The following is a 54,487-nucleotide window of genomic DNA, read 5'->3' as shown; positions in this document are numbered from 1 at the left end:
GGATTGGCAACTCGGCTTCACGGCCGAGGTGTTGAACTTCGACGTTCGCAGAAAACGGAGGTACAGCACAGATGACGCAGACGCCCGCACCGTGGGGGCACCCAGCGGATGGAGCCGTACGCGGCCACCACCACGGTTCCGCAGTACACGCCCGTGATCGACCCCGAAACCCAGGTCGCGGCGATCGTGGACGAGCACGGTCGGACGGTCGAGCTGGGCAGCCACGGCACCAGCACGAGCGGCCTGACGCCCACCACGACCACCCCGGGTGACGGGTCGGGCCCGGGTGGCGCGACCGACTCCGACAGCACCGAGTCGTACGACCAGGACCAGAGTTCCGGCTGATGCGTGACAGCAGGCCGGTACTGGTGCTGACCAACCCCTACGACGTGACTGCGGACGTGGTGCTGCGGCTTCTCGCCGAGCGCCGGGTTCCCGTGGTCCGTCTCGACCCCGGCACCGACCTGCACGCGGGTGCCTCGCTGACCGCCACGTACCGCACAGGCGACCAGCGGGGCACCCTGCGCACGGCGAGCCGGGCGATCGACACCACGCGGATTCGGTCCGTGTGGGTACGCAGGCCCTCGCCCTACGAGGGACCGCCGGAGTTGAGCGGCCAGGACCGCCGGTTCGCCGCAGAGCAGGCCCTGTGGGGCGCGGGGGGCATCCTCGCGTCGCTGCCTGGCGCGCACTACGTGAATCACCCGTGGAGCAATCGGGCCGCCGAGTTCAAGCCCGCGCAGCTCTCGACCGCGCAGGGCTGCGGGTTCCTGGTGCCCAGCACGGTGATCACCGACGACCCGGACGAGGCGCGGACGTTCGCCTCCCAGCAGTCCGGCGGAGTGGTCTACAAACCCGTGTGGAACACGCCCTACCGCGTGGACGATCAGCCGAACAGTGTGTGGGTCCGGGAGGTGCACGCCGCCGAGATCACCGACGCCGTGTCCGTCTGCCCCCACATGTTCCAAGCCAAGGTGGACAAGGCGTTCGACGCGCGGGTCACCGCCGTGGGCGCCCGACTGTTCGGGGTCCGGATCGACAGCCCCGATCTCGACTGGCGTTACCGTCAAGACCTGATGACGTGCACACCGATCGAAGTACCCGCGTCGGTCGCCCGTGCGGTCGCGGCCTACCTCGCCGAACTCCGTTTGCATTACGGCGCGTTCGACTTCGCAGTGACCCCTGCGGGCGACTGGTACTTCCTTGAGTGCAACCCGAACGGCCAATGGGCGTGGCAGCCGGCGCAGACCACCGCCGCCATCGCCCAAGCTCTAACCGACCAACTGGAGAAAGGCCCCGACACGTGAGCACATCGGCTCAGCTTCGCAGCGCCCTGGCGGACCGACTCGCCGAGGAGGGCACCCTCACCGAACCCGAGTGGCGCAGCGCGGCCACCACGGTTCCCCGCGAGCTGTTCACGGGGTCCTACTTCCTGCCGGTGGCGGGAAGCGTCCCCACCAGTTACCGGCCCGTCCGGGAGGGCGATCCCGGGTGGCTGGAGGGCGTCTACTCCGACGAGACGCTGATCACCCAACTGGACGGCCGGATCAGGCCCGACGACGTGACCGAGGACGCCGTGACCGGCTCCCCGTCGTCGTCGTCCACCCTGCCGTCCCTGGTGCTGCGGATGTGGCAGCAACTCGGCGCGCAGGCGGGTCAGCGGGTGCTGGAGATCGGCACCGGAACCGGGTACTCGACCGCCCTCGGTGCGCATCGCCTCGGGGACGCCAACCTGACCAGCATCGAGTACGACCCGGTGGTCGGCGGGGCTGCCGCTACGGCACTCAAAGCGGCTGGTTTCGCACCCCGGCTGATCATCGGTGACGGGCTGCGCGGCGACCCGCAGGGCGGGCAGTACGACCGGCTCATTGCCACCTGTTCGGTCCGGTACGTCCCGCTGCCCTGGCTGCACCAGGTGAAGCCCGGCGGGAAGATCCTGGCCACGCTCTCCGGGTGGAGCTACGCCAACGCCCTCGCGCTGCTCGACGTGACCAGCCCCGGAGAGGCCACGGGCCGATTCCTCCCCGGGTACACCAGTTTCATGATCGCCCGGCCGCACGACCGGCCGCCCCGCCCGACACTGGCCCTGCTCCCCGGGGAGGAGCGTCCGAGCCAGATCGACCCCGCAAAGCTCGACGACTGGACGGGCGGGTGGGTCGCGCAGCTCGCGGCCCCCTCGGCCGAACGCATGGGGGCAGGGGCCGAACAGATCCTGTGGGACGTGGCCACCGGTTCCCAGGCCCGGACTACCCCCAACCCTGACGGTGGGTGGACCGTCGTCCAACGCGGCCCCGTGCGCCTGTGGGACCGGGTGGAACGAGCCGTGCAGCAGTGGCATGCCGCCAACGAGCCGCACCAGGAACGGTTCGGGATCACGGTCTCGGCCGCCGGTCAGCGGGTGTGGCTCGGCGCCGAGGACGGCCCCGGGTGGGACCTGCCGATCTGACGCGCCCGCTGGTCAACACCGTGCACCGCCCTGGCGGGCGGTCAGACAGCGAGAGGCCCCGTTCGGCCGAGTGCCGGACGGGGCCTACAACCAGCCGCGCTCGTCGGCGACCCGCAGGGCCTCGGTGCGGTTGCGGCTGCCGGTCTTGGCGATGGCCGCGGAGAAGTAGTTGCGGACGGTGCCCTCGGAGAGGTAGAGCTTCCCGGCGATCTCGGCGACTCCGGCCCCGGAGCGGGAGGCGTTGAGGACGTCGCGCTCGCGGGCGGTCAGCGGGGAGGCCCCGGCGGCGAGGGTGGCGGCGGCCAGTTCCGGGTCCACCACCCGCTCCCCCGCCGCGACCCGGCGGATGGCATCCGCGAGCACCTCGGCCGGGGCGTCCTTGACCACGAAGCCGAGCGCACCCGCCTCCATGGCCCGGCGCAGGTAGCCGGCCCGGCCGAAGGTGGTGAGGATGACCACCTGGCAGCCGGGCACCTGTTGGGCGAGCACGGCGGCCGCCGCCAGGCCGTCCAGTCCGGGCATCTCGATGTCCAGCAGGGCGACGTCCGGCCGGTGCTCGCGGGCGGCCTCGACCACCTGGAAGTCGTCCTCCAGGTCGAGCAGGGCGCGCAGCGCGGTGCGGACCAGCTCCTGATCCTCCGCGAGCAGCAGTCGGATCGTCATGTCGTCCCTTCGGGGCGGTTGCCGGGTCGGAGCTCGGGCGGCCGGACGGTGACCAGCAGTCGCCATCCGCGTGGGTCGAGCGGGCCGGCCTCGACCGTACCGCCCGCCGCCGTGACCCGTTCCCGCAGCCCGGTCAGGCCCTTGCCGCCGCCGACCAGGCCGCCGCCCGGGCCGTCGTCGCGGATCTCCACCGAGGTCGCGCTGAGCAGCACGGAGCAGCGGGCGGCGCGGGCGTGCCGGACGACGTTGGTGATGCCCTCGCGCAGCACCCAGCCGAAGAGTTCGCGGTGTTCCGGCCCGACCGCGTCAGCCGCCGAGGGCAGGTCGGCCACCACCCCGGCGGCGCGCAGCAGTTCGCGGCCGCGGGCGAGTTCGCCGGTCACGGTGACCTCGCGGTAGCCGGTGACGGCGGCGCGCACATCGACGAGGGCCTGCCGGGACAGCTTCTCCACGGCCGTCATCTCGGCCACCGCCCGGTCCACGTCCTTGACCGCCAGCCGTTGGGCGAGCCGGGACTTGACGGTGATCGCGGTGAGCGAGTGGCCGAGCAGGTCGTGCAGGTCGCGGGCGATCCGGTTGCGTTCGGCCTCGGAGGCGAGGCGGGCGACCTCGGCCCGGGCGGCCACCAGGGCCTGGTTGGTGGCGGCGATCTCGGCGAAGGCGCCGCAGGTGAGCGAGGTGAACAGCAGGGCCAGCGCCTGGAAGCCGCCGGGCCCGGTGTGCCAGGCGGGCACCGCCCAGGGCACCAGCAGGGCGGCGAGCGCTCCGGCAGCCGCGGCCTTGAGGGCGTGGCGGCCCCACAGCACCGCGACCGCGGAGACGAGGACGGTGGCGAGGAAGAAGGCGTCCTCGTGGGCGGACGGCAGCGCGGCCAGGAACAGGGCGGCCATCGCCGCCAGCAGCGCCTTGATCCACCGCGCCCGGTACCGGCCCCCGGCGCGCCCGACGACGATCGCGAGGAGCACGTAGCAGAGGCAGAACGCGACCACCACGGCGTACCCGGCGACCGCCGCCGACCCCCCGACATTGCCGCTCATCGCCATCGCGGTGAGCGCCGGGAAGACCAGCATCCCGGCGCCCAGCAGGATCCGCCGCACTCCGCCCGCCCAGTGCAGGCCGGGCGCGGGCGGGCTCTCCTGCCCCGGAGCGCTCTCGCGGTCGAGGTCGGTCACGCCTGCGTCCTTCCTCAGGGCCGGGCGGCGAACAGCGTGCGCAGCCGCCGTCCGTTGATGACCACGGCCACCCCCAGCAGGGCGAGGCCGCACAGGCCCTGTTCGATCTTCATCCAGACCGGGAAGACGCCCGGTACGGCGATGATCGCAGCAATCGCGACCAGCATCACCCCGGAGATGATCCGAAGCCGCCGGAAGGCGCCGTGGGAGCCGCCGGCCGCACGGACGGTGAGCAGCAGGGTGACGGCGGCCCCGGTCAGCACCAGGATGCCGCGGATCCACACGGCCGGGGTGATCAGGTCGGTGTGCGAGCGGAGCGCGAAGGCGGCCACCATCGTGGCGGCGCTGAGCCCGAGGTAGACGGTCACGCACCGCCGTACGGTGCGGAAGGCCCGACGGATGTCGGGGTGGTGCAGGTCGGTGGAGGTCATGCCCTCATCGTGGCCGCCGCCCGGTGCCCGGCGGCAGTGTGCTGCCACACCCCCGCACCATGACAATTGTCAGCCGTGTCCCGCCGGGGCGTCGGCCTGCCGAACGGCCTGGTGACGGTGTTCCTGCGGCGTCATGATGAGCTGCGGCGATCAGCTGGTGGTTCGACTCGTCCTCGAAGAGCAGGAGTTCGATGACCCGGCCGGTGACCCGCCGCACCGGTCGACGGGGCCGGGGCGGTTCTAGATGACCGATGCCAAGGGGTTCAGTGGTCATAGGCGGTCAGCGAGCGCATGACGGGCTGACCGGTGTGGTCGTTGTGCCAGATCGCGGCGGTCAGCGCGAGGATCCGCTGGAGGACACGGACCATGACACCGCCGGGTGTGCGGCCTTGGTGCCGTTCGAGGTCGAGCTGTCCCTTGAAGGTGTCGTTGACGGACTCGATGATCTGCCGCAACGGCTTGAACAGCTGCGATCCGGCCCGTTCGGCCTCGCCCTTGCGGGCGGGAGGCAGAAGCCGGAGCTCCAGTTCGGTGAGTTGACGCTCGAACGCGGCGCCGTAGTAGTTCTTGTCCCCGATCAGGGTCTGGCCGGGCCGGGCGGCCACGAGGGCGGTCTCGGTGTCCAGGATGTCCAGCAGGGTGGTGCGCTCGTCGGCCTTGGCGCCGGTCAGCGCGAACGCGACGGGCAGGCCGTGCAGGGTGCACACCAGGTGCAGCCACAGGCCCCAGAAGAATCGCGAATGGCTGGCGCCGTAGCCGTACTCGGCCCAGCCGGCCAGGTCGGAGCGCTTGACCGTCTCGCGGGAGCGCCCGCATTCGATCGGGGTGGAGTCGACCACCCGGACGTTGTCGGTCCACAGACTGGTGTCGGTGGCCAGCAGCCGGTTGACGCGGGCAATCAGGTCGGCGGCCTTGCGCAGACGCCGGTTGTAGCCGGACTGCCCTGGACGGTACGGGAACAGGTGCCGCAGGTGGGAGCGGGCGTAGCGGATCCAGCGGCGTTCGGAGACGTGGCCGAGCAGGGCCTGCATCACCGCGAGCGTGACCAGCTCGGCGTCGCTGAGCCTGGGCGCGATACCGATTTCGGGCTGCCACGGAGCCAGCTGCGGCGATTCCTTCAGCAGGTCGTCGGTCTTCACGTAGAGTGCGGTCGCGAGGGAGTCCAGATCAGGCGTCACAACCGATCTTTGGACTCTCTCGCTTCGTGTTATGCGCGCAGCGAGCCCTTGGCATCGCGTCTAGAGAAGACTGGGCTCCTCGGGGCGTGCGTCGAAGGCGGCGCGGGCGGCGTGGACGCGGGAGGCGTGGTCGACGGCCCAGTCGGCGACGGCGGTGGTGAGCTCGCCGGCGGCGTGTCCGAGATCAGTGAGGGAGTACTCGACGCGCGGGGGCACGGTGGGGTAGACGGTGCGGGCGACGAGACCGTCGCGTTCGAGGGCGCGCAGGGTCTGGGTGAGCATCTTCTGCGTCACGCCGTCGAGCAGGCGACGCAGCTGGCTGAATCGCAGTGGTCCGGGGGAGCGGCGCAGGGCGGCGAGGACGTACAGGGACCACTTGTTGGCGAGGACCTCGACGACTGTGCGGGAGGGGCAGCTGCGGCGGTAGGTCGCGAGTAGGTCGGCGGGGCTGCGGCGCGAGTCGGTATCCATGAGGTACCTGAATACCCTTCAGGTACCTACTTCACAAGCTATACCCACGGCGACCAGGATGATCGCCATGGCGAGGCGATCGGGAGCGGCCCGGTCCCCGTCGGCGTCGATCACCAAGGGGATTCCATGGGCAGCGATATGCGTGCGGTTGTCGTCCGCGAGTACGGCGGGCCGCAGGTGTTGGAGGCGGCCCATGTGCCGGTGCCGGAACCGGGCCCGGGCGAGGTCCTGGTCAAGATCGCGTACGCCGGAGTCAACCCCGCCGACTGGCGCATCCGCTCCGGACAGGTGCGCCGCTTCGGGACCCCGCCGTTTTCGATCGGCCTTGACCTCGCCGGGACCGTCGAGACGACCGGCCCGGGAGCCATCCGATTCCAGCCGGGCGACCGCGTTTACGGGGTGACGATCCCGCCGCGCGGCTCCTACGCCCAGTACGCGGCCGTCCCCGAGTCCCAGCTGGCCGCCGCGCCCCGGCGCCCGGGCCTGCGCGAGGCGGCGGCGCTGCCGGTGACCGCGCTGACGGCGTGGCAGGCGTTGGAGCGCGCCGGCACGGTGGAAGAGAGCAGCCGGGTGCTGGTCCACGCGGCGGCGGGCGGCGTTGGCCATCTGGCAGTCCAGCTGGCCAAGGCACGCGGCGCCTACGTCATCGGCACCGCTCGCGAGGCCAACCACTCCTTCGTGCGCGGGCTGGGTGCGGACGAAGTCCTCGACTACACCGCGACGGACTTCGCCGCCGAGCTAGCCGCCGACGGCAGCCGGGTGGACGCGGTGATCGACCCGATCAGCGGCGACTACGGCCTGCGGTCGCTCCAGGTGCTCAGGGCCGGCGGCGTCCTGGTCGACGTGCGCGGCACCGGCCCGGACCGCACCGCCCTGCGCGCACGCGCCGACGCGCTCGGCCTCGGGCTGGTCGAGCTGTCCTTCACCCCGTCCGGTGAGGACCTGGCCACCCTCGCCACCCTCGTCGACCAGGACCTGCTGCGAGTCTCCCTGGCCCGCACCTACCCCCTGGAGCACGCCGCCGAGGCCCACGCCACCAGCGAGTCGGGGCGCACCCGCGGCAAGATCGTCCTTTCCATCGACACCGACCCCGACGCCGATCCGCTGCCGTAGCGTCCTGTGGACTTCTCTCCCTTCATGTCATGCAAGCCACCGAGCCCTTGGCATCAGTCATCTAGGCGGCGGGGTGCCATTCGGCGAGGAGGATGGTGGCGTCGTCGGTGAGGCGGCCGTTCTGATGGTCGAGGATCGTGCGGATCAGGCGGTGCAGGGCCTCCGGTGCGGCCTCGCCGGCGGCGGTGGCGCGGACGACGGTGTCGATCAGGCGGGCCTCGCCGAAGAGTTCTCCGGACGGGCCCCGGCCGTCGGTGACGCCGTCGGTGTGGATCAGGAGGCGGTCGCCGGGTTCCAGCTGGGCGTGGTCGACGCGGAAGGTGGGGGCGGGGTACTCGGGGCCCAGGCCGAGCGGGAGTTGGGCGGGCCGGATCAGGGCGTTCGGGACGACGCGGTGGCGGCGGATGAGGAGTGGGGCGGGGTGCCCGAAGTTGGCCCAGGTGAGGCGGCCGGTGGCGAGGTCGAGTTGGGCGAAGACGGCGGTGAGCAGCCGCGCGGGCGCCCAGGTGGCGAGGGCCTGGTCCACCGCGGCGGCGATCCCGGCCAGGCCCGCGTCGCTACGGCGGGCGCAGCGGCAACTCGCCAGGGCGAGGGCCGAGGACAGGCCGGAGGCGACGTCGTGGCCCATCGCGTCGATGACGACGAGGTGCAGGTGTCGCTCGTCCAGGGCGTGGTCGAAGGCGTCGCCCCCGATCTCGTAGGCCGGTTCCAGGACGGCGCTGGAGGTGACGTCGGTGGTGCCGATGGTCAGCGGCGGCATGAAGGCCCAGGCTAGTTCGGCCTGGAGGCTCATCGGACGGGTGCGGACCAGCTTCAGGATGGCGTCGCTGGTAGCCGCCTTGGAGGCGGTGACCAGCGCGACGAGACGCGCGAGGGTGTGGCAGCGGGAGAGGGTGGCGGCGTCGAGGGCGTCGGCGGTCAGCCGCAGGACGCCGATCCGTTCCCTGCCGTTCAGCAGCGGCAGCCACAGCGTGAGGTGGTCCTCGGAGGAGATGCGCACCGACTGGGTCCGGTAGGCCCAGCCGCCGAGGGTGCCCTCGATGCCCTCCGGGTCCCGCGTGCCCTCCCCGGACGGCGCCGGCCCCGGGGTGGCGGGCAGCGGGACCAGGTGGATCTGCTGGACGTCGGCCAGGTAGACGGCGGCACCGGCCAGGCCCATGGCCCTGGCCGCGTGGTCCACCAGGGGGGCCAGCTCGACGGGGGCCGCCCGGTGGGCCCGGTCGAGCAGGTCGCCGAGGAGCCTGCCGAAGGCCGCGTCGTCCATACCCACCACCGTGCTCCGCACCGCGCACCCCCGCCAGCCGGTGGGCGCGCCGGCCGGCGGGTGGGGCTCCGCGGCTCCGGAGGGAGGGCCTGTCCGGCGGTCTTCGCGCCCCCGGAAAGATCCGCCGGGCAGGCGCCACGGCTCAGCCGAGCCGGACCCGGGTGCACCTGGTCACGTACGGCATGGCGATCTCGTCCCGGCCGGCCACCCCGGGGTGGGTGGCGAGCAGGTGCTCGACGTCGGCGAGCAGACGGGCGCGTTCGGCCTCGGGCAGGGCGATGACGTAGCTGCGGGAGGCGACCATGTCGAGGAGGCCGGCCGGGGTGGTGGGGTGTTCCCACCGGATCTCCAGCCGCTCGGGGGCGCCGAAGGGCGCGGGCACGTCGGGTGCGCTGTCGATCTGCTGCCGGCTGGAGCGGTGCATCAGGGCGCCGAGGGCGGCGGCCCAGGGCTCGGTCTCGTCGCGGATGTTCCAGATCAGGGCGAGGGTGCCGCCGGGGGAGAGCACCCGGGCGATCTCGGGCACGGCGGTGGCCTGGTCGAACCAGTGCCAGGCCTGGGCGACCACCACCGTGTCCACGCTGGCGTCGGGCAGCGGGATGCGTTCGGCGGTGCCGGCCCGCACCGCCGCCTTGGGGACGGCGGCGGCGAGCCGGTCGCGCATGCCCCGATCGGGTTCGACCGCGACCACGTCCAGTCCGGCGTCGACCAGCAGCCTGGTCAGCTTGCCCGTCCCGGCGCCCAGGTCGAGCACCCGGCGGGCCCCGCGCGGTACGGCGGAGCCGATCAGTGCCTGGGGGTAGCCGGGCCGGCCGTGCTGGTAGGAGGAGGCGGCGAGGCCGAAGGAGCGGGCGCGCAGCCGTCCGGCCCAGTGGCGGGTCGCACCCTGCCTGGTCATTCCGCAGGCCCGGCCGATCTCCTCCCAGGTGGCGTGGCGGCCTCGGCGCAGTTCCTCGACCAGTTCGGTGCGCCGCTCCTCCAGTGCGTCGATCGTCCGGGACAGCCGCCGCAGGCCGTCCAGTCCGCCGTCGCCCGCCACGTCCTCCGCCACCCGTCGACCGGGGTCATCGATGTCCATGGCCCGCACTCTAGGGACCGGACGGAGGCCACGTCAACGACCATTGCCTAGATGGGCAACAGATGTTGCGGCACGCCGACGCGTGCGCCACGTCCCCCGGAGGAGTGATCAACTGGCCCCGGCGGCCGGACGTAGCACGAACTCGCTCCCGATCGTGGCGACTTGGCCCGGAAACCCTTCACATGAGCGAATCCCGGCCGGGTTGCCGGTGCGCGGGCGGCCGGGCGAGAAGCCTGGTGACCGGGCGGTGACCGAGCGGACTGCAACAGGTGTGCGAGATGTCTGGCATGTCCGGCAAGTTGTCACAAGTCGGTTGACGGACAGTATTTTTGAGTTTCGGTCAGGATGTCCTGAACTTGGCTATGCTGCAGCACCACGCCTCCGGAGCCGGTCGTCGCCCGTCCCCGTTCTGTTCCGATCGTTTGAGGATTGCCGAATGCTTCGAGCTGGATCGTCATCCGCCAGACGGCGCCCCGCGCCCCTGCTCGGCTGGCTGCTGCCCACCGCCGTGATGGCGGCGGCGGTCGCGGTCGCCGCGGTGGTGGTGTCCGCCGGAGCCCGGGCCCAGGTGCTGTGGTGCGGGGCGACGGCCACCGTGCTGGTCGCCGTGGTCGCCGCCGAATCCGCCCGCCGCGGGCGGGCCCTGGCCGAACTGAGCGACGAACACACCCGCCAGGTCGACCTGTTGAACCGCAAGCTGGCCGGGCAGGAGGACGAGATCGAGCGGATGGCCACCGGCGAGCTGCGCCGACTGGTCGGCGGCGCCCGGTACGGGTCGTCCATCGACGTGCTGCTCCAGCCCTTCCAGCACCCCAACGCGCTGCTGTCGCAGAGGTTCCGCCGCTCGCTGGAGCTGGTGGTGCGCGGCATCGCCCAGGCCGTCGACGACGAGGTCAGCCGGCGCGACTCCGCCGAGCGCGCCTTCGTCAACCTGGCCCGGCGGGTGCAGGCGATCATCCACCGCCAGGCCAAGGACCTGCGGGAGATGGAGGACCGGCACGGCAACGACCCGGCGGTCTTCGACGACCTGCTGCGCCTGGACCACGGCAACGCCCTGGTCGGCCGCCTCGCCGACTCCATCGCCGTGCTCTCGGGCGCCCGGCCCGGCCGCCAGTGGACCCGACCGATCGCCCTCTACAGCGTGCTGCGCGGCGGGATGTCCCGGATCCTCGAGTACCAGCGGGTCGACCTCCACCCGGTGGCCCAGATCTCGGTCACCGGCCCGGCCGTCGAACCACTGATCCACGCGGTGGCCGAGCTGCTCGACAACGCCACCCGCTACTCCCCGCCGCACACCCACGTCCACCTGAGCGCCTCGGAAGTGCAGAGCGGGATAGCGATCGAGGTCGAGGACGGCGGGCTCGGGCTCACCGACGAGGCCCGGATCCGGGCCGAGCGCTCGATGCGCGAGGCCATGGTCTCCAAGGACTTCGACGACCTCACCGAGTCCCCCCGACTGGGCTTCGCCATCCTCGGCCGGCTCTGCCAGGCGTACGGCTTCCAGGTGTCGCTGCGCCGCTCCGCGTACGGCGGCGTGCGCGCCGTCCTGGTGGTGCCGCAGGAGCTGCTCACCACCGCTCCCCCGACCGGGCGCGCACACGGCATCGGCGCCTTCTCCGGCCCCCGCCCGCTCCCGGCCAACCCGCCCCGGCACGCGGCCCCGGCACGCCCCTGGGGCGCCCGGACCACCGGCACCGGCCCGTCCACCGGGCTGGGCCAGACGCCCGGACCGGGGCAGTCGGCAGGTGTCGGACCGTCCTTCGGCTCGACCAGCCCGTGGGGGCCGCCGCCGTCCGGCGCGAACGGCGGGGACGACGAGGTGATCGTCACCGAGCGCACCGCGAACGGCCTGCCCCAGCGCCGCCGCAGCAACGTCACCGGCCGGGCCGCCTTCGCCACGCCCGCACGCGGCACCACCGCCCAGCCCAGCGGCCCGACGGCCGGACCGGCCGCACCGGCGCCGCGCCCCAAGAAGCAGCCCGGCCTGTGGCTGGAGGCCTTCATGGAGGGCTACAAGGGCACCGGCGGCACCGAGAAGAGCACCGGCCCCGGCAGCACCAGGTCGAACAGCGACACCGGGCCCGGCGGCACCGCACCGAACAGCGCCGGACAGACCAGTAGTGAAGAGACGGCAGGGAAAGGCGAGCAGTGATTCCGCACCGCAGCAACATGGACTGGATCCTCAACGACCTCGCACACAGCGTCCCGTACGTGCGCCACGTCATCGTGCTCTCCGCCGACGGCCTGCGGATCGCCCAGTACGGCGCCGACCCGGACACCGCCGACCGGCTGGCCGCCGCCTGCGCCGGACTGCAGAGCCTGGCCGCCGCCGTCGGGCACGAGTTCCCGCACGGCAACGGCGCGATGAAGCTGGTCGTCATCGAGGTGGACGGCGGCTACTTCTACCTGATGTCGGCCGGTGAACGCGCCTACCTCGCCGTGCTCGCCGACGAGGGCGTGGACGCCGGGCTGGTCAGCCACCAGATGCGCGACCTGGTGGACCGGATCGGCGAGCACCTCTCCACCCCGCCGCGCAACCCGGAGGCGGTCGCGTGACCCGGCCCGCGGACCCGGGCCCCGGGGCGGGCACGTGAACGAGCACAGTGAGGCAGTGACATGACCGCCGAGCAGGGCGGCGGCTGGGACGGACCCGAGCCCGATCGCCTGTACGTGATCACCCGGGGCCGCAGCGGCCCCTCCGGGCCGGGCGTCTTCGACCTGGTCACCCTGATCGTCTCCCTCGCGGAACCGACCCCCGCCATGCAGCCCGAGCACGCGGCCATCCTGCGCCTGTGCCGCTCGCCGCTCTCGGTGGCGGAGGTCTCCGCCTATCTCGAACTGCCCACGAGCGTGGTCACCGTCCTGCTGGCGGACCTGCTCGACGACGGGCACATCGAGGCCCGCGCCGCGATCCCGGCGGCGGAACTCCCCGACCGTGCCCTGTTGGAGGCGGTGATCCATGGACTTCAGCGGCTCTGACACGGTCGTCGGCCCGGCGAGCGCGGACCTGCTGCCGAACACCGTCACCACGGCGGTCAAGGTGGTGATCGTCGGCGGGTTCGGGGTCGGCAAGACGACCCTGGTCGGCGCGGTCAGCGAGATCCGCCCGCTGACCACCGAGGAGACCATGACCCAGGCCGGGGTCGGTGTGGACGACCCCACCGGGGTCGAGCGCAAGACCTCCACCACCGTCGCCATGGACTTCGGCCGGATCAGCATCAGCGACAAGCTCGTGCTGTACGTCTTCGGCACCCCCGGGCAGGAGCGGTTCTGGTTCCTCTGGAACGGCCTGTTCGAGGGGGCGCTCGGCGCGGTGGTGCTGGTGGACACCCGTCGGCTGGAGGTCAGCTTCGAGGTGATCGGCCGGCTGGAGGACCGCGGCGTGCCCTTCGTAGTGGCCGTCAACGGCTTCCCGGAGGCACCCAGTTACCCGCTGGACGAGCTGCGCCAGGCGCTCGACCTGCCCGCCGAGGTGCCGATCATCGCCTGCGACGCCCGCAGCCGGGAGTCCAGCCGGGACACCCTGATGACGCTGATGCGCTACCTCTACGAACTGGCCGCGCCGCCCGTCGGCTGACCGCCCACCACCCGTCCGCCGACCACGTCCGACTCCGCCCCACGCCCCTGAAACCTGCGACCCTGCGACCCTCGCGACCGGAGACCTTGTGACCACCCCGTTCCCCGACGACGCCGCCCCCGTCCCGCCGCCCGGCTGCCCCGCCCACGGGCGCGCGATCGAGCCGGTCGGCCCCGGCGGACTGCGCCGGCTCTACGGCCCGGAGGCCGAGGCCGACCCGGCGGGCCTGTACGAGAAGCTGCGCGCCGAGCACGGCGACGTCGCCCCGGTGCTGCTGCACGGCGACCAGCGGGCCTGGCTGATCCTCGGCCACGGCGCCAACATCACCGCGATGCGCACCCCCTCGCTGTTCTCCCGCGACTCCCGGCTGTGGAGCGCCTTCCGCAACGACGAGGTACCGCCCGACTCCCCGCTGCTGCCGGTGCTCGCCTGGCAGCCGATCTGCGTGTTCGCCGACGGCGAGGAGCACCGCCGACTGCGCAACGCCGTGCTGGACGGCCTGAACGGCTTCGACCGGCGCGGCATCCGCCGCCACGTCCGCCGCTTCACCACCGACCTGGTGCAGGTGGTCGGGCCGACCGGCCGGGCCGAGCTGATCACCCAGTTCGCCGAACACCTGCCGATGCTGGTGATGACCAAGCTGCTCGGCATGCCCGACGAGTACGGCCCCCAACTCGTCGACGCCGCACGGGACCTGATGAAGGGCACCGAGACGGCGATCGCCAGCAACGAGTACGTGGTGGCCAGCTTGCGCCGCACCATCGCGATCAAGCACGAGTCCCCCGGCGACGACCTGACCAGCCGGCTGCTCGCCCACCCGGCCAAGCTCAGCGACGACGAGGTGATGGAGCACCTGCGGGTGGTGCTGCTGGCCGCCAACGAGACGACCGTCAACCTGATCGCCGACTCGCTGAAGATGGTGCTCACCGACCCGCGCTTCCGCGCCCACCTGTCCGGGGGCCAGATGACCCTGGGCGAGGCGCTCGACCAGGTGCTCTGGGACTCCCCGCCGATGTCCCTGGTCGCCGGGCGCTGGGCGACCGCCGACACCGAGCTGGGCGGCCAGCAGATCCGGGCCGGGGACCTCCTGCTGCTCGGCCTCGCCGCGGGCAACGTCGACCCGGTGGTCCGGCCCGACCTCACCACCCCGCTGTACGGCAACCGCTCCCACCTGTCCTTCGGGGCCGGGCCGCACGAGTGCCCCGGCCAGGACATCGGACGGCACGTCGCCGAGGCCGGAATCGACATCCTGCTTACCCTCCTCCCGGACCTCCGACTGGCCGTCCCCGAGGAGGAGCTGACCTGGAGCTCGGCCTGGATCTCGCGCCATCTCACCGCGCTGCCGGTGGAGTTCACCGCCCACGAGATCGATCCCGACCCGGAGTCGGTGGCCGAGGCCGAGCGGGTGAAGGAGGAACGGGAGCTGGCGGCCCGGGCCCTGGAAGCCGCCCAGCGGGCCGCGGCCACCCCCGCTCCCCCAACCGCCGCCACCGTCCCGGCGCAGCGGCGCAACTGGTGGGACGTGCTCACCGGCCTGTTCCGACGCTGACCCCGCCCGGCGCGGGCGGGCGGGCGCTGCTCCCCCGCCCGCCCTTCGGCAGGAGGCGTCCGGACCGGGCCGGGTCCGGCCGGACGCGGAAGCCTCGATCCGGCCGACCGTAGCGGGCCGTCGTGCGGGCCGGGGCGCGGGGTGCGCCCCGGCCCGGGCCTCCGGATCCGCCGTCGACTGGTCCGGATGCCGCTCTGCGCGTGCAACGTGACAGATCGGCGGCGACGTTGAGGAGATGAACACCGTCATCGTGCTCGAACCCGACACTCCGACCAATGTCCGGCTCCTCGGCCCCGACCATGAGCCGGCCGACCCGGATAGCCCCGTGCGCCTGGCGCACTCCGCCCCGGCGGACGACTCCGGCCTCTGCGGTCCGCTCACCCTGTGCGGCCTGGACGCCTCCGACATGACCGTCGCGCCGCACCGCACCACCGACGACGGCCGGCCGTGGCCGTACTGGAACGCGTGCACGGCGTGCCACACGGCAGGGGAGGGTGCGGCGGGGACGGCCCTGCCCGCCGGCGACCCGGGCGCCTAGGCGCGTCCCCCGGGCAGCGCGGCGGGCGTCCGTCACCGGGTTCACCAGGGGACGGTCCGGCCGAAGCGGTCCAGGTAGGCCAGGCCGGGCGTGCCCAGTCGGGAGAGCAGGACGTCCACCAGCAGGGGGACGGTCTCCTCGATGGTGAACGGCGCGTCCGGACCGCCCAGGTCGGTGCGGATCCAGCCCGGCGCCAGGAGGACGAAGGAGCGCCGCGTCCCGCTTCGCCGGGCGGTGAAGCTCCGCAGGAACATGTTCAGGGCCGCCTTGCTCCCCCGGTAGAGCTCGCGGCCCCCGGTCGTGTTGTTCGTGATGCTGCCCTGTCCGGAGGTCATCGCCCCGATGAGTCCGGCCGGGGGGACCAAGTCTTCGAGGGCTTCGATGACGCGCATCGGGCCGAGCGCGTTGGTGACCATCACCTCGATGAAGTCGGCCGTCGGGACGGCGCCGACGGGTGTCCGCTCATGGCTCGCGGTGCCCGCGTTGACGAAGAGCACGTCGAGTCGGCGGTGCGCCAGGCGTTCGCGCAGCCGGGGCAGGTGGGCCGGGTCGTTGACGTCTAGGTGCTCGACGGTCACCCGCCCGTCCGCCTGGTCCGCGAGCCCGTGCAGCGGCGTGCGGGCGGTGGGGTCGCGGACGGTGCCGACGACGTGCCAGCCCCGGTCGAGGAACTCCGCCGCCATCGCGTGGCCGAGGCCGCGGGAGGCCCCGACGATGAGTGCGGTGGGTGGGTGTTGTTCAGTACCAGCCGATGACATCCGGTGTCATCTCCGTTCTTCGAGTCCGTGCTTCGAGTCCGTGCTTCGGACGTCGTGCTCCGGAGTGTTCCGTCCGCACCGCGTCGCGGGCGAGCCACCGGCGCGTTTTCGTACGATTGCCCGCATGAACAGGGCGCTGATGACGGAATCCGCTGCACTGCAGCCCGACGACGTACGAATCATCCGGGCGTTGCAGATCGCGCCGCGGGCCTCGTTCGCCGCGATCGCGACCGCCCTCGGGCTGACCGAGGGAGGCGTCAACCGGCGGTACCGCCGTCTGCGCGCCGACGGGGTCATCCGGGTGGCCGGCATGGTCAACCCGGGCGCCCTGGGGCAGAGCAGGTGGCTGGTGCGACTGCGCTGCCGCCCGGGCAGTGTGGTGGCGATCGCCGATGCACTCGCCGAGCGGGCCGACGTCAACTGGGTGGCCCTCGGCGCGGCGGGCTGCGAGATCACCTGCGCGACCCAGTCCCGGACCAGGGAACAGCGCGAGGACCTCCTGGGGCAGCGGCTTCCCCGTACGGCCGCGGTGCTCGACATCAACGCCTTCGCCGTCCTCCGGCAGTTCCTCGGCGGCCGCGGCCACTACTGGTCCGCCCTGCAGGGCACGCTGACCCCGGAGGAGGAAACCGCGCTGGGGAGCAGCGGGCCCCCCTTCACCGAGGCTCCCGTGGTCAGCCGCGAGCCGCTGCGGCTCACCCCCGAGGACGAGCGGATGCTCGACGCACTCGCCGCGGACGGCCGTGCCAGTCTGGTCGATCTCGCCGCGGCAGCCGACCTCACTCCGGGGCGCGTCGCACGGCGCCTCGAAGTCCTGCTCCAGCAGCGGGTCGTCCACATCGACGTGGAGATCGCCGCCGCGGCCCTGGGCTACCACGCGCGCGCGAACCTCTGGCTCCGGGTGCACCCGTCGGCGGTGAAGAGCGTGGGCCGCGCGCTCGCGCAGGAGCCCGAGACCGCCTTCGTCGCGGCCGTCTCCGGTCCCTGGAACCTCCACGCCGTCGCGCACTGCCGGGACCTCGACGAGTTGTTCGAGTTCACGTCGGATCGTGTCGGGTCGCTGGCCGGTTTGCAGAGCATGGAGGTCTCCCCGGTGCTGAGGCACGTCAAGCAGGCCGGCACCCGGCTCGTCGACGACCGCCTCGTCGATCCGTCCGCCGCCCGCGCGCGGCGCTGAGCGGGCGCGGCCGCCTGCCGGGCCGCGTCCCGCCCGCCCTTCGGGCCGTCAGTCGTACCCGTCAGTCGTGCCCGTCGGTGCGGCGCCGACGGAGGGTGAAGGTGTCGACCGGGGTGAGGTCCCCGTACGGGCCGTCGAAGGTGTAGTAGGTGACCCGCATCGTGGTGGTGCCCCCGCGCCGGTCGCCGGGGTCGACCTCGAAGGCGGCGAAGCCATGGGTGTGGGTGCGGTCCTGGTAGGCGGCCCAGGGGGCGTCCTCGGTGAGCCAGACCGACTCCCGGTACGGCGCACCCGGGGCGGGCTCGGGCTCCAGGCCGATGACCACCCGGCCCTGGGGGCGTTCGAACAGGTCGTCCTGGGTGGTGGCGGCGTTGCCCCCGGCGCCGATGATCATGTGGACGGTGCCGAGGCCGGTGTCGGCCACCCGGGGGTCGGTGCCGGTGGGCACCGGGGTGCGGGTGTCGTTCGGCAGGGTGCCGCGGACGGGGTGGGAGCGCTCGTAGTAGTGCTCGTGGCCACTGACCACCAGGTCGACCCCGTAGGCATCGAACAGCGGGCCCCAGGCCTCGCGCACGCCGAGGTCGCTGCCGGAGCCGTGCTTGGAGCTGGAGATCATCGGGTGGTGCATGCAGACCACGATCCAGTCGATCGCCCGGCTGCTCCGGGCCGTCCGCAACTCCCGCTCCAACCAGCGCTGTTGGGCACCACCGGAGTAGCCGCGCAGATACGTCTCACCGGAGTTCTGGATGGCCACGTCGTCGTTGGCGAGGCTGATGAACCGCACCGAGCCGACCGTGAAGGCGTACCACATGCCCCGGGTCTCCTGGTCGCGGTCGGCGGTGGAGTCGGGGAGGGTGAAGTAGGTCTGGTAGCCGGCGGCGCCGATCGGGCCGTTGCCGCTCTCGTTCTCGTGGTTGCCGGCGCAGGGCATCCAGGGGCGCAGCCGGGCCGAGCGGCTGTTGCTGATGAACCAGTCGGCCCAGGTGGCGGTGCGGCTCTGGCCGTGCCGGCCGCTGTAGGAGGCGTAGCAGAGGTCGCCGTTGACCAGGTTGAACAGCGGGCCGACGCGTTCCACGGCGGCGACGATGTCGGCGGCGTGCGGCGAGCCGATCTGGCTGCTCATGTAGACCGGGTAGTTGCCGAGCGGCGAGGGCATGCCCTCCGGGAAGACGAGGTGGCGGCGCAGGTTGGGGGTGGCCTGGTCGCCGAAGCTGGTGAAGGTGAAGGGGGTGCGGCCGCGCGGGGCGGTGGTGAAGCTGCCGGTCTCGGGATTCGCGCCGTCGTGTCCGGCGCTGTAGAGGTAGGTGGTGGCCGGGCGCAGGCCGGTGAGCCGGGCGTGGTGGACGTACACCTCGTCCTTGCCGAGGGCGTCGCGGTAGCTGCGGGTCTCGGCCTCGACCACCGTGCCGGGGCCGCCGCCGGGCGAGCCGAGCCGGACCAGCGGGCGGCTGACGGACTGCGGACTGATCCAGGAGACGGTCATCTCGCTGGCGGGGTCGGTGCCGAACTGGAGGTGCAGGCCGCTCACCGCGGGTGCACCGATCCGGTGCGGGCGGGCCTGCAGCAGCGGGCTCGCCGGCGGGCCGGCCGCGCCGCCGTCCGCGTTGGCCGGACCGACGGAGGCGCCCGCGCCGACCAGGGCGGCCCCGGCCGCCGACGTGCCCTTGAGAATGGACCTGCGTGCGATCGTCATGATGCTCCGTCTACCGAGTGGGGGTCGGATCGCAGCACTGTAGCGGCATGCTCATGTAAAGACGACCGTTTCGGGCCGACCTGACGGACAGGACCTGTTGACGGATCGTCCGGTCCGGCGAGCAACGGCAGGGGGGCGCCGCGCGGAGTGAGCGGGATCACAGGGAACCCGGCGGGCCGGGCGGACAGGGATCGGTGTGGAACTTTCACAGCGGGCACGACTACGTGCCGGGGACCAGAGCGCACTGGCGGAGCTCTTCGACGCGCACGCCCAAGGCATCTACGGGTACGCCCTCCGGACCCTCGGGGACTGGGCGGCGGCCGAGGACGCCGTCTCGCTGACCTTCCTGGAGGCCTGGCGCCTGCGCGGCAAGCTGCGCGAGGAGGCCGAGGACCTGCGGCCCTGGTTGTTCGGCATCGCCACCAACATCCTGCGCAACACCGCACGGGCCGCCCGCCGGCACCGGGCCGCCATGGCCAGGCTCCCCGAGCGGGGGCCCGTACCGGACTTCGCCGACGAGCTGGTCGACCGACTCGACCACGACTCCCGGCTGGCCGCCGTCCAGCGGGCCCTGGCCGGGCTGCGGCGGGGCGAACGCGAGGTCTTCCGGCTGTGCGTCTGGGTCGGCCTGGACTACGCCTCCGCCGCCGAGGCCCTGGGCGTCCCGATCGGCACCGTACGCTCCCGGCTGTCCCGGGCGCGCACCCGTCTGCGCCTCCTCACAGAACAGGAACTGACGATCTCCATGGAACTGGCCGTCGCCTCCGGACAGGTACCGGGCAGCCGCCCCGAGGCGGTCCGGTCGATGCGGGGGGACCTCTGGTGAACGACACACCCGAGCGACTCTCCGCCGACCGCCACCGAATGCTGAAGGAGCATCTGATGAGCGAGATCGCAGGGAACCCGGCCGTCAGGAAGCCGCGGTCCCGGCGGCGCCTGGGCTGGCTGGCGGCGCCGCCGCTGGTCGTCGGCCTCGCCGCGGCGACGGCCCTGATCATCCCGGGGCAGCAGGCGACCGGCGGTCGCACGGCGATCGCGCCGGCCAACGCCCCGGGCCGCTCGGGGCCGCCAGCGCCCTGCCCGGCGGGCGCGGCGGCCCCGAGCGCTTCGGCGAGCCCGACGGCCGCCGCGGCCGCCACGGCCGGCACCGCCGGCACCGCCGCGGCGGACCCGACGGAGCACCCGACCACCAAGGACCCGCTCCGGGAGCTGGCCGAAGCGGCGACGGCCGCGGCCGCCAGGCCCGCGCCGGACGTCAGGGACGGCCAGTTCGTCCACACCCGGACGGTGGAGCGGATCGACGGCGGGTCGGCCTGCGTGCGCAAGGTCTGGAGCTCGGCCGACGGCAGGTCGGAGGGGCTGATCGTCGATCCGTGGCACGGGACGATGAAGCTCAGCGGCAACCGGCAGAACGTGCCGCCGAGCCTCGCCGAGCCGACCTACCGGTACCTCGCGGCGCTACCCACCGACCCGGACAAGCTGCTGCCCCTACTCCGCGCGGGCGCCAGGAGCAGCAGCAAGGACCAGGACCTGGACCCGGATCTCGTCGCCTTCCGCGAGGCCGAGTCCCTGCTGACGACCCAGCTGATGCCCCCTGCGGTCGGGGCCGCGTTCTGCCGAACGGTCGCCACCCTCCCGGGCGTGTCCGTCGTTCCCGACGCCGTCGACCTGCTCGGGCGGCACGGGATCGGGGTGACCGGCGAGGACGGGACGGACCGGGTGCAGCTGATCTTCGACCGGAACACCTGCGAGCTGCTGGGCGACAAGCGCGTCCGGCTCGTCGACACCTCGGCCCAGGGCGGTCTCCGGGCCGGCGCGGCCTCCGAGGAGGCCATCGTGCTGCGGGCCGTCACCGACCGTGCGGGGCAGGAGACCGAGGGCTGACCTGCTCGCGCGGCCGCGGCCGGTGCGTCGGGCGGGTGCGTCGGAACCCGCCCGGAGCACCCGCCCGCGCGCCCAGCCACGACGCCCGCCCGGTCAGCGGAACGCGGCGACGTTGCGCGCGGCCCAGTCCGCGAAGGGGCGCGGGGCGCGGCCGAGGACCCGCTGCACGTCCGGACTGATCCGCAGTTCGGCCGGGTTCGGGGCGCCGAGGATGTCCAGGGTGTCGTCGGCCAGCTCCGCCGGCATGGCCTGGCTCATGGCGGACCTGGCCTCCTCGCGGGTGAGTTCGTGGAACGTCACGGGCGAGCCGAGGGCGGCGGCGATGGCCTGCACCTGCTGCCGCGGGCTGATCACCTCGGGGCCGGTCAGCTCGTACACGCCGCCGGTGTGCCGGTCGTCCAGCAGGCAGGCCGCCGCGACGGCGGCGATGTCCGCCGGGTCGACGAGCGGTACGCCGACATCGCCGAACGGTGCGGCGACGAGCCGGTGGCCACGGACGGACTCGGCCCACCACAGGGCGTTGGAGGCGAAGCCGCCCGGCCGCAGCACCGCCCACTCCAGGCCGGAGTCCCGCAGGGTGTCCTCCAGGCCGCGCATCGCGATCCGGGTTTCGCCGAACGGCCTGGTCACCACGCCCTGACTGGAGAGCAGCACGACCCGGCGCACCCCGGCGGCCGCGGCCTCGCCGATGAGCCCGGCCGGGTGGGCCTCGGTGGAGTGGAGGTCTCCCGAGAGCAGCAGGAACAGCGTCTTCGCCCCGGCCAGCGCGGGCCTCAGCTCGGCCGGGCGGGACAGGTCGGCCGCCAGGTGGCGGACGCCGTCAGGCAGCGCCGCCGCGCGCCGTGACACCGCCGTCACCTGCTCGCCCGCCTCGGCGAGCGCCTGGGTCAGCGGCCGTCCGATGTTTCCGGTCGCCCCGGTCACCACGATCATGATCAGCTCCTCGTCGGATGTCGTCCTCAGATGGCCCTCACGCTAGGAGTTCGGACTAACTCTTCGTAAGGACATACCTCTGGGTAAGCTCATGACGTGACAGAAGGCTTCCAGCACAGCCCGGTCGGGACCATCGGCCGGTATGACGTGTTTCACACCGACTGTCCCGCGCGGAACGTGGTCGACCACGTGACCAGCAGGTGGGGCATCTGGGTGCTGATCTCCCTGCGCCGCCACCCCCTCCGGTTCTACGAGCTGCGCGAGAGCATCCAGGGCATCAGCGAGAAGATGCTCGCCCAGACCCTGCGGGTACTGGTCCAGGACGAGCTGGTCTGGCGGAAGGTCGAGCCGACGACGCCACCCCAGGTCAGCTACGGGCTCACCGAGTTCGGCCGGGCGGTCGGCGAGCCGCTGACCGAGCTGTTCGACCGGATCACCCGGTGGTTGCCCCCGCGCGATGCGGACTGAAGCGGACCCGGACACGCCCCGGCCCCGGCGGCCGGGGCTCCGCCGGGGCCGGGACCGGCCAGGGATCAGGGGCACTGCTTCCAGGCGAGGTGGTAGGTGGTGTTGATGCTGCCGTCCGTCGAGTCCATCGTCATGAAGCTGGTGGTGTGGGCCTGGTCCGAGGTCCCGGCGGCGACCCGCAGTTCGGTGTTGATGTTGAAGTTGCGCTCCTCCCCGCAGGGGGCGAAGACCAGGGCGGCGACGTCGACGGTGTCGGTGGCCTGCCAGTTGTCGTCCGTGGGGCCGTCGAAGCGGTGGCTCTGGTAGGTGGTCTCCGGGTCCCCCTGGAAGTAGTAGCTGGCCCGTTCGATGCCGCTCGCGCCGTTCTCCAGGTGGGCGAAGCCTCGGTAGTCGGCGGAGGCGATGGCGTAGGTGAAGCCCTGGGGGACGTGCACCCGCAGGTCGAGCTGACAGTTCTTCCGGAAGTCGGTCGGCCTGGAGCCCACTCCCACCTGGGCGAGGTAGCTGCTGTAGGTGACGGTGAAGGCGGTGTTGTCCGGTGAGACGGCGACGGCGGCCGTTCCGGCCGGGCAGCCGGAGCCGTTGACGGTCGCGACGTCGATGACGATCCGGTCAGGCGGGGTCGGCAGCGCGTCGCCGCCGAAGGTCGAGGAGCCGACCAGGGTGGCGGAGACGGCGGCGCCGATGGCCAGGGTGCGGAGCAGCATGGGCTTCCCCTTCGATCGTCCGTGGAGCCGGGAGGGCGGCGCGGTGCCGGTCCGGGCGCACCGCCCGCCGCCGGGCTTGTTTTGACGTGGATATGTCAGCACATCGAGCGCACCGTGTACAGGGGGTGACACATGGTCACCGGATCCGGCCCGACAGCCCCCCGGGTGACCTGCGGGCGTGGGGCGGACGGCCGGCGGATCGACGGCCCGCATAGTCGGAGGGTTGATCACACCGTCCGATCGTGAGACGAGCCGACCATGCCACTGCCCCGCCGGCGGACCGCCGTCACCGCCCTCGCCCTGCTGCTCGCCCTCCCCGGCTGCGGTGGCCCGCAGCTGCCCGGGCCGCCGGCCTCCGCCACCCCGAGCCCGACCCCCACCCCGACCGGCCCACGCGCGTTCACCCTGGTGGCCACCGGCGACGTCCTCCCGCACACCGAGATCATCCAGCAGGCCAAGGAGGACGCCGGCGGCGCCGGCTACGACTTCACCGCCATGCTGGCCGGCGTCAAACCGCTGATCAGCGGCGCCGACCTGGCGGTCTGCCACATGGAGACCGTCTACGGCGCCGACGGCGGCCCGTACACCGGGTACCCGGCGTTCAAGTCCCCGCCACAGGTCGCCAAGGCCCTCAAGGACGCCGGGTACACCGCCTGCGACACCGCCTCCAACCACACCCTGGACGACGGTCCGGCCGGCATCCGTCGCACCCTGGACGCGATGGACGCCGTCGGTCTCGCCCACACCGGCTCCGCCCGCACCGCCGAGGAGGCCGGGCGGCCCGCGCTGCTGCACGCGGGCGGCGCGACCGTGGCCCAACTCGCCTACACGTACGGCACCAACGGCATCCCGCTGCCCCCGGGCGAGCCCTGGGCCGCCAACCTGATCGACCGGGACCGGATCCTCGCCGACGCCCGCGCCGCCCGGGCGGACGGCGCGGACCTCGTGGTGGTCACCATCCACTGGGGCACCGAGTGGCAGGACACCCCCGACGGGCAACAACTCACCCTGGCCCGCGAACTGTCCGCGGCCGGCCAGGGCCCGGGCCGCCCCGACGTCGACCTGATCCTCGGCACCCACGCCCACATCCCGCAGGCCTACGAGAAGCTCGGCGACACCTGGACGGTCTACGGCCTCGGCGACCAGCTCGCCGGCCACATGTTCCGCTACGACGGCGCCGAGGACCCGCGCGGCAACTGGAGTTCGATCGCCCGCTTCACCGTCAACCCGCCCGCAGGCCCCGGGCAGCGGTGGACGGTCGGCCGGGCCGAGTTCGTGCCGCAGATCACCGACCTCGGCCCGCCCTACCGGGTGCTCGACCTGCGCGAGGCCGTCCGCCGCGACCCCGGCCGCGCCGACTGGTCCCGGGCGCTGGAGCACATCCGCACGGTGGTGCTCAGCCGGGGCGCCGGGGCGGCCGGGCTCACCATGGCGCAGTGACGGCCTGCCTGCTGGCCGGCCGGTCGGTCGGTCAGGTCGGTCGGTCAGGTCGGTCGGTCAGGTCAGGTCAGGTCAGGTCAGGTCAGGTCAGGTCACGATGACCCGGCGGCCACGGGTGTGGCCGGCCTGACTGTCGACGTGCGCGGCCGCCGCCTCGGCCAGCGGGTAGCAAGCGTCGACCGGGATGTGCAGCCTGCCGCGGGCGATCAGCTCGGCGGCCTCGGCCAGTGCCGCCGGTACGCTCCCGGCCACCCCGGAGAAGCGGACACCGTGTTCGGGCGCGCCGAGGTCGGCGATGGAGACCACCTTCCGCGGATCGCCGGTCAGTTCGACGAGTTCGCGGATCACCCCGGCCCCGGCCAGGTCGAGGGCGGCGTCGACCCGGCCGAGCCGGCGCACCCGCTCCACCCAGCCCTCGCCGTACGTGGTGGCGGTGGCGCCCAGGCCGCGCAGGTAGTCCTGGTTCGCGGCCCCGGCCGTGCCGATCACCGCGATGCCGCGCTCCCGGGCGATCTGCAGCACCGCCGACCCGACGCCGCCGGACGCGCCGCTGACCAGCAGGGTCTGCCCAGGCAGCACCCCGACCTCGCGGATGACGCGCAGCGCCGTCTCCACCACGGAGGGGTATCCCGCCGCCTCCTCGAAGGTCAGGCCCTCGGGCATCCGGGCCCAGGCGGACAGCACGGCGAACTCGGCGTAGGTGTCGGCGCCTTCGCCGAACACGTGGTCGCCGACCGCGACACCCTCGACCCCCTCGCCCACCTCGTCCACCACCCCGGCGGCGTCCAGTCCGACGCCGGCCGGCAGCCGGATCGGATGGGCCCCCAGCACCTGGCCCTCGCGGAGCCGCCAGTCCACGGGATTCACACCCGCCGCCCGTACGGCGACGCGGATCCGGCCGGGGCCCGCGTGGGGCTCCTCGGCGTCGATGAGGTGCAGGACGTCCGGGCCGCCGAACTCGGCGAAGCTCACTTTCTTCATGCGCCAGACCATAACACTACCGGTTAGTGTTTTGAATCGGTTGCATTTTCCTCCCTGGTAGCATCACCGCATGACCGAGCCGACCGGCCGCCGTGAGCGCAAGAAGGCCGCGACCCGCCAGAAGATCGCCGACACCGCCCTGCGGCTCTTCCTGGAACGCGGGTACGAGGAGGTGGGCATCCGCGAGGTGGCCGCCGAGGCCGACGTCGCCGTCACCACGGTCTTCTCCCACTTCGCCTCGAAGGAGGCGCTGGTCTTCGAACAGGACCAGGACTTCGAGCAGCGCCTCACCCGGGCGGCCACCGACGCCTCGCCCGACGAGCCGCTGATCCCCGCGCTTCGCCGCGAGATCCACGCCATGGTGCGCCACTGCACCGCGGAGGGCGCCGACCCGATCTGGCGCATGATCGACGGCTCACCCGCCCTGCGGGAGTACGAGGAGTCGATGAGGCTGCGTCACGCGGACTCGCTGGCCGCCGCCATCGCCGGCCGGCCCGACCCGGTACCGTCCGCGACGGCGTGCCGGGCGATCGCCCGCTTCGTGGTCGGCGCCTTCTCGCTGGCCCGCGAGGCGGACGACCCCCGGGGCGCGGTGGACGAGGTCTTCACGATGATCGAGGCGGCCTGGAACTCCACCGGCGCGGCCTGAGAACACCAGTGGCCCGTGATCCGCGTCCAGCGGGGACCACGGGCCACTGGCCCGACAGCGGACAGACCCTAGGGCTTGCGGGCGAGGCCTCCGTACACCGAGACCTCGGCGTCGGCCGAGGGCGCGCCCGGCTCCGGGTGCCAGCGGTTGATCAGGACCACGCCCGGGTCGTCCAGCTCCAGCCCGGTGAAGAAACGTTCCACCGCGGCGAGCGGGCGGGCGTGGACCTCTATCCCGGCCTCCGCGTAGCGCTGGACGCCCGCCTTGGCAGCCTCCGGCGCGTTGTCGGCCGTACCCGCGGTCAGAGCGAGGAAGCTGCCGGCCGGAAGGGCGTCCAGCAGCTTGCGGACGGGCGGGTACGCGGCCTCGTCGGAGAGGAAGTGCACGATGTTGATCAGCGTCAGCGCGACCGGCCGGGTGAGGTCCAGGGTGGCCGCCACCGCCGGGTCGGCCAGGAACTCCTCCGGCTCGCGCAGGTCGCCCTCGACGTAGGCGGTGCGCCCCTCCGGGGTGCTGCTGAGCAGGGCCCGCGAATGGGCCAGCACGATCGGGTCGTTGTCGACGTACACCACCCGACAGGACGGGTCCACCGCCTGGACGATCTCGTGCAGGTTCGGTGTGGTGGGGATGCCGGTGCCGACGTCCAGGAACTGGCGGACGCCGTGCTGCTGCGCGAGCCGACGGACCATCCGGTGCATCACGGCCCGGGCGGCGGTGGCGCCGGCCCGGGCGGCGGGCAGGTCGGCGAGCACCCGGTCGCCGACCTCGCGGTCCACCGGGAAGTTGGTCTTCCCGCCGAGCAGGTAGTCGTAGACCCGCGCGGAGTGCGCCCGGTCGGTCCGCAGGTCCACCTGGGGCGGCTCCTCGAAGTCGGCCTCGATCAGCCAGCTGTCCGGTCCGTTGCCGTCCACAGTCGCCCCTCCCCGTCCGGCGTTTGGTCCGGACCACTCAACCACAGGATGTGAACGTCCGTCAGGCGGTTCCCGGTGTCCGCTGAACCTCTCCTTCCGCCTCCCGCAGCGCGGCGGTGAACGAGGGAACCCGCATCGCCGTCAGCAGGCCCAAGGCGGGCCCCGCCGTGCAGACCGTGACGTAGAACGGGATCAGTCCCAGCCTGCCGTGGTCGGCCAGCCACTGGGCCAGCAGCGGGAAGGTGCCGCCGAAGGCCGCGATGGTGGCCGCGTTGACCACGCCCAGGCCCACCGCCCGCACCTCGGTCGGGAACAGCAGGCCGGTGAAAACGTTGAGGGTGCCGAGCACCGTCGCCACCATCATCCCCAGCAGCACGGCCACCAGTTGGAACGGCAGCCAGCCCCCGCGCAGCCCGACCAGCAGGAACCCCACCAGCGGGACGGGCAGCCCGAAACCGATCCGGGCCACCGGCAGCAGGCCGAAGCGGTCGGCCGCCGCGCCGGTGAGCAGCATGGTGGCCAGCACGACGGCCAGCACGATCGTCATGAAGGAGGCCGCCCGCTCCTTGTCGATGACGTGGTAGGCGGCGGCGTACTGGGGCAGGTAGGTCAGCGCGAAGTAGTAACCCACCGTGCCGCCCAGGGTGTTGAGGAAGACGGTGAGCACCGCCCAGCGGTGGTCGCGCAGCGTGCGCAGGTAGGACGGCCGCTCCCCCGGCTGCGCCTGGGCCCGGGCGCGGTGGAACTCGGTGCTCTCCGGCGCGGCCCGGCGCACCCACACCGCGCCCAGCCCCAGCAGCGCGGCCACCAGGAAGCCCCAACGCCAACCTCCTTCCTCCAGGCCGGACTTGCCGATGGTGTGGATCAGCGTGGTGAGCACCCCGAAGGACAGCAGCGAGCCCAGGATGATCCCGCCGTAGGAGACCGAGCTGAACGCGAAGCGGTGCCGGGGCGGCGCCGTCTCGGTCACGTACGCGGCCACGCTCGGCGCCTCCCCGCCGAAGGCGAGCCCCTGCACCACCCGCACCACCACGGCCAGCACCGCCGCCCAGACGCCGATGGTCCGCTGCCCCGGCAGCACGGCCAGGCCCAGGCTGGCGACGGCGATGACGGCCATGCCGAGGCTGAGCGCGAAGCGCCGCCCCCGGGTGTCGCTGAGCCGGCCGATCAGGTAGGAGCCGACCGGCCGGGCCACGAAGCCCACCGCGAAGGTGGCGTACGCGGCGAGTACCCCGCTCACCCCGCCCTTGCCGTGCCCGAAGAGGTCGGCGGCGAAGTAGGGCGCGAGCACGGCGTAGATGTTCCAGTCGAAGGACTCGACCACCGATCCCACCGTCGCCGCCGCCAACTCCCGTTGCCGGCCCCCGTCCTGCACCCCGTCGCGCGGCGGGGCGGTGTCGATGCGATCTGTCATGGCGTCAGCATGACACCGTTCGACCAGCGGCGGAATCGGGTTCGGCGCGCCCCGCGACGGGTCCGGCCGGGCCGCGAACGCCTCCGATCGGGCCGTGAACGGGCCCGGCCCGGACTGTGAACGCCGTCCGGCCCGAACGGCGAGAGGGTCCGGCTCGAACCGCGGCACCCCCGTGGCCGCGGCTCGGCGCCGGAGTCGGTGGGCGGATCAGTTGTGCACGTCGACACAAGTGCCGGTGTAATTGCCGCCGTTGGCGTTGCTGAGGGCGCACCACCGGCCCTCGGCCAGATAGGCGTTCGGGGCGTAGGTGACGGTGTACCAGTTGCCGCCGACCGCGTAGAAGGTCGACTCCGCCACGACCACCCCGGACGGGCTCCTGAGCTTGATGTCGGCCGAGGTGCTCGATCCGTAGTGGGTGCTGTTGGTCATCTCGTGCACGAAGAAGCCGCTGCCGTCGACGCTGAAGCAGACCAGCGGGTCGATGCCGCTGCACCCGCCGCCCGAGGCCGACTGCGGCGGCTCGGTCGCCCGGTCGACGGCGAGCACCCCGTCCGCCGTCCGTACCTCCTGGACCAGGACGGCTCCGGCCCGGGCCGGCCCGCCGGCCGACGGAATGGCCGCCGAGGCCCCGACGGTGCCGGCGCTGCCGAGGGTCGCCACGGCCACGGCGCCCGCCACCGCCCTGACCAGGCCCCCGCTCGGACGTCTCGGAGCCGGAGCGGGCGCGTTCATGGGTGCCTCCTCGGTGTGATCACGTCGGCGTTCATCCTCCCGGCGGTGCGGCGGAGCCGACCACGACGTTGACCTGACGTTGACCTGACACTTGGGCGGCGGGGGGCTACTCTCGTTCGCGATCCGGGTCGGACGGGCGGGGCGACGGCACGGGTCCGCGAGGATCCGGGGGGACTGGGTGGGAGCTGCTGATTTCGCCGCGCTGTTGCGGGAGCGACGCCTGACGGCGGGGTGGAGCCAGGACGAGCTCGCGGACCGCTCCGGGGTGTCGGCCCGGTCGATCAGCGCCCTGGAAGCAGGCGGTCGCCGGCCGCGACTGTCCTCGGTGGTCCGGCTCGCCGAGGCGCTCGGCCTCGACCCGGACACCCGCGCCCGCTGGCTGACGGCCGTCCGGGACGCCGGCCCGGCGACGCCGGCCGCCCCGGCTCCGCCGTCCCTCCCGCCCCTCTCGCTGACCGCGCCCGGCACGACCCGCACGCCCGGCACCACCGGCCCCCAGCAACTGCCGATGGCGATCCGGCACTTCACCGGCCGCGCCCGGGAACTCCGGCTGCTCGACGAACTGCTGGCCGACGTCGCCCCCGGCGGCGGCACCGACGCCGTGCCCGGCTGCGGCGCCGTGGTGATCTCCGCGATCGCCGGCACCGCGGGCGTCGGCAAGACCACCCTGGCCGTGCACTTCGCCCACCGGGTCGCCGACCGCTTCCCCGACGGCCAGCTGTTCGCCAACCTGCGCGGCTTCGACCCGGCCAGGGCGCCGGTCGCCGCCGCCGACGTGGCCCGCGGCTTCCTGGACGCACTGGGCGTGCCGGCCCCGCGCGTCCCCGCCGACCCGGACGGGCAGCTGGCGCTGTTGCGCAGCCGGCTGGCCGGCACCCGGACCCTGATCGTCCTCGACAACGTCCGCGAGGCGGAGCAGGTCCGCCCGCTGCTGCCGGGCTCCGATACCTGCCTGGTCGTGGTCACCAGCCGCAACCGGCTGCCGGGACTGGTGGCCCTGGACGGCGCCGTCCCGTTGCCCCTGGACGTGCTCTCCCCCGCCGAGGCCCGCGAGCTCCTCGCCCGCCGACTGGGCGCCGCCGTCGTCGCGGAGCAGCAGGAGGCGGCCGACGAGCTGATCGAGCTGTGCGCCCGGCTGCCGCTGGCGTTGAACATCGCCGCGGCCCGGGCCGCCGACCAGCCCGACACCCCGCTCGGCGTCTGGGCGCGCGAACTGCGCGACTCCCGGGTGCGCCTGGACCTCCTCTCGGCCGGCGACAGCCACGCCGACGTCCGGGTGGTGTTCTCCTGGTCCTACCGGGCGCTGGCCCCGCGGGCCGCCCGGCTGTTCCGGCTGCTCGGCCTGCACCCCGGCCCGCACATCAGCGCGGCGGCCGCCGCGAGCCTCGCGGGCCTGCCGCTGCCCGAGACCCGCGCGCTGCTGGAGGACCTGCACCGGGCCCACCTGATCGCCGCACCGGAACGGGACCGGTACACCTTCCACGACCTGCTGCGCGCGTACGCCGCCGAACAGGCCGCCGCCCTCGACTCCCCGCCGGAGCAGGCCGACGCGACGCTGCGGATGCTCGACCACTACCTCCACACCGCGGACCGCGCCGCCTGCCTCGCCTACGCGGACGACGCCGCCTGGCAGCCGCTCGGCCTCGCGGAGCCCGCCCCCGGGGTGGCACCCGAGGAGCTCGCCGACCGGCGGCAGGCACTCGCCTGGTACCGGGAGGAGCAGCCGGTACTGGAGCGGATCGTCGACTCCGCGCACCGGGCCGGGTCCGACGTCCACGCCTGGCAGTTGGTCGGCGCCCAGGTGCCGTACCTGCTCAAGTCGGGGCTGTGGCAGCAGTGGCAACGCGCCGGGGAGACCGCGCTGGCCGCCGCCGAACGCACCGGGGACCTCGGCCACCAGGCCCACGCCCACCGCTGGCTCGGCCAGGTGCACCGCTCCCAGGACCGCCAGCCCGAGGCCCAGCGCGAACTGCGGCTGGCGCTCGGCCTGTTCGACGCGCTCGGCGACCGGCCGCGCCAGGGCCGCACCCAGCTGGACCTCGCCATCGCCCACGGGGAGGAACGGGCCAACGCCGAGGCCGTGGCCGAGTCCCGCCGAGCCCTGGAGCTGTTCCGGTCCATCGACGACCCGTCCGGGCAGGCCCTCGCCCTCAACAGCATCGGCTGGTACCTGGCCCAGCAGGGCGAGCTGCGGGAGGCGCTCCCCTACTGCCAGCAGGCCCTCGACCTGGCCCGCGCCACCGGCAACCTGCCCGGCCAGTCCTCGATCTGGGACAGCATCGGCTTCGTCCACCACCACCTCGGCGAGTACCACGAGGCGCTCCCGGCCTACCGGGAATCGCTGCGCCTGCGGCAGCGGATCGGCGACTACTTCCTCCAGGCCGAGATCCACACCCACCTCGGCGACACCCACCTCGCCCTCGGCGACACCGAGGCCGCCCGGGCCGCCTGGACCAGCGGTCTCGCCATCCTGGAGGACCTCCAGCACCGCGACGCCGACGCGGTCCGGGCCCGCCTCGACCGCTGCCCCGGCCCCAAGTCATAGCGCGGGCCGACCGTCATGGACGGATCGTCAGGCCGTCCATGATGAGATCGAGCAGGCGCTCCGCCCGCTCGCGCCGCTGACCCGGCAGCGGGACGGGATCGCCATGCCGCCGTCGGCGATCGCCTCCGCCATCGGCCACGCCATCGGACAGCCGACGGCATCGACGTCAGCGAGATCGTCGTCCGCCCCACCGCACAAGCCTGGACACGGCGAGCCGGCGCCACTCGACAGCCGCCTCCCGGGTGGAAAGAGGCCCGGCGCGGCGCTTCTCCGGGCACGGGCCCGTGTCGATCGCAGAGCGAACTTTTGCCGTACCACATACTCACAACCGCAAAAGATCCTTGTACGACCGACCCCCCTGACCCAAGCCCGTGGAGGCTCCATGACCACGCCCCAGCCCGGCCCGGCCGACGATCCGGTCGTCGCCTCGCCGACGTACCTCGCGGACATCCGCACCTACTTCCGCCCCGAGGATGTCGACCACATGGCCGCCAAGGGGATCGACCTCGGCACCTACGACGGGGTCAAGAGGAACGCACTGGCGATCTTCGCCCACACCTCGCCACCGAACCCGGACATGCCCCCGGACGCGGCGGGGCAGTGGAGCGCCAACCGCTCCCAGACGTTCAAGAACTGGATCGTCAACGGATACCCCCTCGGTACCGCGCCGGCCCCGACCGCGCCCCCTGCCGGACCCGCACCGACCCGGCTGCGCAAGGACATCACCACCCTCACCGACGCCGAATTCGCCCTCCTGACCACCGCGTTCAACGGCATCATGGCCCGCGACACCACGGCCCCGGACGGCTACTTCGCGCTGGCCGGCCAGCACGGCCTCCCGCAGGCCTGGTGCCTGCACCACGAGAACCGCTTCAACCCCTGGCACCGCCCGTACCTGATCGAGTTCGAGGACGCGCTGCGCTCCGTCCCCGGCTGCCAGGACGTCACACTCCCCTACTGGGACATCTCGACGCCGCTGCCGGACCGCCTGCAGCACCCGCCGTTCGACAAGTACGTCCTGCCGGCCGACCCCGGCGCCACGGCGCATCCGCCGAGGACCGGCTTCTTCCCGTACACGACCCAGCGCTACCCGGTCGCCCACATCACGAAGAACGTCAGGGACTTCGGAGTCCTGGACGACATCACCACGTCGATGGCCCAGTCACTGTGGGGTGCGTACAACACCAACGGCTACCAGGACTTCTCGATCCAGGCCCACGACAGCGGCCACGGATCGATCGGGCCGACGATGGGCAACCAGGCCGTCTCCGCCTTCGACCCGGTGTTCTGGTTCTTCCACTGCAACATCGACCGGCTCTGGCTGAGCTGGCAGACCCGCGCCACCGCGACCACCCTGGCCGGCTTCCGCACCACCCTGGCGGGGCAGGACCCCAGCTGGCTCACGACACCGCCGCTCAACGCACTGCCGCCGTTCACCGCCACCGCCGACCAGACGATCGCCACCGACATCTCGTACGACCGGCTGGACCTCCCCAGCCACGCGGAGGGCGGAACGGGCGTCATGGAGAACCTGACCGGAAGCATCGACGCCGCCCGCACCTTCGCCTTCCGCAGCAGCGATCCGGTCTCGGTGCGGGTGAAGGGGATCGACCGGCTGAACATCCCGGGGTCGTTCATCGTGACGCTGCTCGCCGACGGCGAGCCGCTCGCCAAGCGGTTCTTCTTCCAGCCGGACGACCCGCGGCGCTGTGAGACGTGCAAGCAACACGGCATCGTCAACCTCGACTTCCGGATGCCGCAGGAACAACTCGCCGACAAGACACTGTCCGTACGCATCGACGTGCCGGGCCACGCCGGGGAGATCGGCACGGCCTTCCCGCTCGCCCAGGCGGGCAACCCCACCGTCAACGCGCGACTGCTGGTCGGGGAGGCTTAGCCGTCACCGTCCCACGTCACCGCCCCGTCACCACGCCTTCACCACGTTCACCCGGGAGCCCTGGACCTCAGGCCGACCGGGTGAACTGCCGTGTGCGGCCCACTCACCGGGCCGGCACGAGTCAGACGAGGATGACGACGAACACCGCCGCCGCCAGCAGCAGGACGAGCGTCAACGCCGGCGCCCCGGTGCGCACATCGGGACCGGAGGTGACGGCGGCCCACGAAACGACGGGGACCGCCAGCGAGAGGACGACCGCCAGCCACGTCACGGTACCCATCGGCACCCCGGCGACCTCGGCCCCGAAAACGGTCGTGAACATCACCAGCAGCCAGGCCGTCGCGGTCAGCACCGCCCAGGCCGCACGTGCGGTCCACCGCTGGGCCGGGTCGGCCGCGTGGAAGTCGGTGCGGGTCATCGTCCAGATCCGGGTCCAGTTCGCCACCGGAACATTCTGTCGAAAGGCACCACCGGGCACCAGCGGCGGGCCGACCTCGTTCCCGGCCGTACACCACGGCTCCGTGAGGGTCAGCCGATCCGTTCGGCCAGCGCGACGATGATTCCCGAGGGGCCGCGGAGGTTGCAGAGTCGGTAGGCGTCCTCGTACTGCGCCACCTCGCCGAGGAGTTCGGCGCCGTGGCGGCGCAGGCGGGCGATGGTGTCGTCGATGTCGTCGACGGCGAACATGACCCGGTGCAGGCCCAGGGTGTTGGGTGGCGGGTCCGGCGGTCCGGCGGTGACCGCCGCGGGGGTGTGGAACTTCGTCAGTTCCAGCTTTCCGTGGCCGTCCGGGGTGCGCAGCATCGCGATGGCGCTGCGGACCCCGTGCAGGCCGAGCATCTGCTCCGGGCAGACCCCTTCGAGCTGCGCTTCGCCTTCCAACTCCATGCCCAGCTCGGTGAAGAAGGCGACGGCCGCCTCCAGGTCGTCGACCACGATGCCGACGTTGTCCATCCGCTGAATCGTCATGAGAGTGCTCTTACCACCATTGCCCCGTGGAGCGCGATGACCGGCACCTCGCGAAAGCCGTCCGCGCGAGATCCGGTGGCGGCCAGGGTCTGTCCGGCGGATCGTGCCGGGCAGACCCCGGACGTGTCCCGGGGCTCCGGTCCGTTGCGCCGAACGCCCGCCCGATGCACCGAACGATGGTCCGTTGCGGCGAACGGCGGTCCGCCCGAGGTGCCGTCCGCCCGCCCGTCGCCCAGCCTGGGACGGAGTCGGGAGTGCACACGCCGGTGACGAACCCGACGAACCGCCGGAGGGAGGACGCGATGGCGGAAGAGCGCGGTCGGCCCGTCCGCGCCCACTGGATCCGCGCCAGGTCCACCTGGCTGCGTGGGCGTACGGCGACGCTGCGCGACGCCCCGTTCCTGCGCCGGCTGGCGGCGCAGCTGATCCACATCCGCGTCCTGGACATCGCCACCCGGCTCGCGGCGCAGGCCTTCCTGACCGCCGTCCCGGCGCTCTTCGCCCTGGCCGCCTTCATGCCCAACGAGGTGCGCAGCAGCATCTCCGACTCGCTGCGGACCGTCCTCGGGCTCCAGGGCGCCTCGCTCGCCGAGGTCGAACAGGTGCTCCAGGCCAGCGGGACCAGCACCGCCGACGCCTTCGGCGGCGTCGGGATCGCGGTGACCCTCCTCGCGGCCACCAGCTGCAGCCGGGTACTGCAGCGGCTCTGCGAACGAAGCTGGCACCTGCCCCATCTGGCCGGGCGGCTGGCGGCCTGGCGGTGGCTCGCCTGGCTGCTGGTGTGGCTCGCCGCCCTGGTCGTCCAGGGCCAGGTGCGGTCCGGCTTCGGCGCGGGCGGCGCGCTCGGGATCGCGCTCTACCTGATCTCGGCCGTCCTCCTGTGGTGGTGGACGCCCCACCTGCTGCTCGGTGGCCGGGTGCCCTGGCTCCCGCTGCTGCCCGGGGCCGTGCTGACCGGCGCCGCGCTGACGGCGCTCGCCTGGGGGGCGCGGCTCTACATCCCCCGCTCGCTGAACCGCAGCGTGACCCAGTTCGGCCCGCTCGGGCTCGTCTTCACCTTGCTCAGCTGGCTCATCGTGGTGTTCACGGCCGTCGCGCTGGCCATCGGCACCGGGTACGTGGTGGCCGGCCAGGGCCGGCTGGCCCGGCTGCTGGGCACTCCGGAGACCCCCGCGCCCGAAGCGCCCCCGGAGACCACGGAGCCCCCCGAGCCCACGACGGCGGGCGGTGGGTGAGACGCGCGGCCTGCGGCCGGGCCGCTGTCAGGCCTTGGGCCAGTTGCGCAGCAGGGCGTCGAGGGCGTCCAGGACGCGCGACCAGGTCTGCTCGGTAGTGCGCGGGGTGTGCTGGAAGCTCCCCGCCCGTTCCAGGGCGACGTAGCCGTGGAAGGTGCTGCCGAGCAGGCGGACGGCGTCGGTCTCGTCGGGCTCCGCGAGGTCGTAGCCGCGCAGGATCGCGCGGGTCATCGCGGAGTGCCGGACGGCGGCGCTGTTGAGCGCCGTCTCGTAGTCGAGTTCGAGCTGGGCGGCGGCGTAACGGCCGGGGTGTTCGAGGGCGTAGTCGCGGTAGGCGTTGGCGAAGGCGGCCAGGGCGTCCTTGCCCGCCCGGCCGGCCAGGGCGGCGGCGACCCGGTCGGCGAGTTCCTCCAGGGCGAGCAGGGCGATCCTGGTCTTGAGGTCCTGGGAGTTCCGGACGTGCGAGTACAGGCTCGCGTCCTTGACGCCGAAGCGGCGCGCCAGCGCCGAGACGGTGACCTTGTCGAAGCCGACCTCGTCGGCCAGCTCCGCACCCGCGCGGGTGAGTCGTTCCGTGTTCAGTCCTACGCGTGCCATGTGCTTCCCTTCGATCGCCTCGGCTGATTATACATTTGCCTAATACTCCTAGGTAATTTACGTTGATGCCCATGAAGCCGATGACCGAACCAGAGATCCGCGCCGCCTTCGTCAACTGCAGCAAGGGCGAGGCGAAGCGCCTGTACGTGCCCCGTGACCTGCCCGATCTCCCCTGGGACGACCTGGACTTCCTCGGCTGGCGCGACCCCCAGGCCCCCGACCGCGCCTACATCGCCGCGGAGGTCGACGGCCGCGCCGTGGCCGTCGCGCTGCGCTCCTCCAGCGCCGCCTCCTGGCAGGCCCGGCGCAGCATCTGCTCGCTCTGCGTGACCACCCACACCGGGGGCGTCTCGCTGCTGGTCGCCCCGCTGGCCGGGAAGGCCGGCAAGCAGGGCAACTCCGTCGGTGCCTACATGTGCGCCGACCTCGCCTGCTCGCTCTACGTCCGCGGCAAGCGCGAGGTCGGCACCCGGCTCCACGAGTCGCTCACCGTCGAGGAGAAGATCCGGCGCACGACGGCCAACCTCGCCGCCTTCGTCGCCAAGGTAACCGCGTGAACAGCTACGGAAGACACCGGGCCGCGGCCAGGGGGTTGGGGACGGCCACGAACCGCGGCTCGGTGCCGTCCGCGTCGATCCAGCGGGAGAGCAGGTTGGCCTTGCCCGGCAGCGTGGCCGCGGACAGCAGCGCCGCGGTCTCCGGGAGGCCGAGTTCCTTGTCGCACCGCTCGAACTCCCGCCGGGCGACCGGCCACAGCGCGCCCGCCGCCCGGGGGTAGCGGTGCGCGAGGGCCGCGGCGATCTCACCGAGGTTGTTGACGAGGAGGCAGTACACCAGGCGCCGCCAGGCCGCCTCGCGGGGCGTCTCCGGGAGGACCCTGGCCCCCTCGGCGTCGCGGAAGACGGCCTGGACGGGACGGCCGTCCGCGTCTACGGCGATCAGGGTGTTCTGCAGATGGCACTCGACCGCCACCCCGTGCCGCGCGTACGCCTCCAGCACCGGCGGGACGACGTGCCCCAGGTAGGCCTCCCACCACCCCAGCGGATCGGCGAGGCGATCGAGCGGACTGCCGTCGAAGCCCTCGGCGAGCCCGGCCGCCAGGACCGGGGTGGCGCCCGGCACCACGTGTTGGTCCAGACCGTCGCGGACCAGGACCGGAAGGACCTCCTCGAGGCCGCGGACCGTGCGGTACCCGGGTTCGGCCAACCAGGCCGCCGGGCCGCCCATGGCCGCGAAGGCGGCCGCGACCAGTGGGTCGGTGCGACGCCCCTGGCGCAGTTCGTGCCGCCGCATCCGCCGGATGTCGTTGGTGATCCGCACCTCCAGGCTGAACTTCAGGAACAGGTCGGCCGATCCGGGCCGCTCGGGGCTCCCGGGCACCTGGACGGTGCGCACCGAGGAGGTCGCCCGGGCTCGCCAGGGGGTGGTGCCGAGCCGGATCAGCCGCCCCTCGGCGAAGGCGGCGCGTACGGCCGGCCGGCGGTGGGTGAGGGCGAACTGCCAGGGGTGGACGGGCAGCGGGCGGTAGCCGGGCGGCGCCTGGCCCAGTCGGTCGAGGGCCCGGGTGTCGCCCGCCTCGACCACCGCGTCCGCGCGCACACCGAGCAGCAGGAGCGGGAACCGCGCGTACACCTCCGGGGCGTAGCGCAGCCAGGCGGCGGGCGGGCCACCGCCGCCGCGAGCCTTGGGGGCCGGGTGGCAGGGATGGCCCGCGACGAGGGCCGCCTCGGAGCGCAGCCACAGGTCATCGGGCGGGGCGGCGTGGGCGCGGGCTTCCAGGATCGCCTCCACGGCCGCCCGACTGGCCGTCGCCTCGGCGACCAGGGCAGGGTTGGAATGCCCGGTGACGGCCCGCATCTCCTGGGCGGCGACCTCGACCAGTTCGGCGTGGTCCAAGGGCTGCCAGGCCGCACCGGTCCACAGTTCGGGCGAGGAGGGCCGATGGCCGACGCACACCCGGAGCAGCCGGCCACTGGCGCTCAGCCGGTGGACGGTGCGGCCGGTGGATGTGCTCGCCGCCGGCTCGACGGCCTCGCGCAGGAGGCAGGTGAGCAGCGGAGCGACGGACAGTGCGTCGGCTGCCGGGGCGAAGTGATCCATCCGCCACCAATACCACCCACCGGCCCGCATGATGTCCGCGACGGCCTGCCCGCTGGTGATGGGAGAGCGCAATGCCCGACGGTGCCGCCGAACGGAGGCTGGCGGAGGACCTGGCCGACCTCCGTCCGGACCTGGTCGACGCCTATCTCGCCGCGCTGCCCGGCGCGCGGGCCGCGGTGCTGGCCCGGTTCTGGCGGGGGCTCGTCCATGAACCCCTGCCCTGGATCGAGAAACGCGTTCGCACCCCGGACGGGGTCGGCCTGCTGCTCGCGGACGGGCGGCTGCTGCACGGCCCGCCCTGTGACCCGTGGGCCACCGGGACGGCCGTCGCCCACGTCGAACTGGACGGCCGCCGGTTCGACCGTCCGGCCCGGCTGCTGACGGCGCTGGCCGTGCCCGGCGGCCGGGGATTCGCCGGCGAACTCGATCACAGCGTCGCGTCGATGGCGCTCTCCCGCACCGCCCCCCGCCCCGCCGGGCCGCCCGCGGCGCCGTGGGAGTGGGAGCAGCGGTCACCGGACGGGCACCCCTACCACCCCGCCTGCCGGTCCCGTCCCGGTTTCTCGGCCGCCGAGCAGCTGGCGTACGCGCCGGAGCACCGGCCCGTGGTGGCCCTGCGGCTCGCACCGGTGGCCGGCGCCGTGCTGCGCGGCCCGTGGCCGGCCGAGCTGCGCGACGGCCCGCTCGCGCTGATCCCGGTGCACCCCTGGCAGGCCGAGCACACCCTGACCGGACGGCCCCTGCGGTCCGGCCCGAGCGCCCATCCGCTGCTGTCCCTGCGCACGCTCGACCTCGGCGGGGGCATCCACGTCAAGACCGCGCTGAGCGTGCAACTCACCTCCGCGGTGCGCGACATCTCCGCCTACTCGGTGGAGCACGCGCTGACCACCTCCGAGATCGCCGCCCGGGCCGCGGACCACCTCGGCGGCCGGCTGCACATCGCGAGGACCCTGGCCGCCGCGGGCGACGGCACCGCGGACCTGGCGGCGATGCTGCGGCAGTCCCCGTACGAGTACGCCGAAGCCGGGGAACAGGTGGTGCCGGTGGCGGAACTCCCCGCGTACTACGCACCGCTCCCGCCCGACCGACGACGGGAGCGGATCACCGAGTTCGCACGCCTGGCCGTGTCCGTCTGCCTGGACCTGCTCGGCCTGGGTGTGGCCCTGGAAGCGCACGGCCAGAACCTCCTCGCCGTCCTCGACCGGGACGGCCGCGCCCGTCGTCTGGTCTACCGCGACCTGGCCGACATCCGGATGAGCCCCGTACGCCTGGGCCGGCACGGAATCCGCCCACCGATGACCGGCCGGCTCCTGGAGGACGACCCCACCCGGCTGCGCCGCAAGGTCCTCGGCTGCCTGCTCACCGGCGCCCTGGGCCCCCTGGCCGGAAGCGAGGCAGCGCTCGGCACGCTGCTCCGGACCGCGACCCGGGACCTCCCCCCGACCCCCGACCTGCAAGCCCTCCTGACGCACCCGCTACCGGCCAAGGCCCTCACCCTGATGCGGCTGACCCCCGGCAGCGACCACTGGGCCCACCTCCCGAACCCGGCCCTGCGCCACTGAACCCGCGGCACCGGGCGACGGCCCGACCAGGCCGCGGGCCTGAAACACGGGGCGGTGGCGACCGCCGACCCGTCAGGGCGTCGTGCCGCCGCGCAACTCCGCCGGGTTTCGACCCCGCCCGGGCGGCCCGCCGGTCACCGTGTGTCCGGCGGGGCGCACTGTCGGTCCCGGCCGCCGCCGTCGGCGGGCCGCTCGGGCGGCCGTCGCCCGTTCGGCCGACATACGCTGGCCCTGAGCACCCCGCCCCCATACACCGCCGGAGGGTCGATGAGCCGTCGCCGCCCCACCGATCGCCCGAGCGCGGACGCCCTGCTGACCGAGCTCGGCCGGCTCACCGCTTCCGCGCTGGAGCAGGCCGAGCTCCAGCGGGCCCGGGTGGAGCTGGCCGAGGCGTTGCAGCGCGAGCTGCTGCCGACCGCGCTGCCGCAGCCGCCCGGGCTGCGGGCCGCCGCCCGGTACGCGCCGGCCCGGCACGGACTGAGCATCGGCGGTGACTGGTACGACGGCTTCCGGCTGCCGGACGACTCGGTGGCCTTCTCCCTCGGCGACGTCCAGGGCCATGACGTGGAGGCGGCGGCGATCATGGGCCAGGTGCGGGTCGGCCTGCGCGCCGTGGCGGCGTCGGCCGCGGACCCCGGCGAGGTCCTCGGCCGCGCCAATGACCTGCTGATCTCCATGGACAGCCGCCGCTTCGCCACCTGCAGCTTCCTGCGCTACGACCCGGCCACCGGGGACCTCTCGCACGCCCGCGCCGGGCACGTCCCACCGATCTGGGCGAACGGCGACGGCCGCTGGGGGCACTGCCCCGACGACGACGGCGGCCCGCCGCTGGGCGTGCTGCCCGGCCAGACGTACCCGGTCAGCCACCACCGGCTCTCCGGGACCGGAGTCGTCGCGCTGGTCACGGACGGGGTGGTCGAGGGGCCGGCGTTCCCGATCGAGGCCGGACTGGCCCGGGTGGCAGCCGTGCTGCGGGAGCGGATCGCGGACGACCCGGACGTACTGGCAGCCGAACTGCTGGAGGTCGCCGACCTGACCGGGCACACGGACGACGCGGCGGTGCTGGTGCTGCGCCACGACGAGCGGGCCACGACGGCTGAGCCCCGACAGCCGGGCCACGACGGCTGAGCCCCGACAGCCGGGCCAGGACGGGACCGAGCCACTGAGTCACGACGGCTGAGCCACCGAGCCAGGACGACCGAGCCGCGGCCCGGCGGCCGGAACCCGGGCGTGTCACGCCCGCTCCACAGTGCCCGAACGTAGTCAGATGACTACCATGCCGCCGACCACCGCGCCCCGTTCCCGCGACCCCCGCCACCTGGCCGCGGCCGCCGCGCGCCTGCTCGCGGTCACCGCGGTCTATCTCGCCGCCGGGCGGATCGGCCTGCTGCAACAGGTGGTGATCGACGGGGCCAAGGTCACCCCGCTCTGGCCGCCGACCGGGATCGCGCTCACCTGCCTTCTGCTGTTCGGGCTCCGCATCTGGCCCGGCGTGGCCCTGGGCGCGTTCCTGGTGATCATCGTCACCGGGCCGCCGCGCTGGGGATCGCTCGGCATCGTCACCGGGAACACCCTGGCCCCGATCGCCGCCTACCTGATGCTGCGCAGGGCCCGGTTCCGGATCGAGCTCGACCGGCTCCGGGACGGCATGGCCCTGGTCTTCCTGGGAGCGTTCACCGGGATGCTGATCAGCTCCGGCATCGGCACCGGCGTCCTGGTCCTGAACGGGACCCTGCCGGCCGACGGGTTCTGGTCCACCTGGTCGGCCTGGTGGACCGGCGACGCGATGGGCGTCCTCGTGGTCACCCCGCTGCTGCTGGCGCTGCGCACGGCTCGGCTGCCCGCCGGTCTCGGCGCGTTCGACTGGGTCGAGCCGGTGCTGCTGCTGGCCGGCACCGCCGCCGTCACCGTGATCGTCACCACCACCACGCTGAGCCTGCTCTTCCTGGTCTTCCCCTTCCTGATCTGGGCCGCGCTCCGCTTCCAGTTGCCCGGCGCGGCGCCCTGCGTACTCCTGGTCTCGGTGCTCACCATCGCGGCGGCCACCGACCACGCCGGTCCGTTCGCCGGGCACGGGCTGGTCGCCGACATGGTGATGCTGCAGGCGCTCAACGGCTGCGCGGCGCTCACCGGACTGCTGCTGTCCGCGATCGTCGCCGAGCAGCGCACCACCTACCGGCGGATCGAGCAGGCCTGCGTCGAACTCGCCGAGGTCGTGCACCGACTGGCTCCCGGCAAGATCGACCCCAACCGGTGGCTGCCGCCGGAGGACGGCTCCCGGTAGCCGCTCCCCACGGCCCGAGGACAGCGCCGACGTCGCCCGACAGCTCGCCTCGGACCCCCGAGGTCCGTTCCCTGATGGCAAGCGGAGACCGAGCCACCCCTCATCGACACCAGGCTCCGCCCGCTGCTGGGCCGCTTCGCCCCGCTCAGCTCCCCCGACGCCTCCGCCCTCGTCGCGTCGATGCGCTGACCGGCCTGCCACCCCACCCGCGTCCCCCGGTCGACCGGCCGGGGGACGCACCCCCTGCCGCCCCCGGAACCCCCGTACGGCCGTCCCGGGGCGACAACCCGCACCCCCGCCACCGAGACTCGACCATGACGTCCCGACGGAAGCAGCCAGCACGATGACCCGCCACGCCCGGACCGCACCCCACACCGAGAGCCATGCCGCCGGCCGCGCCGGATGGCTACGTGCGGCCGTCCTCGGTGCCAACGACGGCCTGGTCTCCATCGCCAGCCTGATGGTCGGCTTGGCCGCCGCCGGCGTCAGCACGTCCGCGGTCGTCACCGGCGGCCTCGCCGGCCTCTCCGCCGGCTCCCTGTCCATGGCCGCCGGCGAGTACGTCTCCGTCAGCTCCCAGGTGGACGTGGAGACCGCCGACCGGGCCAAGGAGGCCCGCGAGCTCGCCGAAGCCCCGGAGGCGGAGCTGGCCGAACTCACCGGCATCTACGAGAGCCGGGGCGTCCCGTCCGAGCTCGCCCGCCAGGTCGCCGAGGCCCTGCACCGGGCCGACCCGCTCCAGGCCCACCTGCGTGACGAACTCGGCCACAGCGAACACAGCGCCGCCAACCCCCTGCAGGCAGCCCTGGCCTCCGCCGCAAGCTTCCTGGTCGGTGGGCTCGTCCCCTTCCTCGGGCTCCTCGCCTCCACCGACACCGCGCGCCTGTGGCTCATCGTCGCCGTCACCGTCTGCGGCCTCGCCCTGGCCGGAGCCCTCGCGGCCCGGGCCGCCGGCACCGCTCTGTTGCGTCCGACCCTGCGCGTCGTCGTCGGCGGCGGCATCGCCATGGCCATCACCGCCGCCGTCGGCCAACTCGCCCACGTCGCGGGAGTCTGAAGCACACCACCGCCGACCAGGTGCGCCCGGCCCCCGAACACCTCCGGCGTGGACCACCCCGCGACGGCCTCATCTGGTGCCGATCCGTCGTCCGGTGACCTCGCTCGGACTGATGCGGCCCCACAGCGGGCGGGCGCCACCGCCCCAGGGGCCGGTCCCCGGCAGGGCGGCCACCGCCCCGGCAACCACCCGGACTTCACCCGATTCCTGGTCGACGTCGGGACCGAACCGATCTCCGTCACCCCGGACAGCTCCGCCGCCGTCAAGCGCGCCGCGGCGGCGGGCGGCTCGGCGAGCAGGTGGGAGCCGTCGATCTCGCTGCGGTGGTACACCAGCCACGGCGACGGTTCGGGCTTCCGGCGGGGTCGGCGGTGCGGGTCGAGGGCCCAACGGCCCTGGATCCACCGAACGAGCCGCCTCGTGCCGGAGCGGGAACGGAAGTCGTCGGGCGATCGGCGCCGCGGTCGCACCCTCCCCTTCGCCGGGCCTGCCGCCACGGTGCCGTACCGGGTGCGATGCGGCCGACAGGCGTGGGGCGCCTGCCCACGGAGCTTCTCCACTCCGGTTCGGCGGTCCCTCCGGTCTCCTCGGAGCGCACCGGGCCGCCCCTGCCGATGGGGCCCCTCGGAGGGCCGAAGGGCCCTGCCGCCCCGGCCCCGGCAGCGGTCCCCTGAGTAGTGGAGGCCCGTGCCACCCGGCCGGGCCCGGAGAACCCGGAGGCGGCGCCGTGCTGACCGACGACTCCCGCACCATCACCCAGCAGCTGATGCACACCGTCTCCGGGCGGACCATCGGGGTGTCCCGCTACGCGCCGGAGGTCCTGCCGGACACCGGCCGCGTCGTCCTCGACACGGCCTGCGAACCGTACGACACGGACCAGGTCTGGGTCTCGCTCACGCCCGCCGAGGCCCGCCGACTGGCCGGCATGCTGCTCCGCCAGGCCGCCGCCGTCGACCGTCCCGGGGCTCCGCGGGCCGGACGGATCGAGGTCGACCCGGTGGCCGGGGACCTGTACGCCATCGGACTGCGGTCGCACGCCCTCGCCGTCGACCAGCCCCTCGAAGCGGGTGGCGGCGACGCCGCCCCGACCCCGGTCGAGCTGTGCGCCTCGGCCCTGGCCTCCTGCACCGCCCACTACGCCGGCGGCTACCTCGACCGGCACGGCATCAGCCGCGAGGGCCTGCGCGTCACCGCCGACTTCACCATGGCCCAGGACCGCCCGGCCCGGATCGCCGCGGTGTCCATCGAGGTCACCGCCCCCGGCCTGCCACCCGCGCGGGAGGCCGGCCTGCTCGCCGTCGTCCGCCACTGCACGGTCAAGAACACGCTCGAACACCCGCCCCACGTCACCGTCACGATCGGCGGCAGCTCACGGCCCGGGGCCACCACCCCGGGCGCACCGATCCGGGAGGCCCGGAGATGACCACGCACGCCACGACGCCGATGCGCACCAAACGGTGGACCCTGCGCCTCGACCTGTTCGAGGAGGGCGACACCACCAAGGTCCACGCCGTCCTCGACACCGGCGACACCAGCCTGGAGTCCCGCACCACCGCGCGCCGCAACCCGCACGACCCGCCCGTCCCCGAGATCGGCGACGAGTACGCCGCCGCCCGAGCCCTGATCGACCTCGGCCACCGCCTCCTGCGCGCGGGTCTCTCGGACTCCGCCGCCAACGACCGTTCCGAAAGCGGCTGAACTGCCGGCCGGTCCGCGGGCGGTTCGACAACTGACCCTTCCTCGTCGGCTGAGTCCCGACCCTCGCGTCTTCGCCTTGCGGCGGGGGTGGGGCGCGGCCCTGCCAGCCTCGTCGAGAGCTGCTCCCGGTCCCCGTCTCGCAGTGGCTCTCCGGCTGGCGTGGCGCGTGCGGATCGAAGATGGTGGCGGTGGGGACGGTGGAGCCGGCGGAGGTGTGTGATGCATGAGGAGAGCGCCCGTTCAGCGCGGATCGTCGTCGGTGTGGACGGTTCACCGGCGTCCAGGGCGGCGCTGCGCTGGGCGGTGGGGCAAGCGGAGCTGACCGGTGCCGCCGTGGACGCGGTGATCGCCTGGCAGTACCCGGTCGGCTACGGGTCGCCCTCGGCCGTCGTGCCGGACTTCGACTTCGCCGGCAACGCGCGCCGGGGCCTGGCCGAGACCGTCGCGGAGGCCACGGCAGGGGCTCCGCAGGTCGAGGTCCGGCAACAGGTCGTCCAGGACCACCCCGCTGCGGCGCTCCTCGACGCCGCGGCCACCGCGGATCTTCTCGTCCTGGGCAACCGCGGGTACGGCGGATTCACCGAGGCCCTGCTGGGCTCGGTCAGCCAGCACTGTGTCCACCACGCGCGCTGCCCGGTCGTCGTCGTGCGCGCCGCCGAGCCCGAACCCCGGTCAGGACCGTGACCGGCGAGGCGATCGACTACCGGGCGGTGTTCCGCGCCCTGCCCGGCATGGTCGCCCTGCTCACCCCGGAGCTGGTTTATGCCGACGCCAACGACGACTTCCTCGGCCTGTCCGGACGCACCCGAGAGCAGCTCATCGGCCGGTACCTCTTCGACGTCTTCCCCGACAACCCGGACGACCCCGCCGCCACCGGAGCCCGCAACCTGGAGGTGTCCCTGCGCAGGGTCCTGGCGTCCGGTGAGCGCGACACCATGGCCCTGCAGCGCTACGACGTCGAATCGACCTCCCGGCCCGGTGAGTGGGAGGAGCGCTACTGGAGCCCCGTCAATGCCCCCGTGCGCGACGGCGAGGGCCGCACGGTGCTGCTCGTCCACCGGGTCGAGGAGATCACCCAGCTCATCCGCGCCCACGGCCTGCCCGAGGGAAACCGCGCCCGCGTCCTGGAGGCCGAGCTCTACACCCGTGCCCGCGAGCTCCAGGAGGTCAACGAGCGCCTGCGCGAGGCCCACTCCCGTGAACGGGAGGTCGCGCTCGTGCTCCAGGAGGCCATGCTGCCCGCTCCCCGACCGCTCGAACGCCACCACGCCGCGGTCCGCTACCGGCCCGCCACGGGCGCCCTCAACGTCTGCGGGGACTGGTACGACCTCGCCGAGCTGCCGGACGGCCGCGTCGCGGTCGCCGTCGGTGACGTGGTCGGCCACGGCCTGGTCGCCGCCGGTGTCATGGGCCAGCTCCGCAGTGCCCTCAGTGCCGCGGCCCGGGTCTCCGCCGGACCCGCCCAGGCCCTGGAGGTGCTCGGGCTGTACGCCCGGTCCGTCGACGGCGCCGAATCCACCACCACCGCGGCCGTCTTCATCGACTCCGACGCCGCCACGATCACCTACAGCAGCGCGGGCCATCTCCCACCCGTCCTGCTGAGAGCCGACGGCACCGTCGAGTTCCTCGACCAGGCCACCGACCCTCCGCTCGGTGCCTGTCCCGAACACCGGTCCCGGACCGAGGCCGTCACCCGATTCGCCAAGGGCGACACGCTCGTCCTCTACACCGACGGCCTGGTCGAACGCCGCCGTGAGGACATCGACACCGGACTGGAGCGCCTCGCGCGCGTCGTCGCCACGAACCGCTCCGCCGACCCCGACGCCCTCGCCGACACCGTCCTCGCCGAACTCCTCCCACCCGGCGGGGCCACCGACGACACCGCACTCGTCGTCATCCGGCTCTGACGGCGGCTCCGACCCGCCGACGGACGCTGTCCGGTGCCGCGGCCCGCGTGCCCGTTCGAACGGCAGCACGGTTTGCGCGTAGCTCTCCCCCCTTGCCGTGGGCCTCGCCGTCGGGGCACTGCGGCTCGGATGTTGTCGAAGGCCTCGACCGTGCGGATCGCACTCCCGCCCACCCCCGTGGGACGGGAGTGCGATCCCCAGCCCGGCCCGGCTCCGCCCCGCTAACTCCACCCCGTGTCACGGACCGGACCACGCCACCGGGAGTCCCTTCCGACGCCCCCCGGTGACCCACCGCGGTACCCGGAACCGCCCCGGCTGCCATCCGCCCTGAACATCCCCGGCCCCCTGGGTGGTAGCGGCGGGCCTCCCCGCACGGGTGACGATCATAATCGCCAGCGAGCGAAAACCGCACCTCCCGGGTGGCACCGACCGGCGAACGAAGTCGCCGGACAGGCCTCGCCCCGTCAACCGCCCGAGGGGCTGGGCCCGTTCGTTCACGCCGGGATGCGCACCTCGGCCTCCGGCTCCGTGCCGAGCCGGCGGTAGGCGGCGGCGACCGCGAGCATCCAGGCGATCTCCTCGCGCGGGGTGCGGCCCCCGGTGGTGGCGGCGAGGGCCGCGGGCGGGGCGGGAGCCGGGAGGTCGCGGGCCCGGTGCCGGACGGCGGCGCGCAGCCAGTGGGCCTCGACCTGGGCGAGGTCCTCGTCGTCGGCGGGCACCGGTCCGCCGGCCGCGACGGCCGGGGTGTCCTCGCGCAGCACCAGGGCCGCGTCCCGGATGGCGAAGGCCCGGTGGGCCAGTTCGACCGAGCGGTCGCGAACGGTCAGCAGGTCGCGCAGCCGGCTGCTCGGAGTGCCCAGCACCACCTGCGGGACGGCGGCCACCACGTCCGCCCAGAGCCGGTGCAGCCGCCACAGCGCGTATTGGTCGCGCAGGTAGCCGACCACCGCCCGGGCGGGCGGGATGGTCACGCCCAGCACGAGCAGCACCAGCATCAGCGCCGGCAGCACCTCGCTCGGCGTGTCCTGGAGCGGCACCGGCTTGCCGTCGGCGTCGAACCGGGTCGCGTCTCCGTGGGAGAAGGTGAACCAGTACCGGTAGAGGGTGTACGTCAGGCCGGTCGCGCCCGAGGCCGCCAGGCAGGTCACGCCGACCCGCAGCGCCCCGCGCGGGACGGCGTGCCGGTTCGACCAGAACAGCACCATCGCCCGCGCACTGGCCAGCGCGAAGACGGTGTTGAACACGTACAGGTAGGCCTTCACTCCGGGGTCGCCGAAGTGGGCGTCGATGCCGAAACCGCCGTCGGCGTCGTGCGGGAGGGCGAAGACGAACAGCAGGGTCAGCGCGACGCCCGCGACCACCGTGAGCAGCAACCGGACCCGGGCGGCGCCGGGCCGCTCCGGGCGGCGGCGGACCTCCTGGACGTACTCCAGCAGGAAGTACGCAGCGGCGGTCCCGGCCAGGTGCTTCAACAACTGGGTGACGTCCCGGATCCCGGTGAGCCCGGCCAGCGCCCGCTCCACGAACGCCGGTCGGCAGCTGAGCCCGAGGGCGATCGCGGCGAAGGCCGCCCAGAGCGCGCGGTTGGCCCGGGTGGCGAAGGCCGAGGGGGCCCGCCAGAGCACGACGCCCCAGATCAGCGAGGGCATCAGCCAGGTGAACAGCGGGCGCATCAGGACTTCCTCCACCGGGGCGGGCGTATCGGGTGCAACAGGCTCGCGGCCAGCCGGCCGGACACCGGGCTCGGGTCGGTGGTGGTGCCGACCAGGTCGGCGAGCAGCAGGGCGAGCATCTCGGCCTCCTGCTCCTCGGCGGTGTGGTAGCTCGTCCGGCCGGCGCCCATCAGCTGGGCGATCAGTTCGGGCGTCAGGTCGGGCAGCAGGGCCGTCAGCCGGGAGAGTTCGAGGGTCCCGGTGTGGCCGCACAGCACGTGGCCGAGCTCGTGCAGCTTGATCAGGTCCTGGTGGGCCGGGCTGGTGCGTTCCTCGTAGTAGACGACGTCGATGCTGGGCAGCGCGATCCACAGGCCGCAGGGCAGGTCGGGGCCGAGCGCGGGTAGCGGCTCCATGACGATGCGCCGGCCCCGCTCGCGTTCCAGTGCGGCGCGGAAGCCCTCGACGGTGAAGGGGGTGGGCAGGCTCAGACCGGCGAGCCGCTGCTCACAGCGGCGGCGCAGGCCACGGGGGAAGGCCAAGGGGAGGGTGTTCCTTCGGAGCGGGGGCGGGCGGGAGCGGATCGGAGGGCGGCGCTCCCGCTCATCTGCCGTCGGTCGGGTCCGCGCTCCGGCCGGGGGCTGCCCTGCCCGGGGCGTCCGTGCCGGGAGCGTCCGCGTCGCTCGCGTTCTGTTCCAGCTTGCGGAGGTTGTCGGCGAGCGAGAGCAGGACCTTCAGGCTGCCGTCCGACAGCGCGGAGGCCCGCTTGACCAGGTTGACCACCCCGTCGTTGCCGAGCGCCTGCTTCAACTCGGCGATCCGCTCCAACTGGTCGAGCTGCTCGTCGACCACGGCGGCCTTGGCGTCGTCCAGGAAGTAGCTCGCGCCGGCACCGATCCCGAAGCCCCGGCCCAGCCAGTCGAGCGTGTCCACCGTGGGGTTGCAGGCCTGGCCCTTCTGGTTCAGGCCGAGGTGGAGGTTGCGCACCGTGTCGCGGGAGATGACGTCCCGCCCGGCCAGGCGGTTGATCCGGTCGGCGAGTTCGCGGTAGGCGGGCGGGCGTCCGCCGGAGCGGGCCGCCTCACGGGCCATCAGCCGGTCCACCCGACGGGCGATGGCCGAGGCACGCTCCCCCGGCTGCTCGGCCCCACCCGCTGCGTCGCTCGCTGCTGCCTTCACCATCTGCTTCCCCCTCCGCGGCTTTGTCACGATACCGTCGGTGTTCGACCGGACGACAACGCAGTGCACCCGGGGTGCGGGCCGCGGCGGCCGGCGGCAGTCGGTGGTGGCCGGCGGCGGCCGGCGGCGGCCGGCGGCGGTCGGTGGTGGCCGGCGGCGGCCGGCGGCGCTCAGCGGCCGGGGTGGTGGACGAAACGGTAGCTGTCGCGGTCGAGTTCGGTGACCTGCACGCCGATCGCGGCCGGCACCGTGATGCCCTCCCGCAGCACCTCCAGCACCCGGGCGGTCAGTTCGGCACGCTGCGCGGCCGTTCGCCCGGCAAGGATCTTCACCTCCGCCAGCACCACGGCCTCACCGCTCGTACCGTCGCCGACGGTGTGGTGCGCGGCCGGGCGGAACAGGGTCTTGCACTCCGGCAGGGTGGTGTCGATCGCCTCGATGACGGCCTTGTGCAGGGCGGCGGCCAGGGCGTCCAGCGCGGCCGGGTCGAGGGCGAGTTCGGCCGAGTGGTCGACCAGGATCTGCGGCACGGGAGTCCTCCGGAGCGGTGCGGGCGGGCAGCGCCTGACCCTATCGCGGTCCGTTCCGGGCGGTGCTCCGGGGACGGCAGCGGGCCCCGGCCGGTCGGCCGGGGCCCGGAGGGGCGGAGGGGCGACGGGTGGCATTGCCGCCGTCAGCAACCTCAGCCGCTTCAGCGGCCTCAAAGGCTTCAGCAGCCGAAGTTGATCAGGCGAAAGGTCGCGTAGTGGTCGCCGGTGTAGTAGTCCTCCTGGGAGCGCTGGCCGGTGACGATCCGGCGGGTGCCACGGGTCGGGGCGCCCGGCGTCACCACGGTGTACTCGTGGTAGTAGCCGGAGCGCTGGGCGGGCAGCACGCCTTCCTTGTTGGTGAACACCACGCCGTCCTGGCGGTACGGGAACGGCCCGCCCTCGGCGATCAGGTCGAGGGTGGTCCGGGCCTGGGACGGCAGGGCGGACACGCACACCTTGCCGCTCACCGCGGCGTGCGCCTCGGTGGCGACGGCGACCGGCGCCAGGGTGGCCAGGGAGAGCACGGCGACGGCGGCGGCACGGGTCTTCCACACGCGTGGAGTTCGGGTCATGCCAACAGGATGGCGAGCCCGGGGGCCCGCCGGAAGTCACCTTCGGAGTCTTCATCTCCGGTCAACTCGCCGTACTCATCAATGACTTGAACCGGCCGGTCAGCCGCCGTCGCAAGCCGTGGGCGGCCGGCACCACGGCCCGGCGGTGAAGCCCGGGTGCTTCCTTCGGATCACGCGGTCCGGTGCCCGCCGGCCGGGCCACGGTGGAGAATCACCCCCATGCGCATCCTGATCATCACCACCGGCTCCCGCGGGGACGTCGCACCGTTCACCGGCCTGGGCCGGCGTCTGGTGGACGCCGGGCACCAGGTCGCGGTGGCCGCCCATCCGACCTTCGCGACACTGATCGAGTCCTGCGGTCTGGAGTACCGGCCGCTGCCGGGGGACCCGAAGGAGCTGATCCTCGCCAGGGCCCGCGCGACGTCCCCGGAGGAGACCCGCGCGCTGATGACCGCCTTCGTGGACGGGATCGCCGCGCGTGGCGGACGCCGTGGCGGGCGGAGCCGACCTGCTGCTCACCGCCTTCGCTCCGTCGCCACTCGCCCTGACGGCAAGTCAGGCCTACGGCGTGCCCGTCCTCGGCACGTACCTCACACCCGCCTTCGCCACCAGGGAGTTCCCGTTCCCGGGCCCCGGCGGCGGCGTGGACCTGGGGTCGGAGGGCAATCTCGCCTCCGGGCGGGAGCGGCTCCGCAGCGCGGATCGGCTGTTCTCCGGCGCCGTGGCCCGGCTGCGCGAGCGCCTCGGCCTGCCCGGCACGGCGGCCCCGGAACCGCTCGGGCACACCCGCCCGGTCGTCCACGGCTACAGCCCCCAGCTGGCGCCGCGCCCGGCGGACTGGCCGGCCCCGGTCGAGGTGGCGGGCTTCTGGTGGCCCGCCCGGCCACTGGACTGGCAGCCGCCGGCCGACCTGGTCGACTTCCTCCAGGCCGGTCCGGCCCCGGTGTTCATCGGTTTCGGCAGCATGGCGCCGGAGGAGGGCGAGCGGCTCGGTGAGCTGGTGACGGCGGCGGTGCGGCAGGCGGGCGTGCGCGCGGTGGTGCAGGCGGGCTGGGCCGGGCTGGCGGCATCGGGCGACGACGTCCTCTCCGTCGGCGACGTGCCCCATGACTGGTTGTTCCCCCGCACCGCCGCCGCCGTCCACCACGCCGGGGCAGGCACCACCGGTGCCGCGCTGCGCGCCGGGGTCCCCGCCGTACCGGTGCCCGTGATGGCCGATCAGCCGTTCTGGGCGGGGCGGCTGCACGGGCTGGGCCTCGCCCCGGAGCCCGTGCCGTTCGCGGACCTCACCGCCGAACGGCTCGCCACCGCGATCACCGCCGCCCTGGCCGAGCCGCTCCGCCGCCGCGCGGCCGCCGTCGCCCGGCTCGTCGCGGTCGAGGACGGCGCCGGCGCCGTCCTCGACCACATCGACCGGCTCAGCTGAGGCCCCGGTCGCAGGGCGGGGCGTCAGCCCCGGGTGAGGACCAGGGACTGCACCGCCGGGAGCTTGCGCCAGTCGCTGGAGACGATGCTGGCGTGCGCCCGGGCCAGCTGCTCGGTGCGGGCACGGGCCTGGTCGACGGTCGGGTCGGTGGCGCTGATCTGCGGCGCGACGTTCTGGGCGTCGGTCATCACCAGCAGGTAGTGGGAGCGGTCGTACCAGGCGGTGTCGATGCCGTTGAGGTAGGTGGCCGCGTCACCGTCGAAGACCACGAACCAGGGGCGGATGGCCGCGTCCGCGCCGGTGTACTTGGTCCGCGGGTCGCCGCCGGTCGCGCCGTGCACGGCCGGGAACAGCTGGGCCTGGCCGAGCCGGCCCGCCGCGGCCAGGTCGCGCAGGTGCCGGCCGTACTCGACGTCGGTGTGCAGGGTGTCGAAGGGGTTGCTCTCCTCGACCGTGCCCGGGATCGCGTAGAGCAGCACCCGCCCGGCGAGCGCGGAGCGGCTCGGCCAGTTGCCCGCCCGGACCGCCTCGTCGACGCTGGCGTAGCTGCCGCCGCCGGGCTTGGCCAGCACGTCGGCCGGGCGCAGCACCGCGCTGCCGAGGTGGGCGGCGATCAGGGCGTCGAGCTGGTCCGGACCCATCCCGAGGTTGGCGGCGAAGCCGCCCTTCAGCTCCAGCTTGACGACCAGCGGCCCGGCCCCCGGATGGGCGCCGAGCCAGACCCGGACGTCGTCGAGGCAGTGCTCCAGGTTCTTGTTGGTGCCGCCGCCGTAGAGCTGTGCCGGGGTGTCGGCGGCGGTGCAGTTGTTGGAGTTGCCGAGCGGGTTGGAGTGGCTGACCTTCCACTCCTTGGTGACGATGTCGGTCCAGAGGTCGAGTTCGATCATGCCGGTGCCGGTGTCCAGGCTCTGGGCGAGGTACTGGTAGGCGGCCGGGTCGTACGTGTTGTGCAGGCCGACGGTGGTGGCCGAGCCGAACGGCAGGTCGCCGGCCCCGGTGTCGGTGGCGGCGGCGGCGGGGGCCGCGGTGGGCAGCAGGGATGCGGCGGTGGCGAGCAGGCCGGCGGCCAGCAGGCCCGCCAGGGTACGGCGTACGGTCATCGGAATCGTCCCCCCGGGGTCGGTCGCGGCGGCCGCCGGTGCGGGCCGCCGGAGGCAGCATCGCCGGACGGGGCGTGCACCTCGTGAAGAAGGCACGACAATAGCGTGACGGCTTCGCCACCTCCGCCCCGGCCTCCCCCTTCCGCTCCGCCCCGCGGCACGCCACGCCCCTGGCGTGACGGAGCATCAGGATTGTCGGCCCCCAGCGCTACCGTGGCCCGCGAGCGGGCGGCCACGGGCGGCCGTCCGAGAGCCACGAGCAGCGGAGGCAGCACCATGTCCCTGGTCCGGGTCCACAACTTCTCGGTCTCCCTCGACGGCTACGGCACCGGCGAGGGGCAGAGCCTGGAACAGCCCTTCGGGCACGCGACCGACCGGCTGCACCGCTGGTTCTTCGGCACCCGCACCTTCCGCCGGATGCACGGCCAGGAGGGCGGCAGCACCGGGGTGGACGACGCGATGGCCCGTGCCTGGGGCGACGGCATCGGCGTGGAGATCATGGGCCGCAACAAGTTCGGCCCACAGCGCGGCCCGTGGGAGAACGAGGACTGGCGGGGCTGGTGGGGGCCGAACCCGCCGTTCCACACCCCGGTCTTCGTGCTCACCCACCACTCGCGCCCGAGCGTGGAGATGGAGGGCGGGACGGTCTTCCACTTCATCGACGCCACTCCCGAGGAGGCGCTGCGGCAGGCCCGGGAGGCGGCCGGCGGGCAGGACGTGCGGCTGGGCGGCGGCCCGAGCATGATCCGGGCCTTCCTGGAGGCCGACCTGGTCGACCACCTGCACGTGGTCGTGGTGCCGGTCGTGCTCGGGCGGGGCGAGTCGCTCTGGGCCGGGCTGGAGGACCTGGAGCGGCGCTTCGACACCGAGGTGGTGAGCAGCCCTAGCGGGGTCACCCACGTCACCTTCACCCGCCCCGCCGCGGTGTAGCCGAGCGGCCGACGGCCGAC

Annotated in this window: 55 protein-coding genes and 1 pseudogene; 31 read left to right on the top strand and 25 right to left on the bottom strand. The window is 73.6% G+C overall.

What is annotated here, in order from left to right:
* The first annotated feature begins 108 nt into the window (after window positions 1-108).
* Genes ACZ7BZ_RS02065 through tgmC form a run of 3 tightly spaced genes read left to right on the top strand, consistent with a single transcriptional unit; the run spans window position 109 to window position 2,446 of the window.
* A complete protein-coding gene (locus ACZ7BZ_RS02065) occupies window positions 109-345 on the top strand; it encodes a putative ATP-grasp-modified RiPP (protein ID WP_470356675.1) in 237 nt (78 codons plus the stop codon).
* Complete coding sequence (gene tgmB, locus ACZ7BZ_RS02060) at window positions 345-1,307, top strand: ATP-grasp ribosomal peptide maturase (RefSeq protein WP_470356674.1); 963 nt, start codon at window positions 345-347, stop codon at window positions 1,305-1,307. The genes ACZ7BZ_RS02065 and tgmB overlap by 1 nt, the downstream gene beginning before the upstream one ends.
* Window positions 1,304-2,446, top strand: coding sequence for an ATP-grasp peptide maturase system methyltransferase (gene tgmC, locus ACZ7BZ_RS02055; RefSeq protein ID WP_470356673.1), 1,143 nt, complete (start codon window positions 1,304-1,306; stop codon window positions 2,444-2,446). The genes tgmB and tgmC overlap by 4 nt, the downstream gene beginning before the upstream one ends.
* An 84-nt stretch (window positions 2,447-2,530) precedes the next feature.
* On the opposite strand, the gene ACZ7BZ_RS02050 is transcribed toward tgmC, so the two are convergent.
* From ACZ7BZ_RS02050 to ACZ7BZ_RS02030, 5 genes are all read right to left on the bottom strand, one after another.
* Complete coding sequence (locus ACZ7BZ_RS02050; RefSeq protein ID WP_470356672.1) at window positions 2,531-3,109, bottom strand: response regulator transcription factor; 579 nt, start codon at window positions 3,107-3,109, stop codon at window positions 2,531-2,533.
* Entirely contained in the window at window positions 3,106-4,281 is a 1,176-nt protein-coding gene (locus ACZ7BZ_RS02045) for a sensor histidine kinase (RefSeq protein ID WP_470356671.1), read from the bottom strand. Before ACZ7BZ_RS02045 ends, ACZ7BZ_RS02050 begins: the two co-directional genes overlap by 4 nt.
* Window positions 4,282-4,295: 14 nt before the next feature.
* Window positions 4,296-4,712: a hypothetical protein gene (locus ACZ7BZ_RS02040; RefSeq protein ID WP_470356670.1), complete on the bottom strand. Its 417-nt coding sequence runs from the start codon at window positions 4,710-4,712 to the stop codon at window positions 4,296-4,298.
* Window positions 4,713-4,975: 263 nt separating this feature from the next.
* Window positions 4,976-5,890 carry an IS982 family transposase gene (locus ACZ7BZ_RS02035; protein WP_470356669.1) on the bottom strand — a complete coding sequence of 305 codons (915 nt, stop codon included), beginning with the start codon at window positions 5,888-5,890 and terminating at the stop codon, window positions 4,976-4,978.
* Window positions 5,891-5,950: 60 nt separating this feature from the next.
* Window positions 5,951-6,361 carry a winged helix-turn-helix transcriptional regulator gene (locus tag ACZ7BZ_RS02030; RefSeq protein ID WP_470356668.1) on the bottom strand — a complete coding sequence of 137 codons (411 nt, stop codon included), beginning with the start codon at window positions 6,359-6,361 and terminating at the stop codon, window positions 5,951-5,953.
* A 126-nt stretch (window positions 6,362-6,487) separates the two neighbouring features.
* On the opposite strand from ACZ7BZ_RS02030, the gene ACZ7BZ_RS02025 reads away from it, so the two are divergent.
* On the top strand, window positions 6,488-7,474 hold the full coding sequence (locus ACZ7BZ_RS02025) for an NADP-dependent oxidoreductase (protein WP_470356667.1): 987 nt from the start codon (window positions 6,488-6,490) through the stop codon (window positions 7,472-7,474).
* Between the two features lie 61 nt (window positions 7,475-7,535).
* On the opposite strand, the gene ACZ7BZ_RS02020 is transcribed toward ACZ7BZ_RS02025, so the two are convergent.
* Complete coding sequence (locus ACZ7BZ_RS02020) at window positions 7,536-8,738, bottom strand: PP2C family protein-serine/threonine phosphatase (protein ID WP_470356666.1); 1,203 nt, start codon at window positions 8,736-8,738, stop codon at window positions 7,536-7,538.
* Window positions 8,739-8,880: 142 nt separating this feature from the next.
* The gene (locus ACZ7BZ_RS02015; protein ID WP_470356665.1) at window positions 8,881-9,816 is read right to left on the bottom strand and encodes a class I SAM-dependent methyltransferase; all 936 of its coding nucleotides are present in this window, start codon (window positions 9,814-9,816) and stop codon (window positions 8,881-8,883) included.
* A gap of 436 nt (window positions 9,817-10,252) precedes the next feature.
* Between ACZ7BZ_RS02015 and ACZ7BZ_RS02010 the strand changes: the two genes are divergently transcribed.
* From ACZ7BZ_RS02010 to ACZ7BZ_RS01985, 6 genes are all read left to right on the top strand, one after another.
* On the top strand, window positions 10,253-11,968 hold the full coding sequence (locus ACZ7BZ_RS02010) for an ATP-binding protein (protein WP_470356664.1): 1,716 nt from the start codon (window positions 10,253-10,255) through the stop codon (window positions 11,966-11,968).
* 17 nt (window positions 11,969-11,985) lie between these two features.
* Window positions 11,986-12,372 (top strand): roadblock/LC7 domain-containing protein, encoded by a 387-nt coding sequence (locus ACZ7BZ_RS02005; RefSeq protein WP_380462758.1) that lies wholly within the window; start codon window positions 11,986-11,988, stop codon window positions 12,370-12,372.
* 60 nt (window positions 12,373-12,432) lie between these two features.
* A complete protein-coding gene (locus tag ACZ7BZ_RS02000) occupies window positions 12,433-12,795 on the top strand; it encodes a DUF742 domain-containing protein (protein WP_380462756.1) in 363 nt (120 codons plus the stop codon).
* Window positions 12,776-13,393 carry a GTP-binding protein gene (locus ACZ7BZ_RS01995; RefSeq protein ID WP_470356663.1) on the top strand — a complete coding sequence of 206 codons (618 nt, stop codon included), beginning with the start codon at window positions 12,776-12,778 and terminating at the stop codon, window positions 13,391-13,393. Before ACZ7BZ_RS02000 ends, ACZ7BZ_RS01995 begins: the two co-directional genes overlap by 20 nt.
* 88 nt (window positions 13,394-13,481) lie before the next feature.
* A complete protein-coding gene (locus ACZ7BZ_RS01990) occupies window positions 13,482-14,942 on the top strand; it encodes a cytochrome P450 family protein (protein WP_470356662.1) in 1,461 nt (486 codons plus the stop codon).
* A gap of 235 nt (window positions 14,943-15,177) precedes the next feature.
* The gene (locus ACZ7BZ_RS01985; RefSeq protein WP_470356661.1) at window positions 15,178-15,480 is read left to right on the top strand and encodes a hypothetical protein; all 303 of its coding nucleotides are present in this window, start codon (window positions 15,178-15,180) and stop codon (window positions 15,478-15,480) included.
* 41 nt (window positions 15,481-15,521) lie between these two features.
* Here ACZ7BZ_RS01985 and ACZ7BZ_RS01980 read toward each other — a convergent pair whose 3' ends face one another.
* A complete protein-coding gene (locus ACZ7BZ_RS01980) occupies window positions 15,522-16,238 on the bottom strand; it encodes an SDR family NAD(P)-dependent oxidoreductase (RefSeq protein WP_470356660.1) in 717 nt (238 codons plus the stop codon).
* Window positions 16,239-16,362: 124 nt separating this feature from the next.
* Here ACZ7BZ_RS01980 and ACZ7BZ_RS01975 point away from each other — a divergent pair, with 124 nt between their 5' ends.
* Complete coding sequence (locus tag ACZ7BZ_RS01975; RefSeq protein WP_470356659.1) at window positions 16,363-17,415, top strand: Lrp/AsnC family transcriptional regulator; 1,053 nt, start codon at window positions 16,363-16,365, stop codon at window positions 17,413-17,415.
* Between the two features lie 61 nt (window positions 17,416-17,476).
* Here the strand turns inward: ACZ7BZ_RS01975 and ACZ7BZ_RS01970 are convergent, their stop codons facing one another.
* On the bottom strand, window positions 17,477-19,108 hold the full coding sequence (locus ACZ7BZ_RS01970) for a purple acid phosphatase family protein (protein WP_470356658.1): 1,632 nt from the start codon (window positions 19,106-19,108) through the stop codon (window positions 17,477-17,479).
* A 196-nt stretch (window positions 19,109-19,304) separates the two neighbouring features.
* Here ACZ7BZ_RS01970 and ACZ7BZ_RS01965 point away from each other — a divergent pair, with 196 nt between their 5' ends.
* Both ACZ7BZ_RS01965 and ACZ7BZ_RS01960 read left to right on the top strand, forming a co-directional pair.
* The gene (locus ACZ7BZ_RS01965; protein WP_470356657.1) at window positions 19,305-19,934 is read left to right on the top strand and encodes an RNA polymerase sigma factor; all 630 of its coding nucleotides are present in this window, start codon (window positions 19,305-19,307) and stop codon (window positions 19,932-19,934) included.
* A 56-nt stretch (window positions 19,935-19,990) separates the two neighbouring features.
* Window positions 19,991-20,992: a CU044_5270 family protein gene (locus ACZ7BZ_RS01960; RefSeq protein WP_470356656.1), complete on the top strand. Its 1,002-nt coding sequence runs from the start codon at window positions 19,991-19,993 to the stop codon at window positions 20,990-20,992.
* A gap of 93 nt (window positions 20,993-21,085) precedes the next feature.
* On the opposite strand, the gene ACZ7BZ_RS01955 is transcribed toward ACZ7BZ_RS01960, so the two are convergent.
* Window positions 21,086-21,925: an NAD(P)H-binding protein gene (locus ACZ7BZ_RS01955; protein ID WP_470356655.1), complete on the bottom strand. Its 840-nt coding sequence runs from the start codon at window positions 21,923-21,925 to the stop codon at window positions 21,086-21,088.
* Window positions 21,926-22,021: 96 nt separating this feature from the next.
* On the opposite strand from ACZ7BZ_RS01955, the gene ACZ7BZ_RS01950 reads away from it, so the two are divergent.
* The gene (locus ACZ7BZ_RS01950; RefSeq protein ID WP_470356654.1) at window positions 22,022-22,393 is read left to right on the top strand and encodes a winged helix-turn-helix transcriptional regulator; all 372 of its coding nucleotides are present in this window, start codon (window positions 22,022-22,024) and stop codon (window positions 22,391-22,393) included.
* Between the two features lie 65 nt (window positions 22,394-22,458).
* Here the strand turns inward: ACZ7BZ_RS01950 and ACZ7BZ_RS01945 are convergent, their stop codons facing one another.
* Entirely contained in the window at window positions 22,459-23,100 is a 642-nt protein-coding gene (locus ACZ7BZ_RS01945; RefSeq protein ID WP_380459513.1) for a DUF4360 domain-containing protein, read from the bottom strand.
* Window positions 23,101-23,358: 258 nt separating this feature from the next.
* On the opposite strand from ACZ7BZ_RS01945, the gene ACZ7BZ_RS01940 reads away from it, so the two are divergent.
* Window positions 23,359-24,540: a CapA family protein gene (locus ACZ7BZ_RS01940; protein WP_470356653.1), complete on the top strand. Its 1,182-nt coding sequence runs from the start codon at window positions 23,359-23,361 to the stop codon at window positions 24,538-24,540.
* Between the two features lie 87 nt (window positions 24,541-24,627).
* Here the strand turns inward: ACZ7BZ_RS01940 and ACZ7BZ_RS01935 are convergent, their stop codons facing one another.
* On the bottom strand, window positions 24,628-25,521 hold the full coding sequence (locus ACZ7BZ_RS01935) for an NADP-dependent oxidoreductase (RefSeq protein ID WP_470356652.1): 894 nt from the start codon (window positions 25,519-25,521) through the stop codon (window positions 24,628-24,630).
* 70 nt (window positions 25,522-25,591) lie between these two features.
* Between ACZ7BZ_RS01935 and ACZ7BZ_RS01930 the strand changes: the two genes are divergently transcribed.
* Window positions 25,592-26,170: a TetR/AcrR family transcriptional regulator gene (locus ACZ7BZ_RS01930; protein WP_470356651.1), complete on the top strand. Its 579-nt coding sequence runs from the start codon at window positions 25,592-25,594 to the stop codon at window positions 26,168-26,170.
* Between the two features lie 68 nt (window positions 26,171-26,238).
* On the opposite strand, the gene ACZ7BZ_RS01925 is transcribed toward ACZ7BZ_RS01930, so the two are convergent.
* The 3 genes from ACZ7BZ_RS01925 to ACZ7BZ_RS01915 all read right to left on the bottom strand — a co-directional run bounded on the left by ACZ7BZ_RS01925 (window position 26,239) and on the right by ACZ7BZ_RS01915 (window position 29,227).
* A complete protein-coding gene (locus ACZ7BZ_RS01925; RefSeq protein WP_470356650.1) occupies window positions 26,239-27,081 on the bottom strand; it encodes an SAM-dependent methyltransferase in 843 nt (280 codons plus the stop codon).
* Window positions 27,082-27,142: 61 nt separating this feature from the next.
* Window positions 27,143-28,495 carry an MFS transporter gene (locus ACZ7BZ_RS01920; RefSeq protein ID WP_470356649.1) on the bottom strand — a complete coding sequence of 451 codons (1,353 nt, stop codon included), beginning with the start codon at window positions 28,493-28,495 and terminating at the stop codon, window positions 27,143-27,145.
* A 207-nt stretch (window positions 28,496-28,702) separates the two neighbouring features.
* Entirely contained in the window at window positions 28,703-29,227 is a 525-nt protein-coding gene (locus tag ACZ7BZ_RS01915) for a hypothetical protein (RefSeq protein WP_470356648.1), read from the bottom strand.
* 178 nt (window positions 29,228-29,405) lie between these two features.
* Here ACZ7BZ_RS01915 and ACZ7BZ_RS01910 point away from each other — a divergent pair, with 178 nt between their 5' ends.
* Window positions 29,406-31,772: an ATP-binding protein gene (locus ACZ7BZ_RS01910; protein ID WP_470356647.1), complete on the top strand. Its 2,367-nt coding sequence runs from the start codon at window positions 29,406-29,408 to the stop codon at window positions 31,770-31,772.
* Between the two features lie 382 nt (window positions 31,773-32,154).
* Window positions 32,155-33,669: a tyrosinase family protein gene (locus ACZ7BZ_RS01905; protein ID WP_470356646.1), complete on the top strand. Its 1,515-nt coding sequence runs from the start codon at window positions 32,155-32,157 to the stop codon at window positions 33,667-33,669.
* Between the two features lie 121 nt (window positions 33,670-33,790).
* On the opposite strand, the gene ACZ7BZ_RS01900 is transcribed toward ACZ7BZ_RS01905, so the two are convergent.
* Both ACZ7BZ_RS01900 and ACZ7BZ_RS01895 read right to left on the bottom strand, forming a co-directional pair.
* A complete protein-coding gene (locus ACZ7BZ_RS01900) occupies window positions 33,791-34,114 on the bottom strand; it encodes a hypothetical protein (protein ID WP_470356645.1) in 324 nt (107 codons plus the stop codon).
* A gap of 83 nt (window positions 34,115-34,197) precedes the next feature.
* Window positions 34,198-34,638 (bottom strand): VOC family protein, encoded by a 441-nt coding sequence (locus ACZ7BZ_RS01895; protein WP_470356644.1) that lies wholly within the window; start codon window positions 34,636-34,638, stop codon window positions 34,198-34,200.
* Between the two features lie 302 nt (window positions 34,639-34,940).
* Here ACZ7BZ_RS01895 and ACZ7BZ_RS01890 point away from each other — a divergent pair, with 302 nt between their 5' ends.
* The gene (locus ACZ7BZ_RS01890) at window positions 34,941-35,873 is read left to right on the top strand and encodes a ribonuclease BN (RefSeq protein WP_470356643.1); all 933 of its coding nucleotides are present in this window, start codon (window positions 34,941-34,943) and stop codon (window positions 35,871-35,873) included.
* Window positions 35,874-35,900: 27 nt separating this feature from the next.
* On the opposite strand, the gene ACZ7BZ_RS01885 is transcribed toward ACZ7BZ_RS01890, so the two are convergent.
* Window positions 35,901-36,470: a TetR/AcrR family transcriptional regulator gene (locus ACZ7BZ_RS01885; RefSeq protein ID WP_470356642.1), complete on the bottom strand. Its 570-nt coding sequence runs from the start codon at window positions 36,468-36,470 to the stop codon at window positions 35,901-35,903.
* A 71-nt stretch (window positions 36,471-36,541) separates the two neighbouring features.
* On the opposite strand from ACZ7BZ_RS01885, the gene ACZ7BZ_RS01880 reads away from it, so the two are divergent.
* Entirely contained in the window at window positions 36,542-37,027 is a 486-nt protein-coding gene (locus ACZ7BZ_RS01880) for an FBP domain-containing protein (RefSeq protein ID WP_470356641.1), read from the top strand.
* A gap of 4 nt (window positions 37,028-37,031) precedes the next feature.
* Here the strand turns inward: ACZ7BZ_RS01880 and ACZ7BZ_RS01875 are convergent, their stop codons facing one another.
* Window positions 37,032-38,570 (bottom strand): IucA/IucC family protein, encoded by a 1,539-nt coding sequence (locus ACZ7BZ_RS01875; RefSeq protein WP_470356640.1) that lies wholly within the window; start codon window positions 38,568-38,570, stop codon window positions 37,032-37,034.
* Between the two features lie 71 nt (window positions 38,571-38,641).
* On the opposite strand from ACZ7BZ_RS01875, the gene ACZ7BZ_RS01870 reads away from it, so the two are divergent.
* The 8 genes from ACZ7BZ_RS01870 (at window position 38,642) to ACZ7BZ_RS01835 (ending at window position 47,078) form a co-directional block, all read left to right on the top strand.
* A complete protein-coding gene (locus ACZ7BZ_RS01870) occupies window positions 38,642-40,132 on the top strand; it encodes an IucA/IucC family protein (RefSeq protein WP_470356639.1) in 1,491 nt (496 codons plus the stop codon).
* A 267-nt stretch (window positions 40,133-40,399) separates the two neighbouring features.
* The gene (locus ACZ7BZ_RS01865; RefSeq protein WP_470356638.1) at window positions 40,400-41,260 is read left to right on the top strand and encodes a PP2C family protein-serine/threonine phosphatase; all 861 of its coding nucleotides are present in this window, start codon (window positions 40,400-40,402) and stop codon (window positions 41,258-41,260) included.
* Window positions 41,261-41,399: 139 nt separating this feature from the next.
* Window positions 41,400-42,416, top strand: coding sequence for an MASE1 domain-containing protein (locus ACZ7BZ_RS01860; protein WP_470356637.1), 1,017 nt, complete (start codon window positions 41,400-41,402; stop codon window positions 42,414-42,416).
* Between the two features lie 343 nt (window positions 42,417-42,759).
* Window positions 42,760-43,473 carry a VIT1/CCC1 transporter family protein gene (locus ACZ7BZ_RS01855; RefSeq protein ID WP_470356636.1) on the top strand — a complete coding sequence of 238 codons (714 nt, stop codon included), beginning with the start codon at window positions 42,760-42,762 and terminating at the stop codon, window positions 43,471-43,473.
* A 727-nt stretch (window positions 43,474-44,200) separates the two neighbouring features.
* Window positions 44,201-44,896, top strand: a complete 696-nt coding sequence (locus ACZ7BZ_RS01850; protein ID WP_470356635.1) for an OsmC family protein — start codon at window positions 44,201-44,203, stop codon at window positions 44,894-44,896.
* Window positions 44,893-45,171 (top strand): dsRBD fold-containing protein, encoded by a 279-nt coding sequence (locus ACZ7BZ_RS01845; protein WP_380459469.1) that lies wholly within the window; start codon window positions 44,893-44,895, stop codon window positions 45,169-45,171. The genes ACZ7BZ_RS01850 and ACZ7BZ_RS01845 overlap by 4 nt, the downstream gene beginning before the upstream one ends.
* Window positions 45,172-45,390: 219 nt before the next feature.
* Window positions 45,391-45,855: a universal stress protein gene (locus ACZ7BZ_RS01840; protein ID WP_470356634.1), complete on the top strand. Its 465-nt coding sequence runs from the start codon at window positions 45,391-45,393 to the stop codon at window positions 45,853-45,855.
* Entirely contained in the window at window positions 45,852-47,078 is a 1,227-nt protein-coding gene (locus ACZ7BZ_RS01835) for a PP2C family protein-serine/threonine phosphatase (RefSeq protein ID WP_470356633.1), read from the top strand. The genes ACZ7BZ_RS01840 and ACZ7BZ_RS01835 overlap by 4 nt, the downstream gene beginning before the upstream one ends.
* Before the next feature lie 494 nt (window positions 47,079-47,572).
* Here ACZ7BZ_RS01835 and ACZ7BZ_RS01830 read toward each other — a convergent pair whose 3' ends face one another.
* The 5 genes from ACZ7BZ_RS01830 to ACZ7BZ_RS01810 all read right to left on the bottom strand — a co-directional run bounded on the left by ACZ7BZ_RS01830 (window position 47,573) and on the right by ACZ7BZ_RS01810 (window position 51,011).
* Window positions 47,573-48,766, bottom strand: a complete 1,194-nt coding sequence (locus ACZ7BZ_RS01830) for an MAB_1171c family putative transporter (protein ID WP_470356632.1) — start codon at window positions 48,764-48,766, stop codon at window positions 47,573-47,575.
* Window positions 48,751-49,272, bottom strand: a complete 522-nt coding sequence (locus ACZ7BZ_RS01825) for a regulator component (protein ID WP_470356631.1) — start codon at window positions 49,270-49,272, stop codon at window positions 48,751-48,753. Before ACZ7BZ_RS01825 ends, ACZ7BZ_RS01830 begins: the two co-directional genes overlap by 16 nt.
* A 61-nt stretch (window positions 49,273-49,333) precedes the next feature.
* Complete coding sequence (locus tag ACZ7BZ_RS01820) at window positions 49,334-49,912, bottom strand: hypothetical protein (protein WP_470356630.1); 579 nt, start codon at window positions 49,910-49,912, stop codon at window positions 49,334-49,336.
* 167 nt (window positions 49,913-50,079) lie between these two features.
* A complete protein-coding gene (locus ACZ7BZ_RS01815; RefSeq protein WP_470356629.1) occupies window positions 50,080-50,439 on the bottom strand; it encodes an isomerase in 360 nt (119 codons plus the stop codon).
* Window positions 50,440-50,618: 179 nt separating this feature from the next.
* Entirely contained in the window at window positions 50,619-51,011 is a 393-nt protein-coding gene (locus ACZ7BZ_RS01810; protein ID WP_470356628.1) for a ribonuclease domain-containing protein, read from the bottom strand.
* 219 nt (window positions 51,012-51,230) lie between these two features.
* On the opposite strand from ACZ7BZ_RS01810, the pseudogene ACZ7BZ_RS01805 reads away from it, so the two are divergent.
* Both ACZ7BZ_RS01805 and ACZ7BZ_RS01800 read left to right on the top strand, forming a co-directional pair.
* Window positions 51,231-51,353: pseudogene (locus ACZ7BZ_RS01805) on the top strand (glycosyltransferase); the annotation flags it as partial.
* A 136-nt stretch (window positions 51,354-51,489) separates the two neighbouring features.
* Complete coding sequence (locus ACZ7BZ_RS01800) at window positions 51,490-52,437, top strand: nucleotide disphospho-sugar-binding domain-containing protein (protein ID WP_470356627.1); 948 nt, start codon at window positions 51,490-51,492, stop codon at window positions 52,435-52,437.
* A 23-nt stretch (window positions 52,438-52,460) separates the two neighbouring features.
* Here the strand turns inward: ACZ7BZ_RS01800 and ACZ7BZ_RS01795 are convergent, their stop codons facing one another.
* The gene (locus tag ACZ7BZ_RS01795) at window positions 52,461-53,537 is read right to left on the bottom strand and encodes a phosphatidylinositol-specific phospholipase C domain-containing protein (RefSeq protein WP_470356626.1); all 1,077 of its coding nucleotides are present in this window, start codon (window positions 53,535-53,537) and stop codon (window positions 52,461-52,463) included.
* 276 nt (window positions 53,538-53,813) lie between these two features.
* Here ACZ7BZ_RS01795 and ACZ7BZ_RS01790 point away from each other — a divergent pair, with 276 nt between their 5' ends.
* Window positions 53,814-54,467: a dihydrofolate reductase family protein gene (locus ACZ7BZ_RS01790; protein WP_470356625.1), complete on the top strand. Its 654-nt coding sequence runs from the start codon at window positions 53,814-53,816 to the stop codon at window positions 54,465-54,467.
* Window positions 54,468-54,487 lie beyond the last annotated feature (20 nt).

This window comes from Kitasatospora sp. NPDC036934 (assembly GCF_055608425.1).
Note: the sequence above shows the minus strand (reverse complement) of the source record. Positions and strands in the feature narration are given on the sequence as shown.

Coding starts and splice junctions, on each gene's coding strand:
- ACZ7BZ_RS02065 (WP_470356675.1), top strand. CDS start 109: ATGGAGCCGTACGCGGCCACCACCACGGTTCCGCAGTACACGCCCGTG.
- tgmB (WP_470356674.1), top strand. CDS start 345: ATGCGTGACAGCAGGCCGGTACTGGTGCTGACCAACCCCTACGACGTG.
- ACZ7BZ_RS02050 (WP_470356672.1), bottom strand. CDS start 3,109: ATGACGATCCGACTGCTGCTCGCGGAGGATCAGGAGCTGGTCCGCACC.
- ACZ7BZ_RS02040 (WP_470356670.1), bottom strand. CDS start 4,712: ATGACCTCCACCGACCTGCACCACCCCGACATCCGTCGGGCCTTCCGC.
- ACZ7BZ_RS02030 (WP_470356668.1), bottom strand. CDS start 6,361: ATGGATACCGACTCGCGCCGCAGCCCCGCCGACCTACTCGCGACCTAC.
- ACZ7BZ_RS02025 (WP_470356667.1), top strand. CDS start 6,488: ATGGGCAGCGATATGCGTGCGGTTGTCGTCCGCGAGTACGGCGGGCCG.
- ACZ7BZ_RS02020 (WP_470356666.1), bottom strand. CDS start 8,738: ATGGACGACGCGGCCTTCGGCAGGCTCCTCGGCGACCTGCTCGACCGG.
- ACZ7BZ_RS02015 (WP_470356665.1), bottom strand. CDS start 9,816: ATGGACATCGATGACCCCGGTCGACGGGTGGCGGAGGACGTGGCGGGC.
- ACZ7BZ_RS02010 (WP_470356664.1), top strand. CDS start 10,253: ATGCTTCGAGCTGGATCGTCATCCGCCAGACGGCGCCCCGCGCCCCTG.
- ACZ7BZ_RS02005 (WP_380462758.1), top strand. CDS start 11,986: ATGGACTGGATCCTCAACGACCTCGCACACAGCGTCCCGTACGTGCGC.
- ACZ7BZ_RS02000 (WP_380462756.1), top strand. CDS start 12,433: ATGACCGCCGAGCAGGGCGGCGGCTGGGACGGACCCGAGCCCGATCGC.
- ACZ7BZ_RS01995 (WP_470356663.1), top strand. CDS start 12,776: ATGGACTTCAGCGGCTCTGACACGGTCGTCGGCCCGGCGAGCGCGGAC.
- ACZ7BZ_RS01985 (WP_470356661.1), top strand. CDS start 15,178: ATGAACACCGTCATCGTGCTCGAACCCGACACTCCGACCAATGTCCGG.
- ACZ7BZ_RS01980 (WP_470356660.1), bottom strand. CDS start 16,238: ATGTCATCGGCTGGTACTGAACAACACCCACCCACCGCACTCATCGTC.
- ACZ7BZ_RS01975 (WP_470356659.1), top strand. CDS start 16,363: ATGAACAGGGCGCTGATGACGGAATCCGCTGCACTGCAGCCCGACGAC.
- ACZ7BZ_RS01970 (WP_470356658.1), bottom strand. CDS start 19,108: ATGACGATCGCACGCAGGTCCATTCTCAAGGGCACGTCGGCGGCCGGG.
- ACZ7BZ_RS01960 (WP_470356656.1), top strand. CDS start 19,991: ATGAGCGAGATCGCAGGGAACCCGGCCGTCAGGAAGCCGCGGTCCCGG.
- ACZ7BZ_RS01955 (WP_470356655.1), bottom strand. CDS start 21,925: ATGATCGTGGTGACCGGGGCGACCGGAAACATCGGACGGCCGCTGACC.
- ACZ7BZ_RS01945 (WP_380459513.1), bottom strand. CDS start 23,100: ATGCTGCTCCGCACCCTGGCCATCGGCGCCGCCGTCTCCGCCACCCTG.
- ACZ7BZ_RS01940 (WP_470356653.1), top strand. CDS start 23,359: ATGCCACTGCCCCGCCGGCGGACCGCCGTCACCGCCCTCGCCCTGCTG.
- ACZ7BZ_RS01935 (WP_470356652.1), bottom strand. CDS start 25,521: ATGAAGAAAGTGAGCTTCGCCGAGTTCGGCGGCCCGGACGTCCTGCAC.
- ACZ7BZ_RS01930 (WP_470356651.1), top strand. CDS start 25,592: ATGACCGAGCCGACCGGCCGCCGTGAGCGCAAGAAGGCCGCGACCCGC.
- ACZ7BZ_RS01920 (WP_470356649.1), bottom strand. CDS start 28,495: ATGACAGATCGCATCGACACCGCCCCGCCGCGCGACGGGGTGCAGGAC.
- ACZ7BZ_RS01915 (WP_470356648.1), bottom strand. CDS start 29,227: ATGAACGCGCCCGCTCCGGCTCCGAGACGTCCGAGCGGGGGCCTGGTC.
- ACZ7BZ_RS01905 (WP_470356646.1), top strand. CDS start 32,155: ATGACCACGCCCCAGCCCGGCCCGGCCGACGATCCGGTCGTCGCCTCG.
- ACZ7BZ_RS01895 (WP_470356644.1), bottom strand. CDS start 34,638: ATGACGATTCAGCGGATGGACAACGTCGGCATCGTGGTCGACGACCTG.
- ACZ7BZ_RS01890 (WP_470356643.1), top strand. CDS start 34,941: ATGGCGGAAGAGCGCGGTCGGCCCGTCCGCGCCCACTGGATCCGCGCC.
- ACZ7BZ_RS01885 (WP_470356642.1), bottom strand. CDS start 36,470: ATGGCACGCGTAGGACTGAACACGGAACGACTCACCCGCGCGGGTGCG.
- ACZ7BZ_RS01880 (WP_470356641.1), top strand. CDS start 36,542: ATGAAGCCGATGACCGAACCAGAGATCCGCGCCGCCTTCGTCAACTGC.
- ACZ7BZ_RS01875 (WP_470356640.1), bottom strand. CDS start 38,570: ATGGATCACTTCGCCCCGGCAGCCGACGCACTGTCCGTCGCTCCGCTG.
- ACZ7BZ_RS01870 (WP_470356639.1), top strand. CDS start 38,642: ATGCCCGACGGTGCCGCCGAACGGAGGCTGGCGGAGGACCTGGCCGAC.
- ACZ7BZ_RS01865 (WP_470356638.1), top strand. CDS start 40,400: ATGAGCCGTCGCCGCCCCACCGATCGCCCGAGCGCGGACGCCCTGCTG.
- ACZ7BZ_RS01860 (WP_470356637.1), top strand. CDS start 41,400: ATGACTACCATGCCGCCGACCACCGCGCCCCGTTCCCGCGACCCCCGC.
- ACZ7BZ_RS01855 (WP_470356636.1), top strand. CDS start 42,760: ATGACCCGCCACGCCCGGACCGCACCCCACACCGAGAGCCATGCCGCC.
- ACZ7BZ_RS01845 (WP_380459469.1), top strand. CDS start 44,893: ATGACCACGCACGCCACGACGCCGATGCGCACCAAACGGTGGACCCTG.
- ACZ7BZ_RS01840 (WP_470356634.1), top strand. CDS start 45,391: ATGCATGAGGAGAGCGCCCGTTCAGCGCGGATCGTCGTCGGTGTGGAC.
- ACZ7BZ_RS01820 (WP_470356630.1), bottom strand. CDS start 49,912: ATGGTGAAGGCAGCAGCGAGCGACGCAGCGGGTGGGGCCGAGCAGCCG.
- ACZ7BZ_RS01810 (WP_470356628.1), bottom strand. CDS start 51,011: ATGACCCGAACTCCACGCGTGTGGAAGACCCGTGCCGCCGCCGTCGCC.
- ACZ7BZ_RS01795 (WP_470356626.1), bottom strand. CDS start 53,537: ATGACCGTACGCCGTACCCTGGCGGGCCTGCTGGCCGCCGGCCTGCTC.
- ACZ7BZ_RS01790 (WP_470356625.1), top strand. CDS start 53,814: ATGTCCCTGGTCCGGGTCCACAACTTCTCGGTCTCCCTCGACGGCTAC.